This is a genomic window from Escherichia sp. E2562, from assembly GCF_005781075.1.
In the GTDB taxonomy this organism is placed as follows: Bacteria; Pseudomonadota; Gammaproteobacteria; order Enterobacterales; family Enterobacteriaceae; genus Escherichia.
This window is the reverse complement of record NZ_VATM01000003.1, coordinates 173015-230685: the sequence shown is the minus strand read 5'-3', so window position 1 is coordinate 230685 and position 57671 is coordinate 173015. Positions and strand designations below refer to the sequence as shown.

The 57671-nt window shown below is 51.7% G+C and carries 54 protein-coding genes, 1 pseudogene and 1 other annotated feature (2 of these 56 running past the window's edge); of the genes and pseudogenes, 38 read left to right on the top strand and 17 right to left on the bottom strand.

Annotated features, from left to right (window positions below):
- A protein-coding gene (locus FEK43_RS04980) for a LysR substrate-binding domain-containing protein (protein ID WP_000566334.1) crosses the window boundary here: on the top strand, window positions 1-421 show its 3' end. It extends 467 nt beyond the left edge of the window; 421 of the gene's 888 nt are visible here — the last part of the coding sequence; its start codon lies off the left edge, out of view; it ends in the stop codon at window positions 419-421.
- 153 nt (window positions 422-574) lie between these two features.
- On the opposite strand, the gene ettA is transcribed toward FEK43_RS04980, so the two are convergent.
- Entirely contained in the window at window positions 575-2242 is a 1668-nt protein-coding gene (gene ettA, locus FEK43_RS04975) for an energy-dependent translational throttle protein EttA (RefSeq protein ID WP_000046754.1), read from the bottom strand.
- Between the two features lie 335 nt (window positions 2243-2577).
- Between ettA and sltY the strand changes: the two genes are divergently transcribed.
- Together sltY and trpR are read left to right on the top strand one after the other, a co-directional pair.
- Complete coding sequence (gene sltY, locus FEK43_RS04970; RefSeq protein WP_135408857.1) at window positions 2578-4515, top strand: murein transglycosylase; 1938 nt, start codon at window positions 2578-2580, stop codon at window positions 4513-4515.
- A gap of 89 nt (window positions 4516-4604) precedes the next feature.
- On the top strand, window positions 4605-4931 hold the full coding sequence (trpR, locus tag FEK43_RS04965; RefSeq protein ID WP_064530383.1) for a trp operon repressor: 327 nt from the start codon (window positions 4605-4607) through the stop codon (window positions 4929-4931).
- A 194-nt stretch (window positions 4932-5125) separates the two neighbouring features.
- On the opposite strand, the gene yjjX is transcribed toward trpR, so the two are convergent.
- Window positions 5126-5647 (bottom strand): inosine/xanthosine triphosphatase, encoded by a 522-nt coding sequence (yjjX, locus tag FEK43_RS04960; protein ID WP_135408859.1) that lies wholly within the window; start codon window positions 5645-5647, stop codon window positions 5126-5128.
- Between the two features lie 50 nt (window positions 5648-5697).
- On the opposite strand from yjjX, the gene gpmB reads away from it, so the two are divergent.
- Window positions 5698-6345 (top strand): 2,3-diphosphoglycerate-dependent phosphoglycerate mutase GpmB, encoded by a 648-nt coding sequence (gene gpmB, locus FEK43_RS04955; RefSeq protein WP_130259594.1) that lies wholly within the window; start codon window positions 5698-5700, stop codon window positions 6343-6345.
- Here the strand turns inward: gpmB and robA are convergent.
- Window positions 6342-7211, bottom strand: a complete 870-nt coding sequence (gene robA, locus FEK43_RS04950; RefSeq protein WP_130204798.1) for an MDR efflux pump AcrAB transcriptional activator RobA — start codon at window positions 7209-7211, stop codon at window positions 6342-6344. The genes gpmB and robA overlap by 4 nt on opposite strands.
- A 210-nt stretch (window positions 7212-7421) precedes the next feature.
- Here robA and creA point away from each other — a divergent pair.
- From creA to creD, 4 genes and pseudogenes are all read left to right on the top strand, one after another.
- Window positions 7422-7895, top strand: a pseudogene (gene creA, locus FEK43_RS04945) (protein CreA).
- Window positions 7896-7907: 12 nt separating this feature from the next.
- Window positions 7908-8597: a two-component system response regulator CreB gene (gene creB / locus FEK43_RS04940; protein ID WP_130259595.1), complete on the top strand. Its 690-nt coding sequence runs from the start codon at window positions 7908-7910 to the stop codon at window positions 8595-8597.
- Window positions 8597-10021, top strand: coding sequence for a two-component system sensor histidine kinase CreC (creC, locus tag FEK43_RS04935; protein ID WP_135408861.1), 1425 nt, complete (start codon window positions 8597-8599; stop codon window positions 10019-10021). The genes creB and creC overlap by 1 nt, the downstream gene beginning before the upstream one ends.
- A 57-nt stretch (window positions 10022-10078) precedes the next feature.
- Complete coding sequence (creD, locus tag FEK43_RS04930; protein ID WP_130259597.1) at window positions 10079-11431, top strand: cell envelope integrity protein CreD; 1353 nt, start codon at window positions 10079-10081, stop codon at window positions 11429-11431.
- A gap of 48 nt (window positions 11432-11479) precedes the next feature.
- On the opposite strand, the gene arcA is transcribed toward creD, so the two are convergent.
- Window positions 11480-12196 (bottom strand): two-component system response regulator ArcA, encoded by a 717-nt coding sequence (arcA, locus tag FEK43_RS04925; protein ID WP_001194358.1) that lies wholly within the window; start codon window positions 12194-12196, stop codon window positions 11480-11482.
- A gap of 95 nt (window positions 12197-12291) precedes the next feature.
- On the opposite strand from arcA, the gene yjjY reads away from it, so the two are divergent.
- The 7 genes from yjjY to FEK43_RS04890 all read left to right on the top strand — a co-directional run bounded on the left by yjjY (window position 12292) and on the right by FEK43_RS04890 (window position 19081).
- Window positions 12292-12432, top strand: a complete 141-nt coding sequence (gene yjjY, locus FEK43_RS04920; RefSeq protein ID WP_057696375.1) for a protein YjjY — start codon at window positions 12292-12294, stop codon at window positions 12430-12432.
- Between the two features lie 399 nt (window positions 12433-12831).
- Entirely contained in the window at window positions 12832-13518 is a 687-nt protein-coding gene (locus FEK43_RS04915) for a tRNA/rRNA methyltransferase (protein WP_130204806.1), read from the top strand.
- Window positions 13519-13731: 213 nt separating this feature from the next.
- On the top strand, window positions 13732-13797 hold the full coding sequence (thrL, locus tag FEK43_RS04910) for a thr operon leader peptide (RefSeq protein WP_001386572.1): 66 nt from the start codon (window positions 13732-13734) through the stop codon (window positions 13795-13797).
- Window positions 13733-13852, top strand: a sequence feature (Thr leader region). (Overlaps the previous gene by 65 nt.)
- A 25-nt stretch (window positions 13853-13877) precedes the next feature.
- Window positions 13878-16340, top strand: a complete 2463-nt coding sequence (thrA, locus tag FEK43_RS04905; protein ID WP_135406033.1) for a bifunctional aspartate kinase/homoserine dehydrogenase I — start codon at window positions 13878-13880, stop codon at window positions 16338-16340.
- A gap of 1 nt (window position 16341) precedes the next feature.
- Window positions 16342-17274, top strand: a complete 933-nt coding sequence (thrB, locus tag FEK43_RS04900; RefSeq protein ID WP_131161271.1) for a homoserine kinase — start codon at window positions 16342-16344, stop codon at window positions 17272-17274.
- Window positions 17275-18561, top strand: a complete 1287-nt coding sequence (thrC, locus tag FEK43_RS04895) for a threonine synthase (RefSeq protein WP_130259599.1) — start codon at window positions 17275-17277, stop codon at window positions 18559-18561.
- A gap of 205 nt (window positions 18562-18766) precedes the next feature.
- Entirely contained in the window at window positions 18767-19081 is a 315-nt protein-coding gene (locus FEK43_RS04890) for a DUF2502 domain-containing protein (protein WP_130217502.1), read from the top strand.
- A 38-nt stretch (window positions 19082-19119) separates the two neighbouring features.
- On the opposite strand, the gene yaaA is transcribed toward FEK43_RS04890, so the two are convergent.
- Together yaaA and FEK43_RS04880 are read right to left on the bottom strand one after the other, a co-directional pair.
- Complete coding sequence (yaaA, locus tag FEK43_RS04885; protein ID WP_130204817.1) at window positions 19120-19896, bottom strand: peroxide stress protein YaaA; 777 nt, start codon at window positions 19894-19896, stop codon at window positions 19120-19122.
- 69 nt (window positions 19897-19965) lie between these two features.
- Window positions 19966-21396, bottom strand: coding sequence for a sodium:alanine symporter family protein (locus FEK43_RS04880; RefSeq protein WP_130204819.1), 1431 nt, complete (start codon window positions 21394-21396; stop codon window positions 19966-19968).
- 279 nt (window positions 21397-21675) lie between these two features.
- On the opposite strand from FEK43_RS04880, the gene tal reads away from it, so the two are divergent.
- Both tal and mog read left to right on the top strand, forming a co-directional pair.
- The gene (gene tal, locus FEK43_RS04875; RefSeq protein ID WP_000130187.1) at window positions 21676-22629 is read left to right on the top strand and encodes a transaldolase; all 954 of its coding nucleotides are present in this window, start codon (window positions 21676-21678) and stop codon (window positions 22627-22629) included.
- A 114-nt stretch (window positions 22630-22743) separates the two neighbouring features.
- Window positions 22744-23331, top strand: a complete 588-nt coding sequence (mog, locus tag FEK43_RS04870) for a molybdopterin adenylyltransferase (protein ID WP_130204821.1) — start codon at window positions 22744-22746, stop codon at window positions 23329-23331.
- Between the two features lie 203 nt (window positions 23332-23534).
- Here the strand turns inward: mog and satP are convergent, their stop codons facing one another.
- The 3 genes from satP to FEK43_RS04855 all read right to left on the bottom strand — a co-directional run bounded on the left by satP (window position 23535) and on the right by FEK43_RS04855 (window position 25393).
- Window positions 23535-24101 carry an acetate uptake transporter gene (satP, locus tag FEK43_RS04865; RefSeq protein WP_135406034.1) on the bottom strand — a complete coding sequence of 189 codons (567 nt, stop codon included), beginning with the start codon at window positions 24099-24101 and terminating at the stop codon, window positions 23535-23537.
- A gap of 148 nt (window positions 24102-24249) precedes the next feature.
- A complete protein-coding gene (gene msyB / locus FEK43_RS04860; protein ID WP_130204823.1) occupies window positions 24250-24963 on the bottom strand; it encodes an acidic protein MsyB in 714 nt (237 codons plus the stop codon).
- Between the two features lie 25 nt (window positions 24964-24988).
- Complete coding sequence (locus FEK43_RS04855) at window positions 24989-25393, bottom strand: DUF2541 family protein (RefSeq protein WP_135406035.1); 405 nt, start codon at window positions 25391-25393, stop codon at window positions 24989-24991.
- Between the two features lie 375 nt (window positions 25394-25768).
- Here FEK43_RS04855 and dnaK point away from each other — a divergent pair, with 375 nt between their 5' ends.
- Entirely contained in the window at window positions 25769-27685 is a 1917-nt protein-coding gene (gene dnaK / locus FEK43_RS04850; RefSeq protein ID WP_000516137.1) for a molecular chaperone DnaK, read from the top strand.
- An 88-nt stretch (window positions 27686-27773) separates the two neighbouring features.
- Window positions 27774-28904 carry a molecular chaperone DnaJ gene (gene dnaJ / locus FEK43_RS04845; RefSeq protein ID WP_001118464.1) on the top strand — a complete coding sequence of 377 codons (1131 nt, stop codon included), beginning with the start codon at window positions 27774-27776 and terminating at the stop codon, window positions 28902-28904.
- Between the two features lie 104 nt (window positions 28905-29008).
- On the opposite strand, the gene mokC is transcribed toward dnaJ, so the two are convergent.
- The gene (gene mokC, locus FEK43_RS04840; protein ID WP_000809168.1) at window positions 29009-29161 is read right to left on the bottom strand and encodes a type I toxin-antitoxin system toxin MokC; all 153 of its coding nucleotides are present in this window, start codon (window positions 29159-29161) and stop codon (window positions 29009-29011) included.
- Window positions 29162-29745: 584 nt separating this feature from the next.
- Between mokC and nhaA the strand changes: the two genes are divergently transcribed.
- Both nhaA and nhaR read left to right on the top strand, forming a co-directional pair.
- Window positions 29746-30912, top strand: coding sequence for a Na+/H+ antiporter NhaA (nhaA, locus tag FEK43_RS04835; RefSeq protein ID WP_135406036.1), 1167 nt, complete (start codon window positions 29746-29748; stop codon window positions 30910-30912).
- Between the two features lie 59 nt (window positions 30913-30971).
- On the top strand, window positions 30972-31877 hold the full coding sequence (gene nhaR, locus FEK43_RS04830; RefSeq protein ID WP_135406037.1) for a transcriptional activator NhaR: 906 nt from the start codon (window positions 30972-30974) through the stop codon (window positions 31875-31877).
- 96 nt (window positions 31878-31973) lie between these two features.
- Here the strand turns inward: nhaR and rpsT are convergent, their stop codons facing one another.
- A complete protein-coding gene (rpsT, locus tag FEK43_RS04825) occupies window positions 31974-32237 on the bottom strand; it encodes a 30S ribosomal protein S20 (RefSeq protein ID WP_001274019.1) in 264 nt (87 codons plus the stop codon).
- Between the two features lie 102 nt (window positions 32238-32339).
- On the opposite strand from rpsT, the gene FEK43_RS04820 reads away from it, so the two are divergent.
- The 12 genes from FEK43_RS04820 (at window position 32340) to caiF (ending at window position 46217) form a co-directional block, all read left to right on the top strand.
- Entirely contained in the window at window positions 32340-32558 is a 219-nt protein-coding gene (locus FEK43_RS04820) for a DUF2575 family protein (protein WP_064525381.1), read from the top strand.
- 7 nt (window positions 32559-32565) lie between these two features.
- The gene (gene ribF, locus FEK43_RS04815; protein ID WP_135406038.1) at window positions 32566-33507 is read left to right on the top strand and encodes a bifunctional riboflavin kinase/FAD synthetase; all 942 of its coding nucleotides are present in this window, start codon (window positions 32566-32568) and stop codon (window positions 33505-33507) included.
- A gap of 42 nt (window positions 33508-33549) precedes the next feature.
- Entirely contained in the window at window positions 33550-36366 is a 2817-nt protein-coding gene (gene ileS / locus FEK43_RS04810; protein ID WP_135406039.1) for an isoleucine--tRNA ligase, read from the top strand.
- Window positions 36366-36860 (top strand): signal peptidase II, encoded by a 495-nt coding sequence (lspA, locus tag FEK43_RS04805; protein ID WP_000083381.1) that lies wholly within the window; start codon window positions 36366-36368, stop codon window positions 36858-36860. The genes ileS and lspA overlap by 1 nt, the downstream gene beginning before the upstream one ends.
- 106 nt (window positions 36861-36966) lie before the next feature.
- Window positions 36967-37416: an FKBP-type peptidyl-prolyl cis-trans isomerase gene (gene fkpB / locus FEK43_RS04800; RefSeq protein WP_000004655.1), complete on the top strand. Its 450-nt coding sequence runs from the start codon at window positions 36967-36969 to the stop codon at window positions 37414-37416.
- A gap of 1 nt (window position 37417) precedes the next feature.
- Window positions 37418-38368, top strand: coding sequence for a 4-hydroxy-3-methylbut-2-enyl diphosphate reductase (gene ispH, locus FEK43_RS04795; protein ID WP_130204835.1), 951 nt, complete (start codon window positions 37418-37420; stop codon window positions 38366-38368).
- Between the two features lie 65 nt (window positions 38369-38433).
- On the top strand, window positions 38434-39348 hold the full coding sequence (gene rihC / locus FEK43_RS04790; RefSeq protein WP_130204837.1) for a ribonucleoside hydrolase RihC: 915 nt from the start codon (window positions 38434-38436) through the stop codon (window positions 39346-39348).
- Window positions 39349-39370: 22 nt separating this feature from the next.
- A complete protein-coding gene (locus FEK43_RS04785; RefSeq protein WP_130204839.1) occupies window positions 39371-39736 on the top strand; it encodes a DUF805 domain-containing protein in 366 nt (121 codons plus the stop codon).
- A gap of 160 nt (window positions 39737-39896) precedes the next feature.
- Window positions 39897-40718: a 4-hydroxy-tetrahydrodipicolinate reductase gene (dapB, locus tag FEK43_RS04780; RefSeq protein WP_135406040.1), complete on the top strand. Its 822-nt coding sequence runs from the start codon at window positions 39897-39899 to the stop codon at window positions 40716-40718.
- A gap of 456 nt (window positions 40719-41174) precedes the next feature.
- Window positions 41175-42323, top strand: coding sequence for a glutamine-hydrolyzing carbamoyl-phosphate synthase small subunit (gene carA / locus FEK43_RS04775; protein ID WP_001589662.1), 1149 nt, complete (start codon window positions 41175-41177; stop codon window positions 42321-42323).
- A 17-nt stretch (window positions 42324-42340) separates the two neighbouring features.
- Complete coding sequence (carB, locus tag FEK43_RS04770; protein WP_130204843.1) at window positions 42341-45562, top strand: carbamoyl-phosphate synthase large subunit; 3222 nt, start codon at window positions 42341-42343, stop codon at window positions 45560-45562.
- 259 nt (window positions 45563-45821) lie between these two features.
- On the top strand, window positions 45822-46217 hold the full coding sequence (gene caiF, locus FEK43_RS04765; RefSeq protein WP_130204845.1) for a carnitine metabolism transcriptional regulator CaiF: 396 nt from the start codon (window positions 45822-45824) through the stop codon (window positions 46215-46217).
- A gap of 208 nt (window positions 46218-46425) precedes the next feature.
- On the opposite strand, the gene caiE is transcribed toward caiF, so the two are convergent.
- From caiE to caiT, 6 genes are all read right to left on the bottom strand, one after another.
- The gene (gene caiE / locus FEK43_RS04760; protein ID WP_131161266.1) at window positions 46426-47016 is read right to left on the bottom strand and encodes a carnitine operon protein CaiE; all 591 of its coding nucleotides are present in this window, start codon (window positions 47014-47016) and stop codon (window positions 46426-46428) included.
- Window positions 47017-47021: 5 nt separating this feature from the next.
- On the bottom strand, window positions 47022-47807 hold the full coding sequence (gene caiD, locus FEK43_RS04755) for a crotonobetainyl-CoA hydratase (RefSeq protein WP_130259614.1): 786 nt from the start codon (window positions 47805-47807) through the stop codon (window positions 47022-47024).
- A gap of 109 nt (window positions 47808-47916) precedes the next feature.
- Window positions 47917-49470 (bottom strand): crotonobetaine/carnitine-CoA ligase, encoded by a 1554-nt coding sequence (gene caiC, locus FEK43_RS04750; RefSeq protein WP_135406081.1) that lies wholly within the window; start codon window positions 49468-49470, stop codon window positions 47917-47919.
- 71 nt (window positions 49471-49541) lie between these two features.
- Window positions 49542-50759: an L-carnitine CoA-transferase gene (gene caiB, locus FEK43_RS04745; protein WP_130204851.1), complete on the bottom strand. Its 1218-nt coding sequence runs from the start codon at window positions 50757-50759 to the stop codon at window positions 49542-49544.
- 127 nt (window positions 50760-50886) lie between these two features.
- Window positions 50887-52029: a crotonobetainyl-CoA dehydrogenase gene (caiA, locus tag FEK43_RS04740; protein ID WP_130217474.1), complete on the bottom strand. Its 1143-nt coding sequence runs from the start codon at window positions 52027-52029 to the stop codon at window positions 50887-50889.
- Window positions 52030-52059: 30 nt separating this feature from the next.
- The gene (caiT, locus tag FEK43_RS04735; protein WP_135406041.1) at window positions 52060-53574 is read right to left on the bottom strand and encodes an L-carnitine/gamma-butyrobetaine antiporter; all 1515 of its coding nucleotides are present in this window, start codon (window positions 53572-53574) and stop codon (window positions 52060-52062) included.
- Between the two features lie 472 nt (window positions 53575-54046).
- Here caiT and FEK43_RS04730 point away from each other — a divergent pair, with 472 nt between their 5' ends.
- The 5 genes in view from FEK43_RS04730 to FEK43_RS04710 are tightly spaced (at most 58 nt apart) and all read left to right on the top strand, a layout consistent with a single transcriptional unit that may run on beyond the window.
- Window positions 54047-54817, top strand: coding sequence for an electron transfer flavoprotein FixA (locus tag FEK43_RS04730; protein ID WP_135406042.1), 771 nt, complete (start codon window positions 54047-54049; stop codon window positions 54815-54817).
- 14 nt (window positions 54818-54831) lie between these two features.
- Window positions 54832-55773 (top strand): electron transfer flavoprotein subunit alpha/FixB family protein, encoded by a 942-nt coding sequence (locus FEK43_RS04725; protein ID WP_130204859.1) that lies wholly within the window; start codon window positions 54832-54834, stop codon window positions 55771-55773.
- 50 nt (window positions 55774-55823) lie between these two features.
- On the top strand, window positions 55824-57110 hold the full coding sequence (locus FEK43_RS04720; RefSeq protein WP_135406043.1) for an FAD-dependent oxidoreductase: 1287 nt from the start codon (window positions 55824-55826) through the stop codon (window positions 57108-57110).
- The gene (gene fixX, locus FEK43_RS04715; protein WP_000203741.1) at window positions 57107-57394 is read left to right on the top strand and encodes a ferredoxin-like protein FixX; all 288 of its coding nucleotides are present in this window, start codon (window positions 57107-57109) and stop codon (window positions 57392-57394) included. Before FEK43_RS04720 ends, fixX begins: the two co-directional genes overlap by 4 nt.
- Before the next feature lie 58 nt (window positions 57395-57452).
- Window positions 57453-57671, top strand: partial view of an MFS transporter gene (locus FEK43_RS04710; RefSeq protein ID WP_130204863.1) — the 5' portion only. 1113 nt of this gene lie beyond the right edge of the window; 219 of the gene's 1332 nt are visible here — the first part of the coding sequence; its start codon is at window positions 57453-57455; its stop codon lies off the right edge, out of view.

The following is a 57671-nucleotide window of genomic DNA, read 5'->3' as shown; positions in this document are numbered from 1 at the left end:
GCAGGATCTGGAATATATTCAGGTTCTGGATGATCGAATGTTGTTGGCCTTACCGCAAAATCATCCTCTGGCGCAGGAGGAAAATCTTGTTGCGTCACAACTTGGCGATGAGCAGTGGATTGCGGTGATTCATAACGACGATGCGCATTCTCGCGATCATTTTGTCGCCGCCTGTGTTAACGCCGGGTTTAATCCTGATATTCGCCTGGAAGCGGGTGAACCCCTCACGGCATTAGGTCTGGTCGCTGCGGGATTAGGTCTGGCCTTAATTCAACATAGTCTGCGTCATAATGCGCCGGAAGGGGTGGTATTACGTGAATTGCCGTGGATGAATTATTCAACGCAATTATGGGCAGCCTGGCATAAAGCCAACCAACGTCCGCTGGTTTCCCATTTCCGCCAGATTCTGCGCGGTGAATAAAACGTTAAGCGGGAACCATGAGTTCCCGCTTGAGTTGAGATGTCAGTCCGCATCTGAGCTAATACACTTAAAGAGAATTCTGCCTTTTCGGGGACTCATCATTTAACTAATGCCGGATGCGATGCTGGCGCGCCGCACCCGGCATTTTACGCATTACTTCGCAATACGCTTGTACTTGATACGCTTCGGCTCCAGCGCGTCTGCGCCCAGCGTGCGTTTCTTGTACTCTTCGTACTCGGTAAAGTTACCTTCGAAGAACTCAACTTTACCCTCATCCTGGTAATCCAGAATGTGCGTGGCGATACGGTCGAGGAACCAACGGTCGTGTGAGATAACCATCGCGCAGCCCGGGAACTCCAGCAGGGCGTTTTCCAGCGCGCGCAGGGTTTCAATATCCAGGTCGTTGGTTGGTTCGTCGAGCAGCAGCATGTTGCCGCCAACCTGCAGCAGCTTCGCCAGATGCAGACGACCGCGCTCACCACCGGAAAGTTCACCAACGCGTTTACCCTGATCAACCCCTTTAAAGTTAAAGCGGCCAACGTAGGCGCGGCTTGGCATCTCGGTGTTACCGATCTTCATGATATCCAGCCCGCCGGAAACTTCTTCCCAAACGGTTTTGCTGTTATCCATTGAGTCACGGAACTGATCAACAGACGCCAGTTTCACCGTTTCACCTAAAGTGATGGTGCCGCTGTCCGGCTGTTCCTGACCGGAGATCATACGGAACAGGGTCGATTTACCCGCGCCGTTCGGACCGATGATCCCGACGATTGCCCCTTTCGGGATCGAGAAGCTCAGGGAGTCAATCAGCAGGCGATCGCCGTAGGATTTACGCAGGTTGCTGACTTCCAGCACTTTATCGCCCAGACGCGGTCCAGGTGGAATAAACAGTTCGTTGGTTTCGTTACGTTTCTGATATTCGGTGCTGTTCAGCTCTTCAAAGCGTGCCAGACGTGCTTTACCTTTCGACTGACGGCCTTTAGTACCCTGACGTACCCACTCCAGCTCTTTCTCGATCGACTTACGACGCGCCGCTTCTTGAGAAGCTTCCTGCGCCAGACGCTGATCTTTTTGCTCCAGCCAAGAGGAGTAGTTGCCTTCCCACGGAATACCTTCACCGCGGTCCAGTTCGAGGATCCAGCCCGCAACGTTATCGAGGAAGTAACGGTCGTGGGTAATCGCCACAACGGTGCCTTCGAAGTCGTGCAGGAAGCGTTCCAGCCAGGCCACGGATTCGGCATCCAGGTGGTTGGTCGGTTCGTCGAGCAGCAGCATGTCTGGTTTTTCCAGCAGCAGACGGCACAACGCCACGCGACGACGCTCACCACCGGAGAGGTTAGCGATTTTCGCGTCCCAGTCCGGCAGACGCAGCGCATCCGCCGCACGCTCCAGCTGTACGTTCAGGTTATGACCGTCGTGAGCCTGAATGATCTCTTCCAGACGGCCCTGTTCAGCGGCCAGTTTGTCAAAATCGGCATCCGGATCGGCATACAGCGCGTACACTTCATCCAGACGTTTCAGGGCGTTAACCACTTCAGAAACGGCTTCTTCAATGGATTCACGCACGGTGTGTTCCGGGTTCAGCTGCGGCTCTTGCGGCAGGTAACCAATCTTGATGTCTGGCTGCGGACGCGCTTCACCTTCGATGTCTTTATCAATGCCCGCCATAATGCGCAGCAGGGTGGACTTACCGGCGCCGTTCAGGCCCAGGACACCAATTTTTGCCCCAGGGAAGAAACTCAGAGAGATGTTTTTCAAAATATGACGTTTCGGCGGAACAACTTTGCCGACACGATGCATGGTATAAACGAATTGAGCCACGTTGGACTTCGCCTCTATGTTTATCGTGATGATGAATTTTCAAAGGCGAAGTGTAGCCTTTTTCCCCGCCTAATCCCAGTTGGTCGATCACCTTCGCAGTATACTCGTCATACTTCAAGTTGCATGTGCTGCGCTTACGCTCGCTCACCCCAGTCACTTACTTCTGTAAGCTCCTGGGGACTCACTCACTTATCGCCTTCCTGCAACTCGAATTATTTAGAGTATAAAAGTAAAAAAGTGTCCGTAACGTGGCGTAAACGGCAATGACTGGTTAGCATAAATCTATTACGCGGCATGATGCTGCATTGATGTATTTACACTTAGAGGGTGCGCTTGTGGAAAAAGCCAAACAAGTTACTTGGCGGCTGTTGGCTGCCGGTGTCTGTCTGCTGACGGTCAGCAGCGTGGCGCGAGCCGACTCACTGGATGAGCAGCGTAGCCGTTACGCGCAAATCAAGCAGGCCTGGGATAACCGACAAATGGATGTGGTCGAACAAATGATGCCATCCCTGAAGGATTACCCGTTATACCCCTACCTGGAATATCGCCAGATCACCGATGATCTGATGAATCAACCGGCGGTGACGGTCACTAACTTTGTTCGCGCTAACCCCACGCTTCCTCCCGCTCGCACGCTGCAATCTCGTTTCGTCAATGAACTGGCGCGGCGTGAAGACTGGCGTGGCTTGTTAGCCTTTAGCCCGGAAAAGCCAGGCACAACCGAAGCCCAGTGTAATTACTACTATGCAAAATGGAACACCGGGCAGAGTGAAGAAGCCTGGCAGGGGGCGAAAGAGCTGTGGCTAACCGGAAAGAGCCAGCCTAACGCTTGTGACAAGTTATTTAGCGTCTGGCGAGCGTCCGGCAAACAAGAACCCCTGGCTTATTTAGAGCGTATCCGCCTTGCGATGAAAGCAGGCAATACCGGGCTGGTGACGGTGCTGGCAGGGCAAATGCCTGCCGATTACCAGACTATTGCTTCGGCAATTATTTCGTTGGCGAATGATCCTAATACTGTGCTGACCTTCGCGCGTTCCACCGGCGCGACCGATTTTACCCGTCAGATGGCGGCGGTGGCATTTGCCAGCGTGGCGCGTCAGGATGCTGAAAACGCACGACTGATGATCCCTTCACTTGCCCAGGCACAGCAGCTTAATGAGGATCAGATTCAGGAGCTGCGTGATATCGTCGCCTGGCGTCTGATGGGCAACGATGTTACCGACGAACAGGCGAAATGGCGTGATGACGCGATTATGCGTTCGCAATCCACGTCGTTAATTGAACGCCGCGTGCGGATGGCGCTTGGCACTGGCGATCGCCGTGGTCTGAATACCTGGCTGGCGCGTCTGCCAATAGAGGCGAAAGATAAAGATGAATGGCGCTACTGGCAGGCGGATATACTGCTGGAACGCGGGCGTGAAGCTGAAGCAAAAGAGATTTTGCATCAACTCATGCAACAGCGTGGATTTTACCCGATGGTCGCTGCGCAACGTATTGGCGAAGAGTATCAACTAAAGATTGATAAAGCGCCGCAGAACGTTGACAGCGTCCTGATCCAGGGGCCGGAGATGGCGCGCGTGCGCGAGTTGATGTACTGGAATATGGATAACACCGCACGTAGCGAGTGGGCCAATCTGGTGAAGAGCAAGTCAAAAACAGAGCAGGCGCAATTGGCACGCTATGCCTTTAATAATCACTGGTGGGATCTCAGTGTTCAGGCGACGATCGCCGGGAAATTGTGGGATCATCTGGAAGAACGATTCCCCCTGGCCTACAACGATCTCTTCGAACGTTACACCAACGGCAAAGATATCCCACAAAGCTATGCAATGGCGATTGCCCGTCAGGAGAGCGCCTGGAATCCGAAAGTGAAATCACCGGTAGGAGCTAGCGGCCTGATGCAGATTATGCCCGGTACGGCGACTCAGACGGTGAAGATGTTCTCTATTCCTGGTTATAGCAGCCCTGGGCAATTGCTGGATCCGGAAACGAACATCAACATTGGCACCAGTTACCTGCAATATGTTTATCAGCAATTTGGCAATAACCGCATTTTCTCCTCGGCAGCTTATAACGCCGGTCCAGGGCGGGTGCGCACGTGGCTTGGTAACAGCGCCGGGCGTATCGACGCGGTGGCGTTTGTCGAGAGTATTCCGTTTTCCGAGACGCGCGGTTATGTGAAAAATGTGCTGGCTTATGACGCGTACTATCGCTATTTCATGGGCGATAAGCCCACGCTTTTGAGCGCTACGGAATGGGGACGTCGTTACTGATTTGAACCTTTATGATATGCTATCGTACTCTTTAGCGAGTACAACCGGGGGAGGCATTTTGCTTCCCCCGCTAACAATGGCGACATATTATGGCCCAACAATCACCCTATTCAGCAGCGATGGCAGAACAGCGTCACCAGGAGTGGTTACGTTTTGTCGACCTGCTTAAGAATGCCTACGAAAACGATCTCCATTTACCGTTGTTAAATCTGATGCTGACGCCAGATGAGCGCGAAGCATTGGGGACTCGCGTGCGTATCGTCGAAGAGTTGCTGCGTGGTGAAATGAGCCAGCGCGAGTTAAAAAATGAACTCGGCGCCGGCATCGCGACCATTACGCGTGGATCTAACAGTCTGAAAGCCGCCCCCGTCGAGCTGCGCCAGTGGCTGGAAGACGTGTTGCTGAAAAGCGATTGATTTTGTAGGCCAGATAAGACGCGTCAGCGTCGCATCAGGCATTGTGCACCGAATGCCGGATGCGGCGTGAACGCCTTATCCGTCCTACAAATACCAGCAATTTCAATATGTTTGGTAGGCCTGATAAGACGCGTCAGCGTCGCATCAGGCATTGTGTACCGAATGCCGGATGCGGCGTGAACGCCTTATCCGGTTTACAATGGCTGATACACGGCATTATGAAACGGACTTAGCGCCAGAATCACCGCCTGATGATAAACGCTGGCGCGAGTGAGTTTCCCGGCGGTAAACACGCCGATGGCTCCTTCCTTACGACCAATCTCATCAATACCGGTATAACGCGACATCACGGGGCCGAGCGCCTCGCCTTCACGCACTTTCTCCAGAATCACCGCAGGCAACGGCAAAGTAGCCGAACGCGCCTCGCCGCGCTGGCTGGCGTTTTCAATGACCACCCAACTGAAGGTGCTGTCACCATCAATGCCCGCTTCAATCGCCACCCAAAAATCGGCCTCTGGATGTAAACGGCGGGCATTTTCTACCCGATTTCGTGCGCCAGCGCGCGTTTCCTCACTGCCAAAGGGTTGTTCCGGTACGCCGCTCTCGACGGCAACGGACTCAATGTGGCAGGATCCTTCGCCGAAGATCTCGTGAAATGCCTGCAGAATGGCCTGAATTTTAGCGGGATTGGTGGTCGCACAGACAACATGGTGCATAATCAGGATTACTCAAAAATTAACGTTACAGCAGTATACGGAAAAAAAGCATGTTACAGGTATACCTAGTCCGCCACGGTGAAACGCAGTGGAACGCCGAGCGACGTATTCAGGGTCAGTCTGATAGCCCACTGACTGCCAAAGGTGAGCAACAAGCAATGCAGGTGGCGGCACGTGCCAAAGAGCTTGGAATCACACATATCATCAGTAGCGATTTAGGTCGCACCCGGCGCACGGCGGAAATCATCGCTCAGGCTTGCGGCTGTGACATAATCTTTGATTCCCGCCTGCGTGAATTAAATATGGGCGTGCTGGAAAAAAGACATATCGACTCTCTGACCGAAGAAGAAGAGAACTGGCGTCGCCAACTGGTAAATGGCACTGTTGACGGGCGTATTCCTGAAGGCGAGTCAATGCAGGAACTGAGCGAGCGCGTCCATGCTGCACTGGAATCTTGTCGGGATTTGCCGCAGGGAAGTCGACCGCTACTGGTGAGCCACGGTATCGCGCTGGGATGCCTGGTGAGTACTATTCTGGGCCTACCTGCATGGGCAGAACGCCGCTTACGTCTGCGTAACTGTTCTATTTCGCGCGTGGATTATCAGGAAAGCCTGTGGCTGGCGTCTGGTTGGGTCGTTGAAACCGCAGGGGATATCTCGCATCTGGACGCCCCTGCATTAGACGAGCTGCAGCGTTAACGACGTACTGGAATCAGCAGTTCGCAGCGCAGATTAATTGGGCGATCTCCCGCTTTGGCATCTTCTGCCGGATAGTATCGCTCAATATCCTGACCTTTACGGCGCGTCAGGTTCAGCATCGGCATACAGGTTCCGTACACCGTCAGGATAAATTCCTGTACGCCGGTTCCCAGACCTTCATAGGTAAACATCACATATTCGCCGCCCTGCAACAGCACCGGATGCCCCGTCAGTACATAGCCGTCTGCTTGCTCCTGAGCCAACGCAGTCGTGTAGAACACCTCTTGCTCGTCGTCTTTATCCTGGCTTGGACGCGTTTCATTCAGGCCGTAAAGTACTGGCGGAATAGTCGGCGCATTACCGAGAAAATCGTGCCAGAACTGATAACGCATTTCATGGCGGAAATCAGAGATTTGCTCCAGTGAACAGGAGTAACTCTGAGTTACGCCAATCAGCGGCGTGTCTTCCAGCGTGACAAATTTGTGCTCTGGCATGGTGAATTCACCCAGACGCAGCGGTGGGCGAATACCAAAGGCGCTCCATTCAGGAGAACGGCGGTAAAGTGCGGGAGTCTGGGCAAACTGCTTCTTGAATGCACGAGTAAATGTCTGTTGAGAGTCGAAGCGGTATTGCAGCGCAATATCCAGAATTGGGCGCGCGGTCAGGCGTAGTGCAACCGCCGATTTCGACAAACGACGAGCACGAATATACGCGCCAATAGCATGGCCAGTGACATCTTTAAACATTCTCTGTAAGTGCCACTTGGAATAACCTGCTTTCGCCGCTACATTGTCGAGCGACAGTGGCTGATCCAGATGACCTTCCAACCAGATTAAAAGGTCGCGAATAATGCCGGCCTGATCCATAAAATATCCTCATCCTTTCACAACGAGCACCTGACATCAGGTAATTGGATAATAGCATTTTTTGCTGTTTTAGCATTCAGTGTTTTTTTCTTAGCAGAGTATGTTTTAGGTCTTGACGGAAATAAAAGTGTTGAGATTTTGTTCTTAATCAATATGTTATTTACCGTGACGAACTAATTGCTCTGTGTAACTTATAAAAATGGTAACAATATGAAATACAAGCATTTGATCCTGTCTTTAAGCCTGATAATGCTGGGGCCATTGGCACATGCGGAAGAAATTGGTTCGGTCGATACCGTATTTAAAATGATCGGCCCGGATCACAAAATTGTCGTAGAAGCCTTTGACGATCCCGATGTGAAAAATGTCACCTGTTATGTGAGTCGGGCAAAAACCGGCGGTATTAAAGGGGGATTGGGCCTGGCGGAAGATACTTCCGATGCGGCTATTTCCTGCCAGCAAGTCGGGCCAATTGAACTGTCAGAGCGCATTAAAAACGGCAAAGCTTAGGGCGAAGTGGTATTCAAAAAACGTACGTCGCTGGTCTTTAAGTCGTTACAGGTCGTACGCTTCTATGACGCCAAACGCAACGCGCTCGCTTACCTGGCCTACTCCGACAAAGTTGTTGATGGGTCACCGAAAAACGCGATTAGCGCGGTGCCTGTCATGCCGTGGCGGCAATAACAGAGGCGATATATGCAACGGGAAACGGTCTGGTTAGTGGAAGACGAGCAAGGGATAGCCGACACGCTGGTCTACATGTTGCAGCAGGAAGGTTTTGCCGTCGAGGTCTTTGAGCGAGGCTTGCCGGTGCTGGATAAAGCACGCCAGCAGATTCCCGACGTCATTATTCTCGATGTAGGTCTGCCGGATATCAGCGGCTTTGAATTGTGCCGTCAGTTGCTGGTGATCCATCCGGCGCTACCTGTACTGTTCCTGACAGCCCGTAGTGAAGAGGTGGATCGCCTGCTTGGACTGGAAATTGGCGCTGACGACTACGTGGCTAAACCGTTTTCACCCCGCGAAGTGTGCGCCAGAGTGCGCACTTTACTGCGTCGGGTGAAGAAGTTCTCAACGCCGTCTCCCGTCATCCGTATTGGTCATTTTGAATTGAATGAACCCGCGGCGCAGATCAGCTGGTTTGACACGCCGTTAACGCTAACACGGTATGAGTTTTTGTTGCTGAAAACGTTACTCAAGTCGCCGGGCCGCGTCTGGTCCCGTCAGCAACTGATGGATAGCGTCTGGGAAGATGCGCAGGACACCTACGATCGCACTGTCGATACTCACATTAAAACGCTGCGTGCCAAACTGCGCGCTATTAATCCCGAGCTTTCGCCGATCAATACCCATCGCGGCATGGGATACAGCCTGAGGAGCCTGTAATGCGTATCGGCATGCGGCTGTTGCTGGGGTATTTTTTACTGGTGGCGGTAGCCGCCTGGTTCGTACTGGCTATTTTTGTCAAAGAAGTTAAACCGGGCGTGCGAAGGGCGACGGAAGGGACGTTGATCGATACGGCAACGTTGCTGGCGGAGCTGGCGCGTGCCGATTTGCTCTCTGGTGACCCAACGCATGGGCAGTTGGCGCAGGCATTTAACCAGCTACAAAATCGCCCGTTTCGCGCCAATATCAGCGGCATCAACAAAGTGCGCAATGAATATCATGTCTATATGACTGATGCGCAGGGCAAAGTATTGTTTGATTCGGCCAATAAAGCCGTCGGGCAGGATTATTCGCGCTGGAATGACGTATGGCTAACGTTGCGTGGTCAGTATGGTGCGCGCAGTACGTTGCAAAATCCTGCCGATCCCGAAAGTTCTGTGATGTATGTTGCCGCACCTATTATGGACGGCACGCGGCTGGTTGGCGTTTTGAGCGTAGGCAAACCGAACGCGGCGATGGCGCCGGTGATTAAACGCAGCGAGCGGCGAATTTTATGGGCGAGCGCCATTTTGCTGGGAATTGCGCTGGTAATCGGCGCAGGAATGGTTTGGTGGATCAACCACTCCATTGCCCGACTCACTCGTTATGCTGATTCCGTTACCGACAATAAGCCCGTTCCGCTTCCTGAACTCGGCAGTAGCGAGCTGCGTAAGTTAGCGCAGGCGCTGGAAAGTATGCGCGTGAAGCTGGAAGGGAAAAACTATATTGAGCAGTATGTCTACGCGTTAACTCATGAGTTGAAAAGTCCGCTGGCGGCAATTCGTGGCGCGGCGGAAATTTTACGCGAAGGTCCGCCGCCGGAAGTGGTGGCTCGTTTTACTGACAACATTCTGACGCAAAATGCGCGAATGCAGGCGCTGGTGGAAACGCTATTACGCCAGGCAAGACTGGAGAATCGCCAGGAGGTCGTTCTTTCTGCGGTTGCTGTGGCGGCTTTATTTCGCCGCGTCAGCGAAGCGCGCACCGTGCAGTTGGCAGAAAAAAATATCACTCTGCATGTTATGTCCACCGAGGTTAACGTTGCTGCTGAACCTGCGTTGCTGGAACAGGCGCTGGGGAATTTACTGGATAATGCTATCGATTTTACTCCCGAGAATGGCTGCATAACGCTTAGTGCTGGGGTGGAGCAGGAACACGTTACGCTTAACGTGCAGGATACCGGTAGCGGTATTCCTGACTACGCGCTATCACGTATTTTTGAACGTTTCTACTCTTTGCCGCGTGCGAATGGGCAAAAAAACAGTGGTCTGGGGCTGGCGTTTGTCAGTGAAGTTGCCCGTTTGCTTAATGGCGAAGTCACGTTGCGCAACGTGCCGGAAGGCGGCGTATTGGCCTCGCTTCGACTTCACCGTCACTTCACATAACTTCAAATTCTTCCCACATAGCCTTCATATCCTGTCGCCATTGCAAAGGAGAAGACTATGTTGAAATCCCCCCTGTTCTGGAAAATGACCACCCTGTTTGGTGCAGTATTGCTGTTGTTGATTCCGATAATGCTGATTCGGCAGGTGATTGTCGAACGTGCCGATTACCGTAGCGATGTGGAAGATGCGATTCGCCAAAGTACCAGCGGGCCGCAAAAACTCGTTGGGCCGCTCATCGCTATTCCTGTGACCGAGCTTTATACGGTGCAGGAAGAGGATAAAACCGTGGAGCGGAAACGAAGTTTTATCCATTTCTGGTTACCTGAGTCGTTGATGGTTGATGGTAATCAGAATGTGGAAGAACGCAAGATTGGTATTTATACCGGTCAGGTCTGGCACAGTGATTTAACGCTAAAAGCCGATTTCGATGTTTCGCGTCTTAACGAACTCGACGCGCCAAATATCACCTTAGGCAAGCCATTTATTGTGATTAGCGTCGGGGATGCGCGTGGTATTGGCGTGGTGAAAGCGCCTGAAGTTAACGGAACAGCGCTGACCATTGAACCCGGTACCGGGTTGGAGCAAGGCGGGCAGGGCGTGCATATCCCTTTACCTGAAGGGGACTGGCGGAAGCAGAACCTGAAGCTGAATATGGCACTGAATTTAAGCGGTACTGGCGATCTTTCTGTGGTGCCTGCCGGGCGTAATAGCGAAATGACCTTAACCAGCAACTGGCCGCATCCCAGTTTTTTAGGTGATTTTTTGCCAGCGAAACGAGAAATAAGTGCATCCGGTTTTCAGGCGCAATGGCAAAGCAGTTGGTTTGCCAATAATCTCGGTGAGCGTTTTGCTTCAGGCAATGATACCGGCTGGGAAAACTTCCCGGCGTTTAGCGTCGCAGTCACTACGCCTGCCGATCAGTATCAATTAACCGACCGGGCGACTAAGTACGCTATTTTGCTGATTGCCCTGACTTTTATGGCCTTCTTTGTTTTTGAAACGCTCACCGCGCAACGTTTGCACCCGATGCAATATTTGCTGGTGGGGCTGTCATTGGTGATGTTTTATTTGCTCTTGCTGGCGCTTTCTGAACACACCGGTTTTACCGTGGCATGGGTAATTGCCAGCTTGATAGGGGCATTAATGAACGGTATTTACTTGCAGGCGGTATTAAAAGGTTGGCGCAATAGCATGTTGTTTACCCTCGCGCTGTTGTTGCTGGATGGTGTGATGTGGGGACTGCTCAACTCTGCCGATAGCGCACTGTTGTTGGGAACCAGTGTGCTGGTGGTGGCGCTGGCAGGCATGATGTTTGTGACGCGGAATATCGACTGGTATGCATTTTCACTGCCAAAAATGAAAACCAGTAAAGAAGTCACAACGGACGATGAGTTACGTATCTGGAAATAAAAAAACGGCGCTAAAAAGCGCCGTTTTTTTGGACGGTGGTAAAGCCGATTAATCTTCCAGATCACCGCAGAAGCGATAACCTTCACCGTGAATGGTGGCGATGATTTCCGGCGTATCCGGCGTAGATTCGAAGTGTTTACGAATACGACGGATCGTCACGTCTACAGTACGGTCGTGCGGTTTCAGCTCACGGCCGGTCATTTTCTTCAGCAGTTCAGCACGAGACTGAATTTTGCCTGGGTTTTCACAGAAGTGAAGCATGGCGCGGAACTCGCTACGCGGCAGTTTGTACTGCTCGCCATCAGGGCCGATCAATGAACGGCTGTTGATGTCCAGTTCCCAACCATTGAACTTGTAGCTTTCAACGCTACGACGTTCTTCGCTGACAGTACCCAGATTCATGGTACGAGACAGCAGGTTGCGCGCACGGATAGTCAGTTCACGCGGGTTGAACGGTTTGGTGATGTAGTCATCTGCGCCAATTTCGAGGCCGAGAATTTTATCGACTTCGTTGTCACGGCCAGTCAGGAACATCAACGCAACATTTGCCTGCTCACGCAGTTCACGCGCTAACAGAAGACCGTTCTTACCCGGCAGATTGATATCCATGATCACCAGGTTGATGTCATATTCAGAGAGGATCTGATGCATTTCCGCGCCATCTGTCGCTTCGAAAACATCATAGCCTTCCGCTTCGAAAATACTTTTCAACGTGTTGCGTGTTACCAACTCGTCTTCAACGATAAGAATGTGCGGGGTCTGCATGTTTGCTACCTAAATTGCCAACTAAATCGAAACAGGAAGTACAAAAGTCCCTGACCTGCCTGATGCATGCTGCAAATTAACATGATCGGCGTAACATGACTAAAGTACGTAATTGCGTTCTTGATGCACTTTCCATCAACGTCAACAACATCATTAGCTTGGTCGTGGGTACTTTCCCTCAGGACCCGACAGTGTCAAAAACGGCTGCCATCCTAACCATTTTAACAGCAACATAACAGGCTAAGACGTGCCGGACACCCAATAAAACTACGCTTCGTTGACATATATCAAGTTCAATTGTAGCACGTTAACAGTTTGATGAAATCATCGTATCTAAATGCTAGCTTTCGTCACATTATTTTAATAATACAACTAGTTGCCTTATACAACTAATAAACGTGGTGAATCCAATTGTCGAGATTTATTTTTTATAAAATTATCCTAAGTAAACAGAAAGATATGTAGCAATTTTTAACAATTGCACCGTTAGTATAGTCAAGAAATAGTTTAGCTTTTTTTAAGTTAAGTGAAGGGCTTTTTCTGCGACTTACGTTACGAATTTGTAAATTCTCTCCGCGTAATAAGTTGACATTCATCACCCTATTCGCGGTTATTTGATCAAGAAGAGTGGCAACATGCGTATAACGATCATTCTGGTAGCACCTGCCAGAGCTGAAAATATTGGTGCAGCGGCTCGAGCGATGAAAACAATGGGATTTAGCGAGCTGCGCATTGTCGATAGCCTGGCACACCTGGAACCAGCTACCCGCTGGGTGGCACATGGTTCTGGTGATATTATTGATAATATTAAAGTTTTTCCAACGCTGGCTGAATCGCTACACGACGTTGATTTTACCGTTGCCACCACTGCGCGCAGTCGGGCGAAATACCATTACTACGCCACGCCGATAGAACTGGTGCCGCTACTGGAGGAAAAATCGACATGGATGAACCACGCGGCGCTGGTCTTTGGTCGCGAAGATTCTGGCTTGACTAACGAAGAGTTGGCGCTTGCTGATGTCCTCACCGGCGTGCCAATGGTGGCGGATTATCCATCACTGAATTTGGGACAGGCGGTGATGGTCTATTGCTATCAATTAGCAACATTAATACAACAACCGGTGGAATCTGCCGCAACGGCGGACCCATTTCAACTGCAGGCTTTACGTGAACGTGCCATGTCATTGTTAACGACTCTGGCGGTGGCAGATGACACCAAACTGGTCGACTGGTTACAACAACGCATCGGGCTGTTGGAGCAACGAGACACGGCCATGTTGCATCGTTTATTGCATGATATTGAAAAAAATATCACCAAATAAAAAACGACAAGGAAGAGCGTTTTCAGATTTTTATTCTGACTGCAATGGGCAATATGTCTCTGTGTGGATTAAAAAAAGAGCATCTACCAGCACTCTATGAACTGGTAACTTGCTGTGAGCAAATTAAAATTTTATTGACTTAGGTCACTAAATACTTTAACCAATATAGGCATAGCGCACAGACAGATAAAAATTACAGAGTACACAACATCCATGAAACGCATCAGCACCACCATTACCACCACCATCACCATTACCACAGGTAACGGTGCGGGCTGACGCGTACAGGAAACACAGAAAAAAGCCCGCACCTGACAGTGCGGGCTTTTTTTTCGACCAAAGGTAACGAGGTAACAACCATGCGAGTGTTGAAGTTCGGCGGTACATCAGTGGCAAATGCAGAACGTTTTCTGCGGGTTGCCGATATTCTGGAGAGCAATGCCAGGCAGGGGCAGGTGGCCACCGTCCTCTCTGCCCCCGCCAAAATTACCAACCATCTGGTCGCAATGATAGAAAAAACCATTAGCGGTCAGGATGCTTTACCCAATATCAGCGATGCCGAACGTATTTTTGCCGAACTTCTGACGGGACTCGCCACCGCCCAACCGGGATTTCCACTGGCGCAATTGAAAGCGTTCGTTGATCAAGAATTTGCCCAAATCAAACATGTCCTGCATGGCATTAGCTTGTTGGGGCAATGCCCGGACAGCATCAACGCCGCGCTGATTTGCCGTGGTGAAAAAATGTCGATCGCCATTATGGCCGGGGTACTGGAAGCGCGTGGTCACAACGTTACCGTTATCGACCCGGTCGAAAAGTTGCTGGCAATCGGTCATTACCTCGAATCTACGGTTGATATTGCTGAGTCCACCCGCCGTATTGCGGCAAGCCGCATTCCGGCTGACCACATGGTGCTGATGGCTGGTTTTACCGCCGGTAATGAAAAAGGTGAGCTTGTGGTGCTGGGACGTAACGGTTCTGACTACTCCGCCGCGGTACTGGCCGCCTGTTTACGCGCCGATTGTTGCGAGATCTGGACGGATGTCGACGGTGTCTATACATGCGACCCGCGTCAGGTGCCCGATGCGAGGCTGTTGAAGTCGATGTCGTACCAGGAAGCGATGGAGCTTTCCTACTTCGGCGCTAAAGTTCTTCACCCTCGCACCATTACCCCTATCGCTCAGTTCCAGATCCCTTGCCTGATTAAAAATACCGGAAATCCTCAAGCACCAGGTACGCTCATTGGCGCCAGCCGTGATGAGGACGAATTACCGGTCAAGGGCATTTCCAATCTGAATAACATGGCAATGTTCAGCGTTTCTGGTCCGGGGATGAAAGGAATGGTCGGCATGGCGGCGCGCGTCTTTGCGGCAATGTCACGCGCCCGCATTTCAGTGGTGCTGATTACGCAATCATCTTCCGAATACAGTATCAGTTTCTGCGTACCACAAAGCGACTGTGCGCGTGCTGAACGCGCGATGCAGGAAGAGTTCTACCTGGAACTGAAAGAAGGTTTGCTGGAGCCGCTGGCGGTCACTGAACGGCTGGCCATTATCTCGGTGGTGGGCGATGGTATGCGTACCTTACGTGGGATCTCGGCGAAATTCTTTGCTGCGCTGGCCCGCGCCAATATCAACATTGTCGCCATTGCTCAAGGGTCTTCTGAACGCTCAATCTCTGTCGTGGTAAATAACGATGATGCGACCACTGGCGTACGCGTTACCCACCAGATGCTGTTCAATACCGATCAGGTTATCGAAGTGTTTGTGATTGGCGTCGGTGGCGTTGGCGGTGCGCTGCTGGAGCAACTGAAGCGTCAGCAAAGCTGGCTGAAGAACAAACACATCGATTTACGCGTTTGCGGCGTTGCTAACTCGAAGGCGCTGCTGACTAATGTGCATGGCCTTAACCTGGATAACTGGCAGGAAGAACTGGCCCAAGCCAAAGATCCGTTCAACCTTGGGCGCTTAATTCGCCTGGTGAAAGAATATCATTTGCTGAATCCGGTGATTGTCGATTGCACTTCCAGCCAGGCGGTGGCGGATCAATATGCCGACTTCCTGCGCGAAGGTTTCCATGTGGTGACCCCGAACAAAAAGGCCAACACCTCGTCGATGGATTACTACCATCAGCTGCGTTACGCGGCGGAAAAATCACGGCGTAAATTCCTTTATGACACCAACGTCGGTGCGGGGTTGCCGGTCATTGAGAACTTGCAAAACCTGCTCAACGCGGGTGATGAATTGATGAAATTCTCTGGCATTCTTTCTGGTTCGCTTTCTTTCATCTTCGGTAAGTTAGACGAAGGGATGAGCTTCTCCGAGGCCACCACGCTGGCAAGAGAAATGGGCTATACCGAACCGGACCCGCGTGATGATCTTTCTGGTATGGATGTGGCGCGCAAGCTGTTGATTCTCGCTCGTGAAACAGGACGATCACTGGAACTGGCGGATATCGAAATCGAATCTGTGCTGCCCGCAGAGTTTAACGCGGAAGGCGATGTTGCGACTTTTATGGCGAATCTGTCACAGCTCGACGATCTCTTTGCCGCGCGCGTAGCGAAGGCCCGTGATGAAGGAAAAGTTTTGCGCTATGTTGGCAATATTGATGAAGATGGCGTCTGTCGCGTGAAGATTGCTGAAGTGGATGGCAACGATCCGCTGTTCAAAGTGAAAAACGGCGAAAACGCATTGGCCTTCTATAGCCACTATTATCAGCCACTGCCGCTGGTCCTGCGCGGATACGGTGCGGGTAATGACGTTACAGCTGCCGGTGTCTTTGCCGATCTGCTGCGCACCCTCTCATGGAAGTTAGGAGTCTAAAATGGTTAAGGTTTATGCTCCGGCTTCCAGTGCCAATATGAGCGTCGGGTTTGATGTGCTCGGGGCGGCGGTGGTGCCTGTTGATGGTTCCTTGCTGGGAGATGTAGTGACGGTTGAGTCAGCAGAGCGCTTCAGTCTCAACAATCTTGGACGGTTTGCAGGCAAGCTGCCGTCAGAACCGCAGGAAAATATCGTTTATCAGTGCTGGGAGCGTTTTTGCCAGGAAGTGGGTAAGCAAATTCCGGTGGCGATGACCCTGGAAAAGAATATGCCGATCGGTTCTGGCTTAGGTTCCAGCGCCTGTTCGGTGGTCGCGGCGCTGGTGGCGATGAATGAACACTGTGGTAAGCCGCTCAATGATACCCGCCTGCTGGCCTTGATGGGCGAACTGGAAGGGCGTATCTCCGGCAGCATTCATTACGACAACGTAGCACCGTGTTTTCTTGGCGGCATGCAGTTGATGATCGAAGAAAACGGCATCATCAGCCAGCAGGTACCAGGATTTGATGAGTGGTTATGGGTGTTAGCGTATCCGGGGATTAAAGTCTCGACGGCAGAAGCACGGGCTATTTTACCGGCGCAGTATCGCCGCCAGGATTGCATTGCTCACGGGCGACACCTGGCGGGCTTCATTCATGCCTGCTATTCCCGCCAGCCTGATCTGGCCGCAAAGCTGATGAAAGATGTTATCGCCGAGCCGTATCGTGAACGTTTACTGCCAGGTTTCAGACAGGCACGACAGGCGGTCGCGGAAATCGGTGCGCTAGCGAGCGGTATCTCCGGCTCGGGGCCGACCTTGTTCGCCCTGTGCGATAAACAGGATACCGCCCAGCGAGTTGCCGACTGGTTAGGTAAGAATTACCTGCAAAATCAGGAAGGTTTTGTTCATATTTGCCGGCTGGATACGGCGGGCGCACGAGTACTGGAAAACTAAATGAAACTCTACAATCTGAAAGATCACAACGAGCAGGTCAGTTTTGCGCAAGCCGTAACGCAGGGATTGGGCAAAAATCAGGGGTTGTTTTTCCCTCATGAGCTACCGGAATTCAGCCTGACCGAAATTGATGAGATGCTGAAACTGGATTTCGTCACTCGCAGCGCGAAGATCCTCTCGGCGTTTATTGGTGATGAGATCCCACAGGAAGTTCTGGAAGAGCGCGTGCGCGCGGCATTCGCTTTCCCGGCTCCGGTTGCCAAAGTTGAAAATGACGTCGGTTGTCTGGAGTTGTTCCACGGGCCAACGCTGGCATTTAAAGATTTCGGCGGTCGCTTTATGGCGCAAATGCTGACCCATATTGCGGGCGATAAGCCAGTGACTATTCTGACTGCGACTTCCGGCGACACCGGAGCGGCTGTGGCTCACGCTTTCTACGGTTTACCGAACGTTAAAGTGGTCATCCTTTACCCGCACGGCAAAATCAGTCCACTGCAAGAAAAACTGTTCTGTACGCTGGGTGGCAATATTGAAACCGTCGCCATCGACGGCGATTTTGATGCCTGCCAGGCTCTTGTTAAACAGGCATTCGATGATGAAGAACTAAAAGTGGCGTTGGGACTGAACTCTGCTAACTCTATTAACATCAGTCGTTTGCTGGCGCAGATTTGCTATTACTTTGAAGCCGTGGCGCAGTTGCCGCAGGAAGCGCGTAACCAGCTAGTTGTTTCAGTGCCGAGCGGAAACTTCGGCGATTTGACGGCAGGATTGCTGGCGAAATCACTCGGTCTGCCGGTGAAACGTTTTATTGCTGCCACTAACGTTAACGATACGGTGCCGCGTTTCCTGCACGACGGGCACTGGGTGCCTAAAGCTACCCAGGCGACATTATCCAATGCGATGGATGTCAGCCAGCCAAACAACTGGCCGCGAGTGGAAGAGTTGTTCCGCCGTAAAATCTGGCAACTGAAGGAGCTGGGTTATGCGGCGGTGGATGATGAAACCACCCGACAGACAATGCGTGAGTTAAAAGCACTGGGCTATACCTCGGAACCGCATGCTGCCGTGGCTTACCGTGCGCTGCGTGACCAGCTTCATCCGGGAGAATATGGTCTGTTCCTCGGCACCGCGCACCCGGCGAAGTTTAAAGAGAGCGTGGAAGTGATTCTTGGTGAAACGCTGGAACTGCCAAAAGAGCTGGCAGAACGTGCTGATTTACCCTTACTTTCACATAGTTTGCCTGCCGATTTTGCTGCGCTGCGCAAACTCATGATGAATCATAATTAATATCTATTAAATTCCGAAAAAATAGCCGGGCTTGTGTTTATACAGCTCGGCTTTTTTGTGGAGAAAATATGAGAAAAATCGACAGAAAAAAAGGAGAAATTTTCAATAAATGCGGTGACTTAGATTGGATAATGACAACGAGGATTCTTTTACCGTAAGCTCCTTATATCGGCCCATAACTGGCAATGATAATAAGGAGTCACCTGTGAAAAAGATGCAATCTCTCTTACTCGCATTTTCCCTGATTCTGGTTGCTCCTATGGCCGCGCAGGCTGAGGAAATAATGCTGGTGCCATCAGTAAAGTTACAGATTGGCGATCGTGATTATCGCGGTTTCTACTGGGATGGCGGTTACTGGCGTGACCACGACTGGTGGCACAGAAATTATGAATGGCGAGGCAATCGCTGGCACCCATACGGACTGCAGCCGCACTATAATAATCATCGCGATCATCGTGACGATCATCGTCATGATCACCGGGATGATCATTATCCGGGGCCTGGCAGACATCACCGCTAAATATAAATGCCGGATGACCTCCGGCATTTACCGCAAACTTAACGCAGTTCGTAGCGTTTAAACACCAGTTCGCCATTGCTGGAAGAGGCTTCATCGAAGAAGTAACCTTCACTGTTAAAACCTGTCAGTTGCTCTGGCTTGGTCAGGCGATTTTTAATGATAAACCGACTCATCAGGCCACGCGCTTTTTTAGCATGGAAGCTGATGACCTTAAACTTGCCGTTCTTCTCATCGAGGAATACCGGCTTGATTATCTCGGCATTTAATTTCTTCGGTTTCACTGATTTAAAATACTCATCTGACGCCAGGTTAATCACCACCTGATCTCCTTGTGCTTCGAGCGCTTCGTTTAGCTTGTTGGTGATCACATCCCCCCAGAACTGGTACAGGTCTTTACCCCGCGCATTCTCAAGACGGATCCCCATCTCCAGACGGTATGGCTGCATTAAATCGAGCGGGCGCAGTACGCCGTACAAACCGGAAAGCATACGTAAATGCTGCTGGGCAAAAGCAAAATCTTCTTCACTAAAGGTTTCGGCTTGCAAGCCGGTATAGACATCGCCTTTAAATGCCAGAATTGCCTGCCGGGCATTCTCTGGCGTAAAGTCAGGCTGCCAGTCATGAAAGCGGGTAGCGTTGAGATCGGCCAGCTTGTCACTGATTTTCATCAGTTTGCCAATCTGCGGTGCCGTTAGTTTTCGCGCTTCATGGATAAGCTGTTGGGAGTTGTCTAACAGCTCCGGCAGCGTGTAGCGTGTGGTGGCCAAAGGGCTTTGATAATCAAGTGTTTTAGCAGGTGAAATCAGAATCAACATATCCAGTCCTTGCAGGAAATTTACTGCGACTGTAGCAAAAAAAGTGGATGAGTTGATCGATAGTTGTGATTACTCCTGCGACAAATCATCCCACGCGTCAGGGGACAGTTGCTGACTGATATCCGGGTAGCGCAGCGGATCAAACACCGGACGTACGCCGAGTTTACGCTGGCGCAGATAATCGCTGGCAATGATATGCACCACAGGGGAAAGCAGCAAAATCGCTGTCAAATTGGTGATTGCCATGCAGGCCATAATAATATCGGCCAGTTGCCACATCATCGGAAGGCTCAGTAGGGTGCCGCCAATGACTGTAACAAAGATACAGATACGCAGACTCCAGATAGCTTTCCGGTTGTTCAGCCGTAAAAAGAAGAGATTATTTTCGGCATAAATGTAGTTGGCGACGATCGAGCTGAAGGCAAATAGAATCACTACTATCGTGACAAATTCTGCCCCCCAGGAACCCATTAATACACGCATCGCTTTCTGAATGAGTTGGATACCTTCCAGTGGCAAATAGGTGGTGCCGTTACCAGCCAGCAATATCAGCATGGCGCTTGCCGTACAAATCACCATCGTGTCGATAAAGATGCCGATCATCTGGACAATACCTTGCGCTGCCGGATGCGGTGGCCATGATGCCGCCGCCGCCGCTGCGTTCGGTGTTGATCCCATCCCCGCCTCATTGGAAAACATACTGCGCTGAAAGCCGTTAGTAATCGCCTGACTCAGGGTATAACCCGCCGCGCCGCCTGCCGCTTCCTGCCAGCCAAAGGCGCTTTCAAAAATAGACCAAATAACGTGTGGAAGTTGCCCGATATTCATTGCGCAAATGACCAGGCTGGCGAGTACCCAGATTAACGCCATAATAGGGACAAACCATTGCATTAACCGGGCGACGCCATGAATGCCGTGAGTTATCGCCAACAAGGTAAAAATGGCGAGAATGACACCCGTTACTAACGGAGGGAAATCAAATGCAAAGCTCATCGCGCGAGCGACGGCATTTGCCTGAACACCGCTGAAAATCAGTCCGTAGGCGATGAGCAAAAAGACGGCGAACAGAACGCCCATCCAGCGCATCCCTAATCCACGCGCCATATACCATGCTGGTCCGCCGCGAAACTGCCCATTGACGTCACGTTCTTTATAAAGCTGGGCAAGGGAACATTCGGCAAAAGAGGTCGCCATGCCAATAAACGCGGCAACCCACATCCAGAAAACGGCACCCGGTCCACCGGCGGTGATAGCCAGCGCAACGCCTGCCAGGTTGCCGCTGCCGACGCGCGCGGCGAGACTGGTACACAATGATTGAAAAGAAGTTAAACCGCCTCGTTGCGGATGAATGCTATTTTTAAGACTTTTGCCAAACTGACGAATATAGCGAAATTGAACGAACCCAGAACGAAAAGTGAACCAACAGCCTGCGCCGAAGAGCAGGTAGATCATCACTGATCCCCATAGTACGTTGTTAATAAAAGAGAAAAAATCAGGCATTCGTATCCCTCTTGTCGCCGGCGCGCGGTTACATTCCTGTGTAAACGTTACCAATTGATTAAGAATTATATACGATGTGCATTGGTTGATAACGTCTGTGTAGCATACATGAGGTTTTGTTTAAAAATGGCGGGTGATATCAACGCCATGTCAGAAATCCGAAACAGTCTTGCCTGGTGATAACCCTTTTGTCTGCGGTTGCGCTGTCGTTACGTCGTGATATCATCAGGGCAGACCGGTTACATCCCCCTAACAAGCTGTTTAAAGAGAAATACTATCATGACGGACAAATTGACCTCCCTTCGTCAGTACACCACCGTAGTGGCCGACACTGGGGACATCGCGGCAATGAAGCTGTATCAACCGCAGGATGCCACAACCAACCCTTCTCTCATTCTTAACGCAGCGCAAATTCCGGAATACCGTAAGTTGATTGATGATGCTGTCGCTTGGGCGAAACAGCAGAGCAACGATCGCGCGCAGCAGATCGTGGACGCGACCGACAAACTGGCAGTAAATATTGGTCTGGAAATCCTGAAACTGGTTCCGGGCCGTATCTCAACTGAAGTTGATGCGCGTCTTTCCTATGACACCGAAGCGTCAATTGCGAAAGCAAAACGCCTGATTAAGCTCTACAACGATGCAGGTATTAGCAACGATCGTATTCTGATCAAACTGGCTTCTACCTGGCAGGGTATCCGTGCTGCAGAACAGCTGGAAAAAGAAGGTATCAACTGTAACCTGACCCTGCTGTTCTCCTTCGCTCAGGCACGTGCTTGTGCGGAAGCGGGCGTGTTCCTGATTTCTCCGTTTGTTGGCCGTATTCTTGACTGGTACAAAGCCAATACCGATAAGAAAGAGTACGCTCCGGCAGAAGATCCGGGTGTCGTTTCTGTATCTGAAATCTACCAGTACTACAAAGAACACGGTTATGAAACCGTGGTTATGGGCGCAAGCTTCCGTAACATCGGCGAAATTCTGGAACTGGCAGGCTGCGACCGCCTGACCATCGCACCGGCACTGCTGAAAGAGCTGGCTGAGAGCGAAGGGGCTATCGAACGTAAACTGTCTTACACTGGTGAAGTGAAAGCGCGTCCGGCGCGTATCACCGAGTCTGAGTTCCTGTGGCAGCACAACCAGGACCCAATGGCAGTTGATAAACTGGCGGAAGGTATCCGTAAGTTTGCTGTTGACCAGGAAAAACTGGAAAAAATGATCGGCGATCTGCTGTAATCATTCTTAGCGTGACCGGGAAGTCGGTCACGCTACCTCTTCTGAAGCCTGTCTGTCACTCCCTTCGCAGTGTATCATTCTGTTTAACGAGACTGTTTAAACGGAAAAATCTTGATGAATACTTTACGTATCGGCTTAGTTTCCATCTCTGATCGCGCGTCCAGCGGCGTTTATCAGGATAAAGGCATCCCTGCGCTGGAAGAATGGCTGACATCGGCGCTAACCACGCCGTTTGAACTGGAAACTCGCTTAATCCCCGATGAGCAGGCGATCATTGAGCAAACGTTGTGTGAGCTGGTGGATGAAATGAGTTGCCATCTGGTGCTGACAACCGGCGGTACTGGCCCGGCGCGCCGTGACGTAACGCCCGATGCGACGCTGGCAGTAGCGGACCGCGAGATGCCAGGCTTTGGTGAACAGATGCGCCAGATTAGCCTGCATTTTGTGCCAACTGCGATCCTTTCGCGCCAGGTGGGGGTGATTCGTAAGCAGGCACTGATCCTTAACTTACCCGGTCAGCCGAAGTCCATTAAAGAGACACTGGAAGGCGTGAAGGATGCCGAGGGTAAGGTCGTGGTACATGGCATTTTCGCCAGCGTACCGTACTGCATTCAGTTGCTGGAAGGACCATACGTTGAAACTGCACCGGAAGTGGTGGCAGCATTCAGACCGAAGAGTGCAAGACGCGAAGTTAGCGAATAAAAAAATCCCCCCAGGCGGGGGATGAGACTGATGACAAACGCAAAACTGCCTGATGCGCTACGCTTATCAGGCCTACGAGTTTCCTGCAATATATTGAATTTGCACGATTTTGTAGACCAGATAAGGCGTTCACGCCGCATCCGGTATAAACAAAGCGCACGTTGTTAACAATCTTATCCCTTCGAGCGGGGGGATCTTAACGATTAGTGAGACTCACCAATCGGCAGAACGGTGCGACCAAACTGCTCGTTCAGCACTTCACCCATTGCCAGATAAATTGCACTGGCACCGCAGATCAGGCCAATCCAGCCTGCGAAGTGGATGATTGCTTCGTTACCGGCAATGTTACCCACAGCCAGCAGCGCAAACAGCACGGTCAGGCTGAAGAATACGAATTGCAGAACGCGTGCGCCTTTCAGCGTGCCGAAGAACATAAACAGCGTAAACACGCCCCACAGACCCAGGTAGACACCAAGGAACTGCGCATTTGGCGCATCGGTCAGGCCCAGTTTCGGCATCAGCAGAATCGCAACCAGCGTCAGCCAGAAAGAACCGTAAGAGGTGAAGGCAGTTAAACCGAAAGTGTTGCCTTTTTTATACTCCAGCAGACCGGCAAAAATTTGCGCGATACCGCCGTAGAAGATGCCCATAGCGAGAATAATACCGTCCAGAGCGAAATAACCCACGTTGTGCAGGTTAAGTAGAATGGTGGTCATGCCGAAGCCCATCAGGCCCAGCGGTGCCGGATTAGCCAACTTAGTGTTGCCCATAATTCCTCAAAAATCATCATTGAATGAATGGTGAAATAATTTCCCTGAATAACTGTAGTGTTTTCAGGGCGCGGCATAATAATCAGCCAATGGAGTAGTGTCCATGATCTTTTAAGGGGAAAATGAAAATTTTCCCCGATGTGAGGGATTAGGCCTGAGTGACGCTGACAATTCGACGCAGGCAGGCAATTTGCAGGACCGCCGGAATAGTAACGCGATAGGCGCTACCGCTGACGGCTTTAACTCCGTTTAATGCCGCGCCCACCGGGCCACCAAGCCCCGCACCACGTAGTAGGCCATGCCCGAGAACGCTCATTGCTGCGTGGGTACGTAAAATGCGGGTAAGCTGGCTGGAAAGCAGATGCGACACGCCTTTTGCCAATAATTTGTCTTTCATCAGTAGCGGTAATAGCTCTTCCAGCTCGTTGACTCTGGCATCGACCGCCTTGAGAAATTCCTGCTTATGTTCCTCGTCCATTTTCTTCCAGGTATTACGCAGAAATTGTTCCAGTAATTGTTGCTCAATTTCAAACGTAGACATCTCTTTGTCGGCTTTTAGCTTCAGCCGTTTTGAGACGTCGAGCAAAATGGCCCGGTACAGTTTGCCGTGTCCGCGAAGTTTGTTAGCGATACTATCGCCGCCAAAATGCTGTAATTCTCCGGCAATTAGCTGCCAGTTGCGGCGATGTTGCTCGGGATGCCCTTCCATCGATTTGAACAGTTCATTACGCATCAGAACGCTGGAGAGGCGAGTTTTGCCTTTTTCGTTATGGGTGAGCAAACGGGCGAAATTGGTCAGTTGCTCCTCACTACAATGCTGGAGAAAATCCAGATCTGAATCATTCAGGTAATTAACATTCATTTATTGTGGCTTCTCTGTTCAAGCGTTAATCGTCGCCGATAATTTTCAGCGTGGCCATATCGGACGAGTTCACTGTATGACCGGAAAAGGTGATTTTTGACACGCAGCGTTTGTTGTCGTTATCGCTGTTAATGTTGATCCAGCTGGTGGTTTGCCCTTCTTTAATTTCGGCGGGAACATTCAGGCTTTGACTGGCGCTACGGGCGGCTTTGAAATAAACCGACGCGCCGCTCAACTGTAAATCGCCGTGCTCGGCGGTGAGTTGGATACGTTTTACGATGCGGCAAACGGGGAGTTTCAGTGCCAGATCGTTGGTTTCGTTACGCGGCATCGCAATGACGCCGAGGATTTTATGGTCGTTAGCTTGCGCCGTGCAGCACAGCATAAGGCTAAGTACCAGGCTGGCGGAAATCGTAAAAACGGATTTCATAAAGATTCTCTTAGCGGGGGAGCCGTAGGGGATGAATAGCCACTAGTTTACTGCTGGCGAAAAGAAGATTCAGGTATGTAATCTTTTCTTTTTATTACAATTTTTTGGTGAATCTCTTGTGTTGGATTCATTCTTTATATGAATGAAATTGCCGTCTGTTTCATGTCTTCTTACGGCATATCACGAAATTTCTGCGCAAAAGCACAAAAAATTTTTGCATCTCCCCCTTGATGACGTGGGTTACGACCCCATTTAGTAGTCAACCGCAGTGAGTGAGTCTGCAAAAAAATGAAATTGGGCAGTTGAAACCAGACGTTTCGCCCCTATTACAGACTCATACCACATGATGACCGAATATATAGTGGAGACGTTTAGATGGGTAAAATTATTGGTATCGACCTGGGTACTACCAACTCTTGTGTAGCGATTATGGATGGCACCACTCCTCGTGTGCTGGAGAACGCCGAAGGCGATCGCACCACGCCTTCTATCATTGCCTATACCCAGGATGGTGAAACTCTGGTTGGTCAGCCGGCTAAACGTCAGGCAGTGACGAACCCGCAAAACACCCTGTTTGCGATTAAACGCCTGATTGGCCGCCGCTTCCAGGACGAAGAAGTACAGCGTGATGTTTCCATCATGCCGTTCAAAATTATTGCTGCTGATAACGGCGACGCATGGGTCGAAGTTAAAGGCCAGAAAATGGCACCGCCGCAGATTTCTGCTGAAGTGCTGAAAAAAATGAAGAAAACCGCGGAAGATTACCTGGGCGAACCGGTAACTGAAGCTGTTATCACCGTACCGGCATACTTTAACGATGCTCAGCGTCAGGCAACCAAAGACGCAGGCCGTATCGCTGGTCTGGAAGTAAAACGTATCATCAACGAACCGACCGCAGCTGCGCTGGCTTACGGTCTGGACAAAGGTACTGGTAACCGTACTATCGCGGTTTATGACCTGGGTGGTGGTACTTTTGATATTTCCATTATCGAAATCGACGAAGTTGACGGCGAAAAAACCTTCGAAGTTCTGGCTACCAACGGTGATACCCACCTGGGTGGTGAAGACTTTGATAGCCGCCTGATCAACTACCTGGTTGAAGAATTCAAGAAAGATCAGGGCATTGACCTGCGCAACGACCCGCTGGCAATGCAGCGCCTGAAAGAAGCGGCAGAAAAAGCGAAAATCGAGCTGTCTTCCGCTCAGCAGACCGACGTTAACCTGCCGTACATCACTGCAGACGCGACCGGTCCGAAACACATGAACATCAAAGTGACTCGTGCGAAACTGGAAAGCCTGGTTGAAGACCTGGTAAACCGTTCCATCGAGCCGCTGAAAGTTGCACTGCAGGACGCTGGCCTGTCCGTATCTGATATCGACGACGTTATCCTCGTTGGTGGTCAGACTCGTATGCCAATGGTTCAGAAGAAAGTTGCTGAATTCTTTGGTAAAGAGCCGCGTAAAGACGTTAACCCGGACGAAGCTGTAGCTATCGGTGCTGCTGTTCAGGGTGGTGTTCTGACTGGTGACGTAAAAGACGTACTGCTGCTGGACGTTACCCCGCTGTCTCTGGGTATCGAAACTATGGGCGGTGTGATGACGACGCTGATCGCGAAAAACACCACTATTCCGACCAAGCACAGCCAGGTGTTCTCTACCGCTGAAGACAACCAGTCTGCGGTAACCATCCACGTGCTGCAGGGTGAACGTAAACGTGCGGCTGATAACAAATCTCTGGGTCAGTTCAACCTGGATGGTATCAACCCGGCACCGCGCGGTATGCCGCAGATCGAAGTTACCTTCGATATCGATGCTGACGGTATCCTGCACGTTTCCGCGAAAGATAAAAACAGCGGTAAAGAGCAGAAGATCACCATCAAGGCTTCTTCTGGTCTGAACGAAGATGAAATCCAGAAAATGGTACGCGACGCAGAAGCGAACGCCGAAGCTGACCGTAAGTTTGAAGAGCTGGTACAGACCCGCAACCAGGGCGACCATCTGCTGCACAGCACCCGTAAGCAGGTTGAAGAAGCAGGCGACAAACTGCCGGCTGACGACAAAACTGCTATCGAGTCTGCGCTGACTGCACTGGAAACTGCTCTGAAAGGTGAAGACAAAGCCGCTATCGAAGCGAAAATGCAGGAGCTGGCACAGGTTTCCCAGAAACTGATGGAAATCGCCCAGCAACAACATGCCCAGCAGCAGACTGCCGGTGCTGATACTTCTGCAAACAACGCGAAAGATGACGATGTTGTCGACGCTGAATTTGAAGAAGTCAAAGACAAAAAATAATCGCCCTATAAACGGGTAATTATACTGACACGGGCGAAGGGGAATTTCCTCTCCGCCCGTGCATTCATCTAGGGGCAAATCAAAAAAGATGGCTAAGCAAGATTATTACGAGATTTTAGGCGTTTCCAAAACAGCGGAAGAGCGTGAAATCAAAAAGGCCTACAAACGCCTGGCCATGAAATACCACCCGGACCGTAACCAGGGTGACAAAGAGGCCGAAGCGAAATTTAAAGAGATCAAGGAAGCTTATGAAGTTCTGACCGACTCGCAAAAACGTGCGGCATACGATCAGTATGGCCATGCGGCGTTTGAGCAAGGCGGCATGGGCGGCGGCGGTTTTGGCGGCGGCGCAGACTTCAGCGATATTTTTGGTGACGTTTTCGGCGATATTTTTGGCGGCGGACGTGGTCGTCAACGTGCGGCGCGTGGTGCTGATTTACGCTATAACATGGAGCTCACCCTCGAAGAAGCTGTACGTGGCGTGACCAAAGAGATCCGCATTCCGACTCTGGAAGAGTGTGACGTTTGCCACGGTAGCGGTGCAAAACCAGGTACACAGCCGCAAACCTGTCCGACCTGTCATGGTTCTGGTCAGGTGCAGATGCGCCAGGGCTTCTTCGCCGTACAACAGACCTGTCCACACTGTCAGGGCCGCGGTACGCTGATCAAAGATCCGTGCAACAAATGTCATGGTCATGGTCGTGTTGAGCGCAGCAAAACGCTGTCCGTTAAAATCCCGGCAGGGGTGGATACCGGGGACCGCATCCGTCTTGCGGGCGAAGGTGAAGCGGGCGAACACGGCGCACCGGCAGGCGATCTGTACGTTCAGGTTCAGGTTAAACAGCACCCGATTTTCGAGCGTGAAGGCAACAACCTGTATTGCGAAGTCCCGATCAACTTCGCTATGGCGGCGCTGGGCGGTGAAATCGAAGTGCCGACCCTCGATGGTCGCGTCAAACTGAAAGTGCCTGGCGAAACCCAGACCGGTAAGCTGTTCCGTATGCGCGGTAAAGGTGTCAAGTCTGTCCGCGGTGGTGCGCAAGGTGACTTGCTGTGCCGCGTAGTGGTCGAAACACCGGTAGGTCTGAACGAGAAGCAGAAACAACTGCTGCAAGAGCTGCAGGAAAGCTTCGGTGGCCCAACCGGCGAGCACAACAGTCCGCGTTCGAAGAGTTTCTTTGATGGCGTGAAGAAGTTTTTCGACGACCTGACTCGCTAACCTCCCCAAAAGCCTGCCCGTGGGCAGGCCTGGGTAAAAACCAGGGTGCGTTGAAGATATGCGAGCACCTGTAAAGTGGCGGGGATAACTCCCCGCCGTTGCTCTTACTCGGATTCGTAAGCCGTGAAAACAGCAACCTCCGTCTGGCCAGTTCGGATGTGAACCTCACAGAGGTCTTTTCTCGTTACCAGCGCCGCCACTACGGCGGTGATACAGATGACGATCAGGGCGACAATCATCGCCTTATGCTGCTTCATTGCTCTCTTCTCCTTGACCTTACGGTCAGTAAGAGGCACTCTACATGTGTTCAGCATATAGGGGGCCTCGGGTTGATGGTAAAATATCACTCGGGGCTTTTCTCTATCTGCCATCCAGCTAATGCCTGAGACAGATAGCCTCAAGCACCCGCCGCTATTATACCGCTCTCTTTAACCCACTCTGTTTTATCGATTCTAATCCTGAAGACGCCTCGCATTTTTATGGCGTAATTTTTTAAGGATTTAATTATTTAACTTTAATTTATCTCTTTATCGCAATTATTGACGACAAGCTGGATTATTTTTGAAATATTGTCCTAACAAACGACGCCGACTTACAACAAATTAATTATTACTTTTCCGAATTAATCCCTCAGAAATCCAGACCTTAAGCTATGATTATCAGGGCTTGAGGTCATCAGCCACCGCTTTCGAGCGCCAAAAACACTTCCTCTGCTGGTGACTTAATCTTCTTTATAGATCGTAAAAAACGAATTATTCCTACACTATAATCTGATTTTAACGATGATTCGTGCAGAGTAAAATAGTAAAAACGATCTATTCACCTGAAAGAGAAATAAAAAGTGAAACATCTGCATCGATTCTTTAGCAGTGATGCCTCGGGAGGCATTATTCTCATCATTGCCGCTGTTCTGGCGATGATTATGGCCAACAGCGGCGCAACCAGTGGATGGTATCACGACTTTCTTGAGACGCCGGTTCAGCTCCGGGTTGGTTCTCTTGAAATCAATAAAAACATGCTGTTATGGATAAATGACGCGTTAATGGCGGTATTTTTCCTGTTGGTTGGTCTGGAAGTTAAACGCGAGCTGATGCAAGGATCGCTGGCCAGTTTGCGCCAGGCGGCATTTCCAGTTATTGCCGCAATCGGCGGGATGATTGTCCCGGCATTGCTCTATTTGGCCTTTAACTACGCCGATCCTGTTACTCGTGAAGGGTGGGCGATCCCGGCGGCAACTGACATTGCTTTTGCGCTGGGGGTTCTGGCGTTATTGGGAAGTCGTGTACCGTTGGCGCTGAAGATCTTTTTGATGGCGCTGGCTATTATCGATGATCTTGGGGCCATCATAATCATTGCCTTGTTTTACACTAATGATTTGTCGATGACCTCTCTTGGCGTTGCAGCTGTAGCAATTGCGGTGCTCGCGGTGCTGAACATTTGTGGTGTTCGCCGTACGGGAGTTTATATTCTGGTCGGCGTGGTGCTGTGGACCGCAGTGTTGAAATCAGGTGTCCACGCAACGCTGGCAGGTGTCATTGTCGGTTTCTTTATTCCATTGAAAGAGAAGCATGGCCGTTCTCCGGCGAAGCGCCTGGAGCATGTATTGCATCCATGGGTGGCTTATCTGATTTTGCCGCTGTTTGCTTTTGCCAATGCCGGCGTTTCTCTGCAAGGCGTGACGTTTGATGGCCTGACCTCCATCCTGCCATTAGGGATCATCGCCGGTTTGCTGATTGGCAAGCCGTTGGGTATTAGTTTGTTCTGCTGGTTGGCGCTGCGTTTGAAACTGGCTCATTTGCCAGAGGGAACCACTTATCAGCAAATTATGGCGGTTGGGATCTTGTGCGGTATCGGTTTTACTATGTCTATCTTTATTGCCAGCCTGGCTTTTGGTAGCGTAGATCCAGAACTGATTAACTGGGCGAAATTGGGCATTCTGGTTGGCTCAATCTCTTCGGCGGTAATTGGATATAGCTGGTTACGCATTCGTTTACGTCCATCAGTTTGACAGGGCGATGTACCGGGGAGCCATAAATGGCTCCCTTTTCATTCTTATCAGGGAGAGAAATGAGCATGTCTCATATCAATTACAACCACTTGTATTACTTCTGGCATGTCTATAAAGAAGGTTCTGTGGTTGGCGCAGCGGAGGCGCTTTATTTAACACCACAAACCATTACTGGGCAGATCCGGGCGCTGGAAGAGCGCCTGCAAGGGAAACTATTTAAGCGTAAAGGACGTGGTCTGGAACCCAGCGAACTGGGGGAGCTGGTCTATCGCTACGCCGATAAAATGTTCACCTTAAGCCAGGAAATGCTGGATATCGTCAACTATCGCAAAGAGTCCAATTTGTTGTTTGATGTTGGCGTGGCAGATGCTCTTTCCAAACGCCTGGTCAGTAGTGTATTGAATGCCGCAGTGGTGGAAGACGAGCAGATCCATTTACGCTGTTTTGAATCGACGCACGAGATGCTGTTGGAGCAACTGAGTCAGCATAAGCTGGATATGATCATCTCTGACTGCCCGATAGACTCCACCCAGCAGGAAGGGCTGTTTTCCATAAAAATTGGCGAGTGTGGTGTCAGTTTCTGGTGCACTAACCCGCTGCCAGAAAAGCCGTTTCCTGCCTGTCTGGAAGAGCGTCGCTTACTTATTCCGGGGCGTCGCTCAATGTTGGGACGCAAGCTATTAAACTGGTTTAACTCTCAGGGCTTACACGTTGAAATTCTGGGGGAGTTTGATGATGCTGCGTTGATGAAAGCTTTTGGAGCGACGCATAACGCTATTTTCGTTGCACCTTCGCTTTACGCTAATGATTTCTATAACGATGACTCGGTTATGGAGATAGGCCGCGTTGAGAACGTGATGGAAGAGTACCACGCGATTTTCGCCGAAAGGATGATTCAACATCCTGCGGTACAGCGTATTTGCAACACAGATTACTCTGCGTTGTTTACTTCAGCTTCAAAATAACCATTTGTACTCTGCAGGCTGCAGTTTTGGCCTGCAGATGGGCATAAAAAAACCCGCTTGCGCGGGCTTTTTTACAAAGCTGACAACAAAAGGCGATTAAGCCAGTTTGTTGATCTGTGCAGTCAGGTTAGCCTTATGACGTGCAGCTTTGTTTTTGTGGATCAGACCTTTAGCAGCCTGACGGTCCACGATCGGTTGCATTTCGTTAAATGCTTTCAGTGCAGCAGCTTTGTCGCCAGCTTCGATAGCTGCGTATACTTTCTTGATGAAAGTACGCATCATAGAGCGACGGCTTGCGTTGTGCTTACGAGCCTTTTCAGACTGAATGGCGCGCTTCTTAGCTGATTTGATATTAGCCAAGGTCCAACTCCCAAATGTGTTCTATATGGACAATTCAAAGGCCGAGGAATATGCCCTTTTAGCCTTCTTTTGTCAATGGATTTGTGCAAATAAGCGCCGTTAATGTGCCGGCGCTCGTTACGTAGTGATGGCGCAGGATTCTACCAGCTTGCGGGGTGTGAATACAGCTTTTCCGCGATAAAAATTGCATCAGGCCGTGAGTTTCTGCCCGTGATTTGCGCCATGGCAATGAAAAGCCACTTCTTTCTGATTTCGGTACTCAATCGCCGGTTAACCTTGACCGCTGTACAAGGTATACTCGGACGATTTTCACTGTTTTGAGCCAGACATGAAGCTGATACGCGGCATACATAATCTCAGCCAGGCCCCGCAAGAAGGGTGTGTGCTGACTATTGGTAATTTCGACGGCGTGCATCGCGGTCATCGCGCGCTGTTGCAGGGCTTGCAGGAAGAAGGGCGCAGGCGAAACTTACCGGTGATGGTGATGCTTTTTGAACCTCAACCACTGGAACTGTTTGCTACCGATAAAGCCCCGGCAAGACTGACCCGACTGCGGGAAAAACTGCGTTACCTTGCAGAGTGTGGCGTAGATTACGTGCTGTGCGTGCGTTTCGACAGGCGCTTTGCGGCGCTGACTGCGCAAAACTTCATCAGCGATCTACTGGTGAAGCATTTGCGGGTAAAATTCCTCGCCGTGGGTGATGATTTCCGCTTTGGCGCTGGTCGTGAAGGCGATTTCTTGTTATTACAGAAAGCTGGCGTGGAATACGGCTTTGACATTACCAGTACGCAAACTTTTTGCGAAGGTGGCGTGCGTATCAGCAGCACCGCTGTGCGTCAGGCACTTGCAGACGATAATCTGGCTCAGGCAGAAAGTTTACTGGGGCACCCGTTTGCCATCTCCGGGCGTGTGGTCCACGGTGATGAATTAGGGCGCACGATAGGTTTCCCGACGGCGAATGTACCGCTACGCCGTCAGGTTTCCCCGGTGAAAGGGGTTTATGCGGTGGAAGTGCTGGGCCTCGGCGAAAAGCCGTTACCCGGCGTGGCAAACATCGGAACACGCCCAACGGTTGCCGGTATTCGCCAGCAGCTGGAAGTGCATTTGTTAGATGTTGCAATGGACCTTTACGGTCGCCATATACAAGTAGTGCTGCGTAAAAAAATACGCAATGAGCAGCGATTTGCGTCGCTGGACGAACTGAAAGCGCAGATTGCGCGTGATGAATTAACCGCCCGCGAATTTTTTGGGCTAACAAAACCGGCTTAAGCCTGTTATGTAATCAAACCGAAATACGGAACCGAGAATCTGATGAGTGACTATAAATCAACCCTGAATTTGCCGGAAACAGGGTTCCCGATGCGTGGCGATCTCGCCAAACGCGAACCGGGAATGCTGGCGCGTTGGACTGATGATGACCTGTACGGCATCATTCGTGCGGCTAAAAAAGGCAAAAAAAACTTCATTCTGCATGATGGCCCTCCTTATGCGAATGGCAGCATTCATATTGGTCACTCGGTTAACAAGATTCTGAAAGACATTATCGTGAAGTCCAAAGGACTTTCCGGTTATGACTCGCCGTATGTGCCTGGCTGGGACTGCCACGGTCTGCCGATCGAGCTGAAAGTAGAGCAAGAATACGGTAAGCCGGGTGAGAAATTCACTGCTGCCGAGTTCCGCGCCAAGTGCCGCGAATACGCTGCGACCCAGGTTGACGGTCAGCGCAAAGACTTTATCCGTCTGGGCGTGCTGGGCGACTGGTCGCACCCGTACCTGACCATGGACTTCAAAACTGAAGCCAATATCATCCGCGCGCTGGGCAAAATCATCGGCAACGGTCACCTGCACAAAGGCGCGAAGCCAGTGCACTGGTGCGTTGACTGCCGTTCTGCACTGGCAGAAGCGGAAGTTGAGTATTACGACAAAACTTCTCCGTCCATCGACGTCGCTTTCCAGGCGGTCGATCAGGATGCGCTGAAAGCAAAATTTGTCGTCAGCAACGTTAACGGCCCAATCTCGCTGGTAATCTGGACCACCACGCCGTGGACTCTGCCTGCAAACCGCGCAATCTCTATTGCACCGGATTTCGACTATGCGCTGGTGCAGATCGACGGTCAGGCCGTGATTCTGGCGAAAGATCTGGTTGAAAGCGTAATGCAGCGTATCGGCGTTACCGATTACACCATTCTCGGCACGGTAAAAGGTGCGGAGCTTGAGCTGCTGCGCTTTACCCATCCGTTTATGGGTTTCGACGTTCCGGCAATCCTCGGCGATCACGTTACCCTGGATGCTGGTACCGGTGCCGTTCACACCGCGCCTGGCCACGGTCCGGACGACTATGTAATCGGTCAAAAATATGGTCTGGAAACCGCTAACCCGGTTGGCCCGGACGGCACTTATCTGCCGGGTACTTACCCGACGCTGGATGGCGTGAACGTCTTCAAAGCGAACGACATCGTCGTTGCGCTGCTGCAGGAAAAAGGTGCGCTGCTGCACGTTGAGAAAATGCAGCACAGCTATCCGTGCTGCTGGCGTCACAAAACGCCGATCATCTTCCGCGCGACGCCGCAGTGGTTCGTCAGCATGGATCAGAAAGGTCTGCGTGCGCAGTCACTGAAAGAGATCAAAGGCGTGCAGTGGATCCCTGACTGGGGCCAGGCGCGTATCGAGTCGATGGTCGCTAACCGTCCTGACTGGTGTATCTCCCGTCAGCGCACCTGGGGCGTACCGATGTCACTGTTCGTGCATAAAGACACGGAAGAACTGCATCCGCGTACCCTCGAACTTATGGAAGAAGTGGCTAAACGCGTTGAAGTTGATGGCATCCAGGCGTGGTGGGATCTCGATGCGAAAGAGATTCTCGGCGACGAAGCTGACCAGTATGTGAAAGTGCCGGATACTCTCGACGTATGGTTTGACTCCGGATCTACCCACTCTTCCGTTGTTGACGTGCGTCCTGAATTTGCTGGTCACGCAGCGGATATGTATCTGGAAGGTTCTGACCAACACCGCGGCTGGTTCATGTCCTCTCTGATGATCTCTACCGCGATGAAGGGCAAAGCGCCGTATCGTGAGGTACTGACCCACGGCTTTACCGTGGATGGTCAGGGTCGCAAGATGTCTAAATCCATCGGCAACACCGTTTCGCCGCAGGATGTGATGAACAAACTGGGCGCGGATATTCTGCGTCTGTGGGTGGCATCTACCGACTACACCGGTGAAATGGCCGTTTCTGACGAGATCCTGAAACGTGCTGCCGACAGCTATCGTCGTATCCGTAACACCGCGCGCTTCCTGCTGGCAAACCTGAACGGTTTTGATCCGGCAAAAGATATGGTGAAACCGGAAGAGATGGTGGTACTTGATCGCTGGGCCGTAGGTTGTGCGAAAGCGGCACAGGAAGACATCCTCAAGGCGTACGAAGCATACGATTTCCACGAAGTGGTACAGCGTCTGATGCGCTTCTGTTCCGTTGAGATGGGTTCCTTCTACCTCGACATCATCAAAGACCGTCAGTACACCGCCAAAGCGGACAGTGTGGCGCGTCGTAGCTGCCAGACTGCGCTGTATCACATCGCAGAAGCGCTGGTTCGCTGGATGGCACCTATCCTCTCCTTCACCGCTGATGAAGTGTGGGGCTACCTGCCGGGCGAGCGTGAAAAATACGTCTTCACCGGCGAGTGGTACGAAGGCCTGTTTGGTCTGGCAGACAGCGAAGCGATGAACGATGCGTTCTGGGACGAGCTGCTGAAAGTGCGTGGCGAAGTGAACAAAGTCATTGAGCAAGCGCGTGCCGACAAGAAAGTGGGCGGCTCGCTGGAAGCGGCAGTGACGCTGTATGCTGAACCGGAACTGGCGGCGAAACTGACTGCGCTGGGCGATGAATTACGATTTGTCCTGTTGACCTCCGGCGCTACCGTTGCAGACTATAACGACGCACCTGCTGATGCTCAGCAGAGCGAAGTACTCAAAGGGCTGAAAGTCGCGTTGAGTAAAGCCGAAGGTGAGAAGTGTCCACGCTGCTGGCACTACACCCAGGATGTCGGCAAGGTGGCGGAACACGCAGAAATCTGCGGCCGCTGTGTCAGCAACGTCGCCGGTGACGGTGAAAAACGTAAGTTTGCCTGATGAGTCAATCGATCTGTTCAACAGGGCTACGCTGGCTGTGGCTGGTGGTAGTCGTGCTGATTATCGATCTGGGCAGCAAATACCTGATCCTCCAGAACTTTGCTCTGGGGGATACGGTCCCGCTGTTCCCGTCGCTTAATCTGCATTATGCGCGTAACTATGGCGCGGCGTTTAGTTTCCTTGCCGATAGCGGCGGCTGGCAGCGTTGGTTCTTTGCCGGTATAGCGATTGGTATTAGCGTGATTCTGGTAGTGATGATGTATCGCTCAAAAGCCACGCAGAAGCTAAACAATATCGCTTACGCGCTGATTATTGGCGGCGCGCTGGGCAATCTGTTCGACCGCCTGTGGCACGGCTTCGTTGTCGATATGATCGACTTCTACGTCGGCGACTGGCACTTCGCCACCTTCAACCTTGCCGATACTGCAATCTGTGTCGGTGCGGCACTGATTGTGCTGGAAGGTTTTTTGCCTTCTAAAGCGAAAAAACAATAATAAACCCTGCCGGATGCGATGCTAACGCATCTTATCCGGCCTACAGATTGCTGCGAAATCGTAGGCGCATCCGGCAAAAATCCTCAAAATATAAGAGCAAACCTGCATGTCTGAATCTGTACAGAGCAATAGCGCCGTCCTGGTGCACTTCACGCTAAAACTCGACGATGGCACCACCGCCGAGTCTACCCGCAACAACGGTAAACCGGCGCTATTCCGCCTGGGTGATGCTTCTCTTTCCGAAGGGCTGGAGCAACATCTGCTGGGGCTGAAAGTGGGCGATAAAACCACCTTCTCGCTGGAGCCAGATGCGGCGTTTGGCGTGCCGTCACCAGACCTGATTCAGTACTTCTCCCGCCGTGAGTTTATGGATGCAGGCGAGCCAGAAATTGGCGCAATCATGCTTTTTACCGCAATGGATGGCAGTGAGATGCCTGGCGTGATCCGCGAAATTAACGGCGACTCCATTACCGTTGATTTCAACCATCCGCTGGCCGGGCAGACCGTTCATTTTGATATTGAAGTGCTGGAAATCGATCCGGCACTGGAGGCGTAACATGCAGATCCTGTTGGCCAACCCGCGTGGTTTTTGTGCCGGGGTAGACCGCGCTATCAGCATTGTTGAAAACGCGCTGGCCATTTACGGCGCACCGATTTATGTCCGTCACGAAGTGGTACATAACCGCTACGTGGTCGATAGCCTGCGCGAGCGTGGGGCTATCTTTATTGAGCAGATCAGCGAAGTGCCGGACGGCGCGATCCTGATTTTTTCCGCACACGGTGTTTCTCAGGCAGTCCGCAACGAAGCGAAAAGTCGCGATTTGACGGTATTTGACGCGACCTGTCCGCTGGTGACCAAAGTGCATATGGAAGTCGCGCGCGCCAGCCGTCGTGGCGAAGAGTCGATTCTCATCGGCCACGCCGGGCATCCGGAAGTGGAAGGTACGATGGGCCAGTACAGTAACCCGGAAGGGGGAATGTATCTGGTCGAGTCGCCGGACGACGTGTGGAAACTGACGGTCAAAAACGAAGAGAAACTCTCCTTTATGACCCAGACCACGCTATCGGTGGATGACACGTCTGATGTCATCGACGCACTGCGTAAACGCTTCCCGAAAATTGTCGGGCCGCGCAAAGATGATATCTGCTACGCCACCACCAACCGTCAGGAAGCGGTACGCGCCCTGGCAGAGCAGGCAGAAGTGGTGCTGGTGGTCGGATCGAAAAATTCCTCCAACTCCAACCGTCTGGCGGAACTGGCCCAGCGCATGGGCAAACGGGCGTTTTTGATTGACGATGCGACAGATATCCAGGAAGAGTGGGTAAAAGAGGTGAAATGCGTCGGTGTGACTGCTGGCGCATCGGCTCCGGATATTCTGGTACAGAACGTAGTCGCACGTTTACAGCAGCTTGGCGGTGGCGAAGCCATTCCGCTGGAAGGCCGCGAAGAAAATATCGTTTTCGAAGTGCCGAAAGAGTTGCGTGTCGATATTCGTGAAGTTGATTAAGTCATTAGCAGCCTAAGTTATGCGAAAATGCCGGTCTTGTTACCGGCATTTTTTATGGAGAAAACATGCGTTTACCTATTTTCCTCGATACAGACCCCGGCATTGACGATGCCGTCGCTATTGCCGCCGCGATTTTTGCCCCCGAGCTCGACCTGCAACTGATGACCACCGTCGCAGGTAATGTCTCGGTTGAGAAAACTACCCGCAACGCCCTGCAACTGCTGCATTTCTGGAATGCGGAGATTCCGCTTGCCCAGGGAGCTGCCGTGCCGCTGGTACGCGCACCGCGTAATGCAGCATCTGTGCACGGTGAATCGGGAATGGCTGGCTACGACTTTGTCGAGCACAACAGAAGCCCACTGGACAAACCCGCATTTCTGGCTATTCGGGATGCCCTGCTGCGTGCGCCTGAGCCTGTTACTCTGGTAGCCATCGGCCCGTTAACCAATATTGCGCTGTTACTTTCACAATGCCCGGAATGCAAACCGCATATTCGCCGTCTGGTGATCATGGGTGGTTCTGCCGGACGCGGCAACTGCACACCAAACGCCGAGTTTAATATCGCTGCCGATCCAGAAGCGGCTGCGTGCGTCTTCCGTAGCGGCATCGAAATCGTCATGTGCGGTCTGGATGTCACCAATCAGGCGGTGTTAGCTCCTGATTATCTTGCTACATTGCCGGAGTTGAATCGTACCGGAAAAATGCTGCACGCCTTGTTTAGTCACTACCGTAGCGGCAGTATGCAAAGCGGTCTGCGTATGCACGATCTCTGCGCCATCGCCTGGCTGGTGCGCCCGGACTTATTCACTCTCAAGCCGTGTTTTGTGGCAGTGGAAACGCAGGGCGAATTTACCTCAGGTACTACGGTTGTTGATATCGACGGTTGCCTGAGTAAACCTGCAAACGTGCAGGTGGCGCTGGATCTGGATGTGAAAGGCTTTCAGCAGTGGGTGGCGGAAGTGCTGGCCCTGGCGAACTAATCAGAAAACAAGGAAGTGTTCTATGACGTATGGAGAAGCGTATTTGGAAGGGTGGAAAAACATCTTTAATTATGAAGGTGTCGCCACCCGTTTTGAGTTCTGGTCGTTTATGATCGGTAGTGTCGTTATCTGTCTGCTACCGCTTTTATGCTGGTGGTTTGCGGAAACAATGAACAATGACTATGGTGTTTTCATTTTTTTTGCGCTGCCCGCGTCATTTATTTTAACGTTGATTTTTGCCGTACCGGCGATGGCGCTAGCCGTCAGAAGGATGCACGATATCGGATATCCAGGGTGGTGGGTCATTATTGTCGTGTTGATCCCTGTTACGGGCGTAATTCTGCTTATACTTTGCTGCCTGCCGTCAAAGTCACAAGACCAGGCATAATGACAGATGGTATGACGCATCACTTTCTGCGTCATGCCTTTCACTGATATCCCTCCCTGTTTATCATTAATTTCTAATTATCAGCGTTTTTGGCTGGCGGCGTAGCGATGCGCTGGTTACTCTGAAAACGGTCTATGCAAATTAACAAAAGAGAATAGCTATGCATGATGCAAACATCCGCGTTGCCATCGCGGGAGCCGGGGGGCGTATGGGCCGCCAGTTGATTCAGGCGGCGCTGGCATTAGAAGGCGTGCAGCTGGGCGCGGCGCTGGAGCGCGAAGGATCTTCTTTACTGGGCAGCGACGCCGGTGAACTGGCCGGAGTCGGAAAAACAGGCGTTACCGTGCAAAGCAGCCTCGACGCGGTAAAAGATGATTTTGATGTGTTTATCGATTTTACCCGTCCGGAAGGTACGCTGAACCATCTCGCTTTTTGTCGCCAGCATGGTAAAGGGATGGTGATTGGTACAACGGGTTTTGATGACGCTGGCAAACAAGCGATTCGTGACGCTGCCACAGATATTGCGATTGTCTTTGCCGCCAATTTTAGCGTTGGCGTTAACGTCATGCTTAAGCTGCTGGAGAAAGCCACTCAGGTAATGGGTGACTACACCGATATTGAAATTATCGAAGCACATCATAGACATAAAGTCGATGCGCCGTCAGGCACTGCGCTGGCGATGGGGGAGGCGATTGCCCACGCTCTTGATAAAGACCTGAAAGATTGCGCGGTCTACAGTCGTGAAGGCCATACCGGTGAACGTGTTCCTGGCACCATTGGTTTTGCCACTGTACGAGCGGGTGACATCGTGGGTGAACATACCGCCATGTTTGCCGATATCGGCGAACGTCTGGAGATTACCCATAAGGCGTCCAGCCGCATGACATTTGCTAACGGTGCGGTAAGATCGGCATTGTGGCTAAATGGCAAGAAAAAAGGTCTTTTTGATATGCGAGATGTGCTGAATCTCAATAAATTATAACCACAAAACATTTGTATTGATGCAAAAATAACATATCTAATTTATTGATTGTAAAGGGCTTTAATTTTTAGCCCTTTTATTTTGTGGTTTTTTCTTAATGATTGATTAAAATTGCTAAAAATACAAAGTTTTGTCTGTGGTTTTTGTTGTTTTAATGTAAATTTTGACCATTTGGTCCACTTTTTTCCCGAGTGAATTTGGTTTTTACATTCTTCTCGCTGTGCAAGCGTTTTCCTGACTACGTTAGGTGATCTTTTTGTCGCTTAATGCCATAAAAATATGCATGACGCATAAAATCATATAATAAATACCGCGATTGAGTTGACTTTTAGCGCCCATATCTCCAGAATGCCGCCGTTTGCCAGAAATTCGTCGGTAAGCAGATTTGCATTGATTTACGTCATCATTGTGAATTAATATGCAAATAAAGTGAGTGAATATTCTCTGGAGGGTGTTTTGATTAAGTCAGCGCTATTGGTTCTGGAAGACGGAACCCAGTTTCACGGTCGGGCCATAGGGGCAACAGGTTCGGCGGTTGGGGAAGTCGTTTTCAATACTTCAATGACCGGTTATCAAGAAATCCTCACTGATCCTTCCTATTCTCGTCAAATCGTTACTCTTACTTATCCCCATATTGGCAATGTCGGCACTAATGACGCCGATGAAGAATCTTCTCAGGTACATGCACAAGGTCTGGTGATTCGCGACCTGCCGCTGATTGCCAGCAACTTCCGCAACACCGAAGACCTCTCTTCTTACCTGAAACGCCATAACATCGTGGCGATTGCCGATATCGATACCCGTAAGCTGACGCGTTTACTGCGCGAGAAAGGCGCACAGAATGGCTGCATTATCGCGGGCGATAACCCGGATGCGGCGCTGGCATTAGAAAAAGCCCGCGCGTTCCCAGGTCTGAACGGCATGGATCTGGCAAAAGAAGTGACCACCGCAGAAGCCTATAGCTGGACACAAGGGAGCTGGACGCTGACCGGCGGCCTGCCAGAAGCGAAAAAAGAAGACGAGCTGCCGTTCCACGTCGTGGCCTACGATTTCGGTGCCAAGCGCAACATCCTGCGGATGCTGGTGGACAGAGGCTGCCGCCTGACCATCGTTCCGGCGCAAACTTCTGCGGAAGATGTGCTGAAAATGAATCCAGACGGTATCTTCCTCTCCAACGGTCCTGGCGACCCGGCCCCGTGCGATTACGCTATTACTGCCATCCAGAAATTCCTCGAAACCGATATTCCGGTATTCGGCATCTGCCTCGGCCATCAGTTGCTGGCACTGGCGAGCGGTGCGAAGACCATTAAGATGAAGTTCGGACACCACGGCGGCAACCATCCGGTGAAAGATGTTGAGAAAAACGTGGTGATGATCACCGCCCAGAACCACGGTTTTGCGGTGGATGAAGCAACATTACCTGCAAACCTGCGTGTCACGCATAAATCCCTGTTCGACGGTACGTTACAGGGGATTCATCGCACCGATAAACCGGCGTTCAGCTTCCAGGGTCACCCGGAAGCCAGCCCTGGTCCACACGACGCAGCGCCGTTGTTCGACCACTTTATCGAGTTAATTGAGCAGTACCGTAAAACCGCTAAGTAATCAGGAGTAAAAGAGTCATGCCAAAACGTACAGATATAAAAAGTATCCTGATTCTGGGTGCGGGCCCGATTGTTATCGGTCAGGCGTGTGAGTTTGACTACTCTGGCGCGCAAGCATGTAAAGCCCTGCGCGAAGAAGGTTACCGCGTCATTCTGGTGAACTCCAACCCGGCGACCATCATGACCGACCCGGAAATGGCTGATGCGACCTACATCGAGCCGATTCACTGGGAAGTGGTACGCAAGATTATTGAAAAAGAGCGCCCGGACGCAGTGCTGCCAACGATGGGCGGTCAGACGGCGTTGAACTGCGCGCTGGAGCTGGAGCGTCAGGGTGTGCTGGAAGAGTTCGGTGTCACCATGATTGGTGCTACCGCCGATGCGATTGATAAAGCAGAAGACCGCCGCCGTTTCGACGTAGCGATGAAGAAAATCGGTCTGGAAACTGCGCGTTCCGGTATTGCACACACGATGGAAGAAGCGCTGGCGGTTGCCGCTGACGTGGGCTTCCCGTGCATTATTCGCCCATCCTTCACCATGGGCGGTAGTGGTGGCGGTATCGCTTATAACCGCGAAGAGTTTGAAGAAATCTGCGCCCGCGGTCTGGATCTCTCCCCGACCAAAGAGCTGCTGATTGATGAGTCGCTGATTGGCTGGAAAGAGTACGAGATGGAAGTGGTGCGTGATAAAAACGACAACTGCATCATCGTCTGCTCTATCGAAAACTTCGATGCAATGGGCATCCACACCGGTGACTCCATCACTGTCGCGCCAGCGCAAACGCTGACTGACAAAGAATATCAAATCATGCGTAACGCCTCGATGGCAGTGCTGCGTGAAATCGGTGTTGAAACCGGTGGTTCCAACGTCCAGTTTGCGGTGAACCCGAAAAACGGTCGCCTGATTGTTATCGAAATGAACCCGCGCGTGTCCCGTTCTTCGGCGCTGGCGTCGAAAGCCACTGGTTTCCCGATTGCTAAAGTGGCGGCGAAACTGGCGGTGGGTTACACCCTCGACGAACTGATGAACGACATCACAGGCGGACGTACTCCGGCCTCCTTTGAGCCGTCCATCGACTATGTGGTTACTAAAATTCCTCGCTTCAACTTCGAGAAATTCGCTGGTGCGAACGACCGTCTGACCACTCAGATGAAATCGGTTGGCGAAGTGATGGCGATTGGTCGCACGCAGCAGGAGTCCCTGCAAAAAGCGCTGCGCGGCCTGGAAGTCGGTGCGACTGGCTTTGACCCGAAAGTGAGCCTGGATGACCCGGAAGCGTTAACCAAAATCCGTCGCGAACTGAAAGATGCAGGCGCAGAGCGTATCTGGTACATCGCCGATGCTTTCCGTGCGGGCCTGTCTGTGGACGGCGTCTTCAACCTGACCAACATTGACCGCTGGTTCCTGGTACAGATTGAAGAGCTGGTGCGTCTGGAAGAGAAAGTCGCAGAAGTGGGCATCACTGGCCTGAACGCTGACTTCCTGCGCCAGCTGAAACGCAAAGGCTTTGCCGATGCGCGTCTGGCTAAACTGGCGGGCGTTCGCGAAGCGGAAATCCGCAAGCTGCGCGACCAGTATGATCTGCACCCGGTTTATAAGCGCGTGGATACCTGTGCGGCAGAATTTGCCACCGACACCGCTTATATGTACTCCACTTATGAAGAAGAGTGCGAATCGAATCCGTCTACCGACCGTGAAAAAATCATGGTGCTTGGCGGCGGCCCGAACCGTATCGGTCAGGGTATCGAATTCGACTACTGCTGCGTACACGCCTCGCTGGCGCTGCGTGAAGACGGTTACGAAACCATTATGGTGAACTGTAACCCGGAAACCGTCTCCACCGACTACGATACTTCCGACCGCCTCTACTTCGAGCCGGTAACTCTGGAAGATGTGCTGGAAATTGTGCGTATTGAGAAGCCGAAAGGCGTTATCGTCCAGTACGGCGGTCAGACCCCGCTGAAACTGGCACGTGCGCTGGAAGCCGCTGGCGTCCCGGTTATCGGTACCAGCCCGGATGCGATTGACCGTGCAGAAGACCGTGAACGCTTCCAGCATGCGGTTGACCGTCTGAAACTGAAACAACCGGCGAACGCCACCGTTACCGCTATTGAAATGGCGGTTGAGAAGGCAAAAGAGATTGGCTACCCGCTGGTGGTGCGCCCGTCTTACGTTCTCGGCGGTCGGGCGATGGAAATCGTCTATGACGAAGCTGACCTGCGTCGCTACTTCCAGACGGCGGTCAGCGTGTCTAACGATGCGCCAGTGTTGCTGGATCACTTCCTTGATGATGCGGTTGAAGTTGACGTGGATGCCATCTGCGACGGCGAAATGGTGCTGATTGGCGGCATTATGGAGCACATCGAGCAGGCGGGCGTGCACTCCGGTGACTCCGCATGTTCTCTGCCTGCGTACACCTTAAGTCAGGAAATTCAGGATGTGATGCGCCAGCAGGTGCAGAAACTGGCCTTCGAATTGCAGGTGCGCGGCCTGATGAACGTGCAGTTTGCGGTGAAAAACAACGAAGTCTACCTGATTGAAGTTAACCCGCGTGCGGCGCGTACCGTTCCGTTCGTCTCCAAAGCCACCGGCGTGCCGCTGGCAAAAGTGGCGGCGCGCGTGATGGCTGGCAAATCGCTGGCTGAGCAGGGCGTAACCAAAGAAGTTATCCCGCCGTACTACTCGGTGAAAGAAGTGGTGCTGCCGTTCAACAAATTCCCGGGCGTTGACCCGCTGTTAGGGCCAGAAATGCGCTCCACCGGGGAAGTGATGGGCGTCGGGCGCACCTTCGCTGAAGCATTTGCCAAAGCGCAGCTGGGCAGTAACTCCACCATGAAGAAACAGGGCCGTGCGCTGCTCTCCGTGCGTGAAGGCGACAAAGAACGCGTGGTGGACCTGGCGGCAAAACTGCTGAAACAGGGCTTCGAGCTGGATGCAACCCACGGCACGGCGATTGTGCTGGGCGAAGCAGGTATCAACCCGCGTCTGGTAAACAAGGTGCATGAAGGTCGTCCGCACATTCAGGACCGTATCAAGAATGGCGAATATACCTACATCATCAACACCACCTCAGGTCGTCGCGCGATTGAAGACTCCCGCGTGATCCGTCGCAGTGCGCTGCAATATAAAGTGCATTACGACACCACCCTGAACGGCGGTTTCGCCACCGCGATGGCGCTGAATGCCGATGCGACCGAAAAAGTTATTTCGGTGCAGGAAATGCACGCACAGATCAAATAATAGCGTGTGATGGCGGATATGTTCTATTCGCCAATTTGATCGAATAACTAATACGGTTCTCGAAAGAGGACCGTTTTTTTATCTGTAAGACAAAACTTTGTTGGAATTCATATTTTTGATGGCGTAAGCAGGATTTTGCTCACACTAATCCTTCGTTAGGTTGCATACTATCGATATATCCACAATTTTAATATGGCCTTGTTTAATTGCTGCAAAACGAGTCATAGCCAGTCTTTTAATTTGTGAAACTGGAGTTCGTATGTGTGAAGGATGTGTTGAAAAACCACTCTATTTGTTAATCGCCGAATGGATGATGGCTGAAAACCGGTGGGTGATAGCAAGAGAGATCTCTATTCATTTCGATATTGAACACAGCAAGGCGGTTAATACCCTGACTTATATTCTGTCGGAAGTCGCAGAAATAAGCTGCGAAGTTAAGATGATCCCTAATAAGCTGGAAGGGCGGGGATGCCAGTGCCAGCGACTGGTAAAAGTGGTCGATATCGATGAGCAAATTTACGCGCGCCTGCGCAATAACAGCCGGGATAAATTAGTCGGCGTAAGAAAGACTCCGCGTATTCCTGCCGTTCCGCTCACGGAACTTAACCGCGAGCAGAAGTGGCAGATGATGTTGTCAAAGAGTATGCGTCGTTAATGTCATTTCGTTGATACCGTGCGACCTGGTCGCCGGATGCGATGCTGGCGCATCTTATCCGGCCTACGGTTGCTCTCCAGCAGGGTTGGATAAGGCGTTTATGCCGCATCCGACAGCTATCGCCGGATGCGATGCTGGCGCATCTTATCCTGCCTACGGGGGCTTTCCTGCCGGGTTGGATAAGGCGTTTATGCCGCATCTGACGATGTTACCGTTTCGGCGTCACATCCGTCGTCCCCTGCAAACGGGGGCGATTTTCCTCCATTTGCCTCAACGGCTGCGTTTCATGTAACGATGCATGACAACGCCCGACAAGATCATGATATTCTTTGGTATTTAACCGCTTCCAGTGTAACTCGTCGTCACTCACACTGCGTACAGCGCGGGCTGGCGTCCCCATCAACAACTGGCGTTTCTCGCCGCTAAAGCCTGCTTTGACAAAACTCATGGCGGCAACAATGCTCTCTTCGCCAATGACCGCGCCATCCATAATCACGCTGTTCATCCCGACCAATGCATCGCGACCAATCACACAACCATGCAGGATCGCTCCGTGCCCGATATGGCCGTTTTCTCCAACGATGGTGTCAGTGTCGCAGTAGCCATGCATAATGCAGCCATCCTGAATATTGGCTCCCGCTTGCACGATCAAACGCCCGTAGTCACCACGCAGCGAGGCGAGGGGGCCGATGTAGACTCCGGCCCCCACAATCACATCGCCAATCAATACTGCACTGGGATGGACAAACGCCGTCGGGTGAACCACTGGAATTAACCCTTCAAAGGCGTAATAGCTCACGGTTGTTAACGTCCTTTCCACACCGGATCGCGCTTCTCGGCAAACGCCAGCGGCCCTTCAAGGGCATCTTCCGAATGCAGAACTGATGGGTAGTGTTTCAACACGCCGCTGCGAATATAGCGATACGCTTCTTCTACTGGCATTTCGCTGGTGGTGCGGTAGATCTCTTTCAGCGCCGCGATCGCCAGCGGGGCGCTGTCAACCAGTTGCTGCGCCAGTTCGCGGGCGTTATCCATCAGTTCCGTCTGGCTAACTACGCGGTTGACTATCCCCCAACGCAGCGCCTCTTCTGCGCCCATTCTTCTGCCGGTCATCACCATTTCATTGACGATGGCAGGCGGCAGGATCTTCGGCAGACGCAGCACACCGCCGCTGTCAGGAACGATGCCCAGTTTGGCTTCCGGCAGGGCGAAGCTGGCGTTATCGGCACAAACAATAAAATCTGCCGCCAGCGCCAGTTCGAAACCGCCGCCAAAGGCGTATCCGTTCACGGCTGCGATGACCGGTTTATCCAGATTGAAAATTTCGGTTAAGCCCGCAAAACCACCCGGACCAAAGTCAGCATCCGGTGCTTCGCCTTCTGCTGCTGCTTTTAAATCCCAGCCTGCGGAAAAGAATTTCTCTCCGGCACCGGTAATAATGGCGACACGTAATTGCGGATCGTCACGGAAATTTAGAAATACTTCGCCCATTTCAAAGCTGGTTTTCGCATCAATAGCATTCGCTTTTGGGCGATCTAGGGTAATTTCCAGAATTGATCCGTTGCGGGTCAGATGTAATGATTCGCTCATTCCTTTTCTCCATTTTTGCTTTTTCAGGGACGACAACGGCCCTGCAAAAAAATGCATATTATTGTTGAACGTGATTATTACCAGACAGAGTAGTACCCTGCTGTAGTGTTTATTTCAGCGCCTTTCTGATTATTTTCCCCGAGCAATTACGTGGCAGATCTTTTCTGATCTCCAGATAAGAGGGCACTTTAAATTTCGCCATATTCTGTTCGCAGAAGTTGAAGAATTCCTCTTCGCTCAATATTTCACCTTCATTCAGCACCACAAACGCTTTGATGGCTTCATCGCGAATCGAATCTTTAATACCAACAACCACGATGTCCTGAATTTTCGGGTGCGCGGCGATAATATTTTCCAGCTCTACGCAAGAGACATTCTCCCCACCGCGTTTGATCATATTGCAGCGACGATCGACGAAATAAAAAAAGCCCTCTTCGTCGCGGTATCCGGTATCGCCGGTATGCAGCCAGCCATCGGCTTCCAGCACTTTCGCAGTGGCTTGCGGGTTGAGAAAGTACTCTTTGAAGATGGTTTTTCCCGGTACGCCTTTAATGCAGATTTCACCGATCTCACCAGCTGGGAGCGGACGATTGTGATCGTCGCGAATCTCCGCTTCGTAGCAAAACCCCGCCCGACCAATCGACGGCCAGCGTCGTTTATCGCCAGGGCGATCGCCGATAATGCCAACAATGGTTTCCGTCATCCCATAAGAGGTCAGCAAGCGAACGCCGAAGCGTTCACAAAACGCATCTTTTTCCTGCTCCGACAGGTTGAGATAAAACATTACTTCCCGCAGATGGTGTTGCTGATCGCTCGCTGAAGGCGGTCGCACCATCAACGTACGGATCATCATCGGAATACATTCGGTAACGGTGGCGCGATACTTCTGTACCTGTCCCCAGAAGGCGCGGGCGCTGTATTTCTCGACCAGCACAAAGGTGGCTCCGGCAGAAAACGCCGCCATCGCCGCAGTACACTGGCAATCGATATGAAACGCAGGCATTACCGTCAGGTAGACGTCATCGTCACGCAGTGCGCACTGCCAGGCGGAGTAATATCCAGCGAAGCGCAGGTTGTAATGGGTAATCACCACCCCTTTCGGTCGGGAAGTGGTACCGGAGGTAAAGAGAATTTCCGCCGTATCGTCGGTCGTTAGCGGCGGTGCATAGCACAAGGTGGCAGGTTGTTGATTTTTCAGTTGAGTAAACGAACTCACACCATCATCAGCGGGAAGCGCCACATCTGTCAGGCAAATGTGCCGCAACTGAGTGGCATCTTCCTGCTGAATCTGTTGATACATAGGATAGAATTGCGCACTGGTCACCAGCAGGCACGCCTGGCTATTTTGCAGGATCCACACGCTTTCTTCGCGTAACAGGCGGGCGTTAATCGGCACCATAATCGCGCCAATTTTTGCCAGCCCGAACCAGCAAAAGATAAATTCCGGGCAGTTGTCGAGATGTAGAGCAACTTTGTCGCCTTTGCGAATCCCCAGCGTATAAAACAGGTTTGCCGTGCGGTTAATCTCCTGATTTAACTCAAGATAACTATACCGGTTAACGACTCCGCCGCTGGATTCACAAATCAGCGCCGTTTTATGACCGTAAACGTCCGCCAGATCGTCCCACATTTGACGTAGATGTTGTCCGCCAATGATATCCATTGCACCTCTATCCATTTTGTTCGTTTGTTATTGGCGGGCGCTAGTCAGGCAAGCCGACTGGCGCCACGCGTTTAGTCCTCAACTTTGGCCAGACCTTTGCTGACCAACTCCTGAATGTCGTTTTCGCTGTAGCCGATAGTTTTCAAAATGGCAGCCGTATCCATGCCATGTGATGGCATTCCGCGCCAGATTTGGCCTGGGTTATTTTTGAATTTCGGCATCACGTTTGGCCCTTTGCAGGTGCGACCATCCATCGTTTGCCACTGGGTGATTGATTCACGAGCCACATACTGTGGATTGCTTTCCAGTTCCGGTACGGTCAGCACTTTGGCGCAGGCGATATTCAGTTCAGCAAAGCGTTCTTTAACTTCCGCGATGGTGTGCGCCGCCAGCCAGGCATCGAGTTTCTCTTCTACCAGTGGTCCGTAAGGGCATTCGATACGGTGGATAAGCTGGGTGCCTTCCGGGATTTCCGGCGTACCGAGCAGATGTGCGAGGCCGATATCTTTAAAGCATTCTGCAATCTGAGTAATGCCCACCAGTTCCATCACGATGTAGCCGTCGGCGCATTTGTACAGACCGCAACCGGCGTAGTAGGGATCTTTACCTTTGGTCATGCGCGGGCACATTTCGCCGCCGTTGAAGTAATCCATCATGAAGTACTGGCCCATACGCAGCATCACTTCATACATGGCAATGTCGATACTTTCGCCTTTACCGGTTTCACGCACTTTATGCAGTGCTGCCAGCGCTGCCGTGGTGGCTGTCAGGCCAGAAAAGTAATCGGCGGTATACGGGAAGGCAGGCATTGGCTGGTCAACATCACCGTTCTGTATCAGATAACCACTGAAGGCCTGGGCGATGGTGTTATAGGCCGGAAGATTGGTGTACTCCTCGGTGCCGTACTGACCAAAACCGGACAGGTGAGCGATAACCAGTTTCGGGTTGTGCTGCCACAGGACTTCATCGGTAATGCCACGACGGGCAAAGGCCGGACCTTTACTGGCTTCGATGAAGATATCGGTGGTTTCCATTAATTTCAGAAACGCTTCGCGGCCTTCATCTTTGAAAATATTTAACGACAGCGCGTGCAAATTGCGACGAGAGAGCTGCGGGTAGTTAGGTTGAACGCGAATGGTGTCGGCCCAGGCGACGTTCTCGATCCAGATAACTTCCGCCCCCCATTCTGCGAACATTTGCCCGGCGAACGGCCCGGCGATTTCGATACCGGAGAAGACAACGCGCAATCCGGCCAGCGGCCCGAATTTCGGCATGGGTAGATGATCCATTATTAGCTCCTGAAAAATTGTGTAGCGCATGACTGCCGGATGCGGCGTAAACGCCTTATCCGGCCTACATTCGTGCTTCCGTAGACCTGATAAAACGCATCAGCGTCGCATCAGGCAGTGCACGGACTTAGCGGTATTGCTTCAGCACCGCACGACCCAGCGTCAGGATCTGCATTTCGTCAGATCCCCCGGAGACGCGGTCTACACGCAGGTCACGCCAGAAGCGGCTGATGCGGTGGTTGCCCGCAATCCCGACACCGCCCAGCACCTGCATTGCGCTATCCACCACTTCAAATGCCGCATTGGCGCAGAAGTATTTGCACATTGCCGCATCACCAGAGGTGATGGTGCCGTTGTCTGCTTTCCACGCTGCTTCATACAGCATGTTTTTCATGGAGTTTAATTTGATCGCCATGTGGGCGAATTTTTCCTGAATCAACTGGAAACGACCAATAGCCTCGCCAAACTGCACGCGCTGGTTGGCGTAGCGCGCCGCATCTTCAAAGGCGCACATCGCCGTACCGTAGTTGGTCAGGGCTACCAGGAAACGTTCATGGTCGAACTCTTCTTTGACGCGGTTAAAGCCGTTACCTTCCCGACCGAACATGTCTTTCTCGTCCAGTTCCACATCGTCAAAGGTGATTTCACAGCAGCTATCCATACGCAGACCGAGCTTCTCAAGTTTGGTCACTTTGATGCCCGGTTTGCTCATATCGACAAACCATTCGGTGTAGACAGGTTTGTCCGGAGAAGCCCCGTCGCGCGCCATCACCACGATGTACGGGGTGTAGGCGCTGCTGGTAATAAAACACTTACTGCCATTAAGATAAATCTTACCATCTCTACGGGTATAAGTCGTTTTCAGGCTACCCACGTCGGAGCCCGCGCCCGGTTCGGTAATCGCTGAGTTCCACATCTGCTTACCGGTACCACGAAACGCCATAATCTTGTCGATCTGCTCTTGTGTGCCTTCACGCAGGATGGTGTTAAACCCGCCAGGCAACTGATACAACACGTAGGTTGGCGCCCCCAAACGACCCAGTTCCATCCACACGGCGGCGAGGGTAACAAACCCCGCATCCAGACCACCGTGCTCTTCCGGGATCAGCAGGCTGTCGATATCCATATCCGCCAGTGCTTTGACAAAACGTTCCGGGTAGACGCTGTCACGGTCGCACTCGGCAAAATAGGCCTCCCAGTTTTCGCTGGCCATCAGTTCGCGGATACCGGCGACAAACAGTTCCTGCTCATCATTTAAATTAAAATCCATCTTTCAACCTCTTGATATTTTGGGGGTTAATTAATCTTTCCAGTTCTGTTTCGCGTCTTTAATAAAGGAGAGCGTCACCATAATGTTGACGAAGAACAGCGGGCATCCTCCGGCGATGATGGCGGTTTGAATCGGTTTCAGGCCGCCGAGCGCCAGCAGAACAATGCCGATAACACCAACCAACACTGACCAGCCGATACGCACCAGCAGCGGCGGCTCTTCGCCATCGCGTACTTCGCGGCAAGTGGACATCGCCAGGGTGTAAGAGCAGGCGTTAATTAGGGTAACGGTGGCAATAAAGCAGAGAATGAAGAAGCCCCACATGGTGGCAGTGCTGAGCGGCAGAGCGGCCCAGGTTTCGATGATGGCGCGCGCCACACCGTACTGTTCGATCAGGTTTGGAATGTTGATGATATTTTTATCCATCAACAGCAAAGTGTTACTGCCGAGTACGGTCCACAGGATCCAGGTGGATGCTGTCAGCCCCATCACCATACCGAAGCACAGTTCACGCACGGTACGACCACGGGAAATACGCGCCAGGAAGATACTCATCTGGATGGCATAAATTACCCACCATGCCCAGTAGAACACGGTCCAGCCCTGCGGGAAGCCGCCTTTGCCAACGGCATCGGTATAGAACAACATGCGCGGCAGATACATTAGCAACATTCCCACCGAGTCGGTGAAGTAGTTCATGATGAAGCTGGCGCCGCTGACGATGAATACCCAGCCAAGCATCAGGAAACTCAGATAGCTGCGCACATCGCTGGCGATTTTTACCCCTTTTTGCAGACCACAAGCGACGCAGATAGCGTTGAGGATGATCCAGCAGGTAATGATAATGGCGTCCAGTTGCAGGGTATGCGGAATACCAAACAGGTACTGCATACACTCGGTCACCAGCGGCGTGGCAAGACCCAGACTGGTGCCCATTGCGAAGATCAGCGCCACCAGATAGAAGTTATCGACGATAGTGCCAAACAAGCCTTTGGCATGTTTTTCACCGACCAGCGGCACCAGAGTGGAGCTGGGGCGAATCACATCCATTTTGCGGACAAAGAAGAAGTACGCGAAGGCGACGGAAAGGAAGCTGTAAGTGGCCCACGGTAGCGGTCCCCAGTGGAACAAACTGTAGGCCAGCCCCAGTTCTTTCGCGCCAGTAGAGTTTGGCGCTAAAGCAAATGGCGGTGTGGAGATGTAGTAGTAGATCTCAATCGATCCCCAGAACAGTACGGCGGCTGACGTACAGGAGGCGAACATCATAAAGATCCAACTGGCGGTGCTAAACTCTGGCGGTTCGTTACCTAAACGCTTTTTGGCATATGGGCCAAACACCAGCCAGAACCAGCCGAAAAGCATCACCACCATATACCATTCAAATGCCCATCCCCATACATTGGTGACGTAACTGAATACAGCATTAATAACGACATTCGCCGCATCCAGATCCCTTACGGTAAGCCAACAAAGTATGCCAGCGATTATTAATGGCGGAAAGAACACCTTCGGTTCTATTCCCGTTTTACTCTTTTCTTTTGTCATGAGTTAATTCCACTGTGAAAACGAATATTTATTTTGCGTTCCCGTTTGTTTTATTTTTGTTAACATTTAATATAATTATTATTAACCTCGTGGACGCGTTAATGGCTAACTCATAATGGGTATTCAATTGGCTGCATTCTGTGATGTAAGTCACAGTTTTTCATCGGGTAAAAACAGAGTGTCTTTGTGTAAATATCCATTATTAATCAATATGATGGATTTGATTGTGAGTAAAAAAATAGCATCTGACTTTCAATATTGGTGATCCATAAAACAATATTGAAAATTTCTCTTTGCTACGCCATGTTTTCAATATTGGTGAGGAGCTTAACAATATTGAAAGTTGGATTTATCTGCGTGTGACATTTTCAATATTGGTGATTAAAGTTTTATTCCCGAATTAAAGGACGTGATATCTGTAATTAACACCACCGATATGAACGACGTTTCCTTCATGATTTCTGGAGATGCAATGAAGATTATTACTTGCTATAAGTGCGTGCCTGATGAACAGGATATTGCGGTCAATAATGCTGATGGTTCGTTAGACTTCAGTAAAGCCGATGCGAAAATAAGCCAATACGATTTGAACGCTATTGAATCGGCTTGCCAGTTAAAACAGCAGGCGGCAGAGGCGCAGGTGACGGCCTTAAGTGTGGGCGGTAAAGCCCTGACCAACGCCAAAGGGCGTAAAGATGTGCTATCGCGCGGCCCGGATGAACTGATTGTGGTGATTGATGACCAGTTCGAGCAGGCACTGCCGCAACAAACGGCGACTGCACTGGCTGCCGCGGCACAGAAAGCTGGCTTTGATCTGATCCTGTGCGGCGACGGTTCTTCCGACCTTTATGCCCAGCAGGTTGGTCTGCTGGTGGGCGAAATCCTCAATATTCCGGCAGTTAACGGCGTCAGCAAAATTATCTCCCTGACGGCAGATACCCTCACCGTTGAGCGCGAACTGGAAGATGAAACAGAAACCTTAAGCATTCCGCTGCCTGCGGTTATTGCTGTTTCCACTGATATCAACTCCCCACAAATTCCTTCGATGAAATCCATTCTCGGCGCGGCGAAAAAGCCAGTCCAGGTGTGGTCGGCGGCGGATATCGGTTTTAACGCGGAGGTTGCGTGGTCTGAACAACAGGTTGCCGCGCCGAAACAGCGCGAGCGTCAGCGCATCGTGATTGAAGGCGACGGCGAAGAACAGATCGCCGCATTTGCTGAAAATCTTCGCAAAGTCATTTAATTACAGGGGATGCTATGAACACGTTTTCTCAAGTCTGGGTATTCAGCGATACCCCTTCTCGTCTGCCGGAACTGATGAACGGTGCGCAGGCTTTAGCTAATCAAATCAACACCTTTGTCCTCAATGATGCCGATGGCGCACAGGCAATCCAGCTCGGCGCTAATCATGTCTGGAAATTAAGCGGCAAACCGGACGATCGGATGATCGAAGATTACGCCAGTGTCATGGCTGACACTATTCGCCAGCACGGCGCAGACGGCCTGGTACTGCTGCCAAACACCCGTCGCGGCAAATTACTGGCGGCAAAACTGGGTTATCGCCTCAAAGCGGCAGTTTCTAACGATGCCAGCACCGTCAGCGTACAGGACGGTAAAGCGACGGTGAAACACATGGTTTACGGCGGCCTGGCAATTGGCGAAGAACGCATTGCCACGCCGTATGCGGTACTGACCATCAGCAGCGGCACGTTTGATGCGGCTCAGCCAGACGCGTCACGCACTGGCGAAACGCACACCGTGGAGTGGCAGGCTCCGGCTGTGGCGATTACCCGCACGGCAACCCAGTCGCGCCAGAGCAACAGCGTCGATCTCGACAAAGCCCGTCTGGTGGTCAGCGTCGGTCGCGGCATTGGCAGCAAAGAGAACATTGCGCTGGCAGAACAGCTTTGCAAGGCGATAGGTGCGGAGCTGGCCTGTTCTCGTCCGGTGGCGGAAAACGAAAAATGGATGGAGCACGAACGCTATGTCGGTATCTCCAACCTGATGCTGAAACCTGAACTGTATCTGGCGGTGGGGATCTCCGGGCAGATCCAGCACATGGTTGGCGCTAACGCGTCGCAAACCATTTTCGCCATCAATAAAGATAAAAATGCGCCGATCTTCCAGTATGCGGATTACGGCATTGTTGGCGACGCCGTGAAGATCCTTCCGGCGCTGACCGCAGCTTTAGCGCGTTGATCCACTCTGGCAGGGCTGCATTTCGGCCCTGCCGCTGACAGGGAGTTCTTATGTCCGAAGATATCTTTGACGCCATCATCGTCGGTGCTGGGCTTGCCGGTTCGGTTGCCGCACTGGTGCTCGCCCGCGAAGGGGCGCAAGTGTTAGTTATCGAGCGTGGCAATTCCGCGGGTGCCAAGAACGTCACCGGCGGGCGTCTCTATGCCCACAGTCTGGAACACATTATTCCTGGTTTCGCCGAATCCGCCCCCGTAGAACGCCTGATCACCCATGAAAAACTCGCGTTTATGACGGAAAAGTCAGCGATGACCATGGACTACTGCAATGGTGATGAAACCTCGCCATCCCAGCGTTCTTACTCCGTTTTGCGCAGTAAATTTGATGCCTGGCTGATGGAGCAGGCCGAAGACGCGGGCGCGCAGTTAATTACCGGGATTCGCGTCGATAACCTCGTACAGCGCGATGGCAAAGTTGTCGGCGTAGAAGCCGATGGCGATGTGATTGAAGCGAAAACGGTGATCCTTGCTGACGGGGTGAATTCCATCCTTGCCGAAAAGCTGGGGATGGCAAAACGCGTTAAACCGACGGATGTGGCGGTTGGCGTGAAGGAACTGATCGAGTTACCGAAGTCGGTTATCGAAGACCGTTTTCAGTTGCAGGGTAATCAGGGTGCGGCTTGCCTGTTTGCGGGTTCCCCCACCGATGGCCTGATGGGCGGCGGCTTCCTTTATACCAATGAAAATACCCTGTCGCTGGGGCTGGTTTGTGGTCTGCATCATCTGCATGACGCAAAAAAATCGGTGCCGCAAATGCTGGAAGATTTCAAACAGCATCCGGCCGTTGCACCGCTGATCGCGGGCGGCAAGCTGGTGGAATATTCCGCTCACGTAGTGCCGGAAGCAGGCATCAACATGCTGCCGGAGCTGGTCGGTGATGGCGTATTGATTGCCGGTGATGCCGCCGGAATGTGTATGAACCTCGGTTTTACCATTCGCGGTATGGATCTGGCGATTGCCGCCGGGGAAGCCGCAGCAAAAACCGTGCTTTCAGCGATGAAAAACGACGATTTTAGTAAGCAGAAACTGGCGGAATATCGTCAGCATCTGGAGAGTGGCCCGCTGCGCGATATGCGCATGTACCAGAAACTACCGGCGTTCCTTGATAATCCACGCATGTTTAGCGGCTACCCGGAACTGGCGGTGGGCGTGGCGCGTGACCTGTTCACCATTGACGGCAGCGCGCCGGAACTGATGCGCAAGAAAATCCTCCGCCACGGCAAGAAAGTGGGCTTCATCAATCTAATCAAGGATGGCATGAAAGGAGTGACCGTTTTATGACTTCTCCCGTCAATGTGGACGTCAAACTGGGCGTCAATAAATTCAATGTCGATGAAGAGCATCCGCACATTGTTGTGAAGGCCGATGCCGATAAACAGGCGCTGGAGCTGCTGGTGAAAGCGTGCCCCGCAGGTCTGTACAAGAAGCAGGATGACGGCAGTGTGCGCTTCGATTACGCCGGATGTCTGGAGTGCGGCACCTGTCGCATTCTGGGGCTGGGGTCGGCGCTGGAACAGTGGGAATACCCGCGCGGCACCTTTGGTGTGGAGTTCCGTTACGGTTGATGTCGGTTTGATACGTAACGCCGTACTGACTCTCATTGCAAAAAAACAGGAATAACCCATGCAACCGTCCAGAAACTTTGACGATCTTAAATTTTCCTCTATTCACCGCCGCATTTTGCTGTGGGGAAGCGGGGGGCCGTTTCTGGATGGTTATGTACTGGTAATGATTGGCGTGGCGCTGGAGCAACTGACTCCGGCGCTGAAGCTGGACGCTGACTGGATTGGCTTGCTGGGCGCGGGAACGCTCGCCGGGCTGTTCGTTGGCACATCGCTGTTT

Excerpts from the sequence above, each read along its gene's own strand:
- FEK43_RS04820 (WP_064525381.1), top strand. The coding sequence starts at position 32,340 with ATGTGCCGGCGCTCGTTACGTAGTGATGGCGCAGGATTCTACCAGCTT.
- caiD (WP_130259614.1), bottom strand. The coding sequence starts at position 47,807 with ATGAGCGAATCATTACATCTGACCCGCAACGGATCAATTCTGGAAATT.
- satP (WP_135406034.1), bottom strand. The coding sequence starts at position 24,101 with ATGGGCAACACTAAGTTGGCTAATCCGGCACCGCTGGGCCTGATGGGC.
- tal (WP_000130187.1), top strand. The coding sequence starts at position 21,676 with ATGACGGACAAATTGACCTCCCTTCGTCAGTACACCACCGTAGTGGCC.
- yjjX (WP_135408859.1), bottom strand. The coding sequence starts at position 5,647 with ATGCACCATGTTGTCTGTGCGACCACCAATCCCGCTAAAATTCAGGCC.
- caiF (WP_130204845.1), top strand. The coding sequence starts at position 45,822 with ATGTGTGAAGGATGTGTTGAAAAACCACTCTATTTGTTAATCGCCGAA.
- trpR (WP_064530383.1), top strand. The coding sequence starts at position 4,605 with ATGGCCCAACAATCACCCTATTCAGCAGCGATGGCAGAACAGCGTCAC.
- dapB (WP_135406040.1), top strand. The coding sequence starts at position 39,897 with ATGCATGATGCAAACATCCGCGTTGCCATCGCGGGAGCCGGGGGGCGT.
- FEK43_RS04725 (WP_130204859.1), top strand. The coding sequence starts at position 54,832 with ATGAACACGTTTTCTCAAGTCTGGGTATTCAGCGATACCCCTTCTCGT.
- FEK43_RS04730 (WP_135406042.1), top strand. The coding sequence starts at position 54,047 with ATGAAGATTATTACTTGCTATAAGTGCGTGCCTGATGAACAGGATATT.
- ribF (WP_135406038.1), top strand. The coding sequence starts at position 32,566 with ATGAAGCTGATACGCGGCATACATAATCTCAGCCAGGCCCCGCAAGAA.
- rihC (WP_130204837.1), top strand. The coding sequence starts at position 38,434 with ATGCGTTTACCTATTTTCCTCGATACAGACCCCGGCATTGACGATGCC.
- nhaR (WP_135406037.1), top strand. The coding sequence starts at position 30,972 with ATGAGCATGTCTCATATCAATTACAACCACTTGTATTACTTCTGGCAT.
- yaaA (WP_130204817.1), bottom strand. The coding sequence starts at position 19,896 with ATGTTGATTCTGATTTCACCTGCTAAAACACTTGATTATCAAAGCCCT.
- robA (WP_130204798.1), bottom strand. The coding sequence starts at position 7,211 with ATGGATCAGGCCGGCATTATTCGCGACCTTTTAATCTGGTTGGAAGGT.
- fkpB (WP_000004655.1), top strand. The coding sequence starts at position 36,967 with ATGTCTGAATCTGTACAGAGCAATAGCGCCGTCCTGGTGCACTTCACG.
- thrA (WP_135406033.1), top strand. The coding sequence starts at position 13,878 with ATGCGAGTGTTGAAGTTCGGCGGTACATCAGTGGCAAATGCAGAACGT.
- ileS (WP_135406039.1), top strand. The coding sequence starts at position 33,550 with ATGAGTGACTATAAATCAACCCTGAATTTGCCGGAAACAGGGTTCCCG.
- thrB (WP_131161271.1), top strand. The coding sequence starts at position 16,342 with ATGGTTAAGGTTTATGCTCCGGCTTCCAGTGCCAATATGAGCGTCGGG.
- creC (WP_135408861.1), top strand. The coding sequence starts at position 8,597 with ATGCGTATCGGCATGCGGCTGTTGCTGGGGTATTTTTTACTGGTGGCG.
- yjjY (WP_057696375.1), top strand. The coding sequence starts at position 12,292 with ATGACTAAAGTACGTAATTGCGTTCTTGATGCACTTTCCATCAACGTC.
- dnaK (WP_000516137.1), top strand. The coding sequence starts at position 25,769 with ATGGGTAAAATTATTGGTATCGACCTGGGTACTACCAACTCTTGTGTA.
- lspA (WP_000083381.1), top strand. The coding sequence starts at position 36,366 with ATGAGTCAATCGATCTGTTCAACAGGGCTACGCTGGCTGTGGCTGGTG.
- FEK43_RS04720 (WP_135406043.1), top strand. The coding sequence starts at position 55,824 with ATGTCCGAAGATATCTTTGACGCCATCATCGTCGGTGCTGGGCTTGCC.
- caiC (WP_135406081.1), bottom strand. The coding sequence starts at position 49,470 with ATGGATATCATTGGCGGACAACATCTACGTCAAATGTGGGACGATCTG.
- arcA (WP_001194358.1), bottom strand. The coding sequence starts at position 12,196 with ATGCAGACCCCGCACATTCTTATCGTTGAAGACGAGTTGGTAACACGC.
- FEK43_RS04855 (WP_135406035.1), bottom strand. The coding sequence starts at position 25,393 with ATGAAATCCGTTTTTACGATTTCCGCCAGCCTGGTACTTAGCCTTATG.
- caiT (WP_135406041.1), bottom strand. The coding sequence starts at position 53,574 with ATGACAAAAGAAAAGAGTAAAACGGGAATAGAACCGAAGGTGTTCTTT.
- mog (WP_130204821.1), top strand. The coding sequence starts at position 22,744 with ATGAATACTTTACGTATCGGCTTAGTTTCCATCTCTGATCGCGCGTCC.
- gpmB (WP_130259594.1), top strand. The coding sequence starts at position 5,698 with ATGTTACAGGTATACCTAGTCCGCCACGGTGAAACGCAGTGGAACGCC.
- msyB (WP_130204823.1), bottom strand. The coding sequence starts at position 24,963 with ATGAATGTTAATTACCTGAATGATTCAGATCTGGATTTTCTCCAGCAT.
- FEK43_RS04785 (WP_130204839.1), top strand. The coding sequence starts at position 39,371 with ATGACGTATGGAGAAGCGTATTTGGAAGGGTGGAAAAACATCTTTAAT.
- creB (WP_130259595.1), top strand. The coding sequence starts at position 7,908 with ATGCAACGGGAAACGGTCTGGTTAGTGGAAGACGAGCAAGGGATAGCC.
- mokC (WP_000809168.1), bottom strand. The coding sequence starts at position 29,161 with ATGAAGCAGCATAAGGCGATGATTGTCGCCCTGATCGTCATCTGTATC.
- carB (WP_130204843.1), top strand. The coding sequence starts at position 42,341 with ATGCCAAAACGTACAGATATAAAAAGTATCCTGATTCTGGGTGCGGGC.
- fixX (WP_000203741.1), top strand. The coding sequence starts at position 57,107 with ATGACTTCTCCCGTCAATGTGGACGTCAAACTGGGCGTCAATAAATTC.
- FEK43_RS04880 (WP_130204819.1), bottom strand. The coding sequence starts at position 21,396 with ATGCCTGATTTTTTCTCTTTTATTAACAACGTACTATGGGGATCAGTG.
- thrC (WP_130259599.1), top strand. The coding sequence starts at position 17,275 with ATGAAACTCTACAATCTGAAAGATCACAACGAGCAGGTCAGTTTTGCG.
- FEK43_RS04915 (WP_130204806.1), top strand. The coding sequence starts at position 12,832 with ATGCGTATAACGATCATTCTGGTAGCACCTGCCAGAGCTGAAAATATT.
- ispH (WP_130204835.1), top strand. The coding sequence starts at position 37,418 with ATGCAGATCCTGTTGGCCAACCCGCGTGGTTTTTGTGCCGGGGTAGAC.
- caiA (WP_130217474.1), bottom strand. The coding sequence starts at position 52,029 with ATGGATTTTAATTTAAATGATGAGCAGGAACTGTTTGTCGCCGGTATC.
- creD (WP_130259597.1), top strand. The coding sequence starts at position 10,079 with ATGTTGAAATCCCCCCTGTTCTGGAAAATGACCACCCTGTTTGGTGCA.
- caiB (WP_130204851.1), bottom strand. The coding sequence starts at position 50,759 with ATGGATCATCTACCCATGCCGAAATTCGGGCCGCTGGCCGGATTGCGC.
- dnaJ (WP_001118464.1), top strand. The coding sequence starts at position 27,774 with ATGGCTAAGCAAGATTATTACGAGATTTTAGGCGTTTCCAAAACAGCG.